47 protein-coding genes and 4 pseudogenes are annotated in these 42,473 nt (G+C 41.6%); 21 read left to right on the top strand and 30 right to left on the bottom strand.

Going from position 1 to position 42,473, the window contains the following annotated elements; translation table 11 throughout:
• The 3 genes and pseudogenes from IM515_RS14495 to IM515_RS14485 form a co-directional block, all read left to right on the top strand.
• Window positions 1-327 (top strand): annotated as a pseudogene (locus IM515_RS14495) (RNA-guided endonuclease InsQ/TnpB family protein); the annotation flags it as partial.
• Between the two features lie 169 nt (window positions 328-496).
• Complete coding sequence (locus IM515_RS14490; RefSeq protein ID WP_287628841.1) at window positions 497-1,012, top strand: type IV pilus modification PilV family protein; 516 nt, start codon at window positions 497-499, stop codon at window positions 1,010-1,012.
• Window positions 990-1,625, top strand: coding sequence for a pilus assembly FimT family protein (locus IM515_RS14485; protein ID WP_287628840.1), 636 nt, complete (start codon window positions 990-992; stop codon window positions 1,623-1,625). Before IM515_RS14490 ends, IM515_RS14485 begins: the two co-directional genes overlap by 23 nt.
• A gap of 41 nt (window positions 1,626-1,666) precedes the next feature.
• On the opposite strand, the gene IM515_RS14480 is transcribed toward IM515_RS14485, so the two are convergent.
• A complete protein-coding gene (locus tag IM515_RS14480) occupies window positions 1,667-2,068 on the bottom strand; it encodes a sll0565 family protein (RefSeq protein WP_002768149.1) in 402 nt (133 codons plus the stop codon).
• A 72-nt stretch (window positions 2,069-2,140) separates the two neighbouring features.
• Between IM515_RS14480 and IM515_RS14475 the strand changes: the two genes are divergently transcribed.
• Window positions 2,141-2,422, top strand: coding sequence for a DUF6439 family protein (locus tag IM515_RS14475; RefSeq protein WP_287628839.1), 282 nt, complete (start codon window positions 2,141-2,143; stop codon window positions 2,420-2,422).
• On the opposite strand, the gene IM515_RS14470 is transcribed toward IM515_RS14475, so the two are convergent.
• From IM515_RS14470 to IM515_RS14430, 9 genes are all read right to left on the bottom strand, one after another.
• Window positions 2,419-2,820: an ATP-binding protein gene (locus tag IM515_RS14470; RefSeq protein WP_002768151.1), complete on the bottom strand. Its 402-nt coding sequence runs from the start codon at window positions 2,818-2,820 to the stop codon at window positions 2,419-2,421. The two genes, IM515_RS14475 and IM515_RS14470, sit on opposite strands and share 4 nt — an antisense overlap.
• 341 nt (window positions 2,821-3,161) lie before the next feature.
• The gene (gene rlmD, locus IM515_RS14465; protein WP_287628838.1) at window positions 3,162-4,529 is read right to left on the bottom strand and encodes a 23S rRNA (uracil(1939)-C(5))-methyltransferase RlmD; all 1,368 of its coding nucleotides are present in this window, start codon (window positions 4,527-4,529) and stop codon (window positions 3,162-3,164) included.
• A gap of 2 nt (window positions 4,530-4,531) precedes the next feature.
• The gene (locus IM515_RS14460; RefSeq protein WP_271991459.1) at window positions 4,532-4,984 is read right to left on the bottom strand and encodes a DUF29 domain-containing protein; all 453 of its coding nucleotides are present in this window, start codon (window positions 4,982-4,984) and stop codon (window positions 4,532-4,534) included.
• A gap of 56 nt (window positions 4,985-5,040) precedes the next feature.
• On the bottom strand, window positions 5,041-6,735 hold the full coding sequence (locus IM515_RS14455; RefSeq protein ID WP_271991461.1) for a helicase HerA domain-containing protein: 1,695 nt from the start codon (window positions 6,733-6,735) through the stop codon (window positions 5,041-5,043).
• A gap of 304 nt (window positions 6,736-7,039) precedes the next feature.
• Complete coding sequence (gene menA / locus IM515_RS14450) at window positions 7,040-7,951, bottom strand: 2-carboxy-1,4-naphthoquinone phytyltransferase (protein WP_287628837.1); 912 nt, start codon at window positions 7,949-7,951, stop codon at window positions 7,040-7,042.
• Between the two features lie 186 nt (window positions 7,952-8,137).
• On the bottom strand, window positions 8,138-8,710 hold the full coding sequence (locus tag IM515_RS14445) for a Uma2 family endonuclease (RefSeq protein ID WP_287628836.1): 573 nt from the start codon (window positions 8,708-8,710) through the stop codon (window positions 8,138-8,140).
• Window positions 8,711-8,876: 166 nt separating this feature from the next.
• Window positions 8,877-9,890, bottom strand: coding sequence for a WD40 repeat domain-containing protein (locus IM515_RS14440; protein WP_287628835.1), 1,014 nt, complete (start codon window positions 9,888-9,890; stop codon window positions 8,877-8,879).
• 36 nt (window positions 9,891-9,926) lie between these two features.
• Window positions 9,927-10,169 (bottom strand): DUF5678 domain-containing protein, encoded by a 243-nt coding sequence (locus tag IM515_RS14435; protein ID WP_287628834.1) that lies wholly within the window; start codon window positions 10,167-10,169, stop codon window positions 9,927-9,929.
• Between the two features lie 7 nt (window positions 10,170-10,176).
• Window positions 10,177-10,608: a DUF29 family protein gene (locus tag IM515_RS14430; protein WP_287628833.1), complete on the bottom strand. Its 432-nt coding sequence runs from the start codon at window positions 10,606-10,608 to the stop codon at window positions 10,177-10,179.
• 349 nt (window positions 10,609-10,957) lie between these two features.
• On the opposite strand from IM515_RS14430, the gene IM515_RS14425 reads away from it, so the two are divergent.
• Window positions 10,958-11,179, top strand: a complete 222-nt coding sequence (locus IM515_RS14425) for a type II toxin-antitoxin system HicB family antitoxin (RefSeq protein ID WP_287628832.1) — start codon at window positions 10,958-10,960, stop codon at window positions 11,177-11,179.
• 46 nt (window positions 11,180-11,225) lie between these two features.
• Here IM515_RS14425 and IM515_RS14420 read toward each other — a convergent pair whose 3' ends face one another.
• The 3 genes from IM515_RS14420 to IM515_RS14410 form a co-directional block, all read right to left on the bottom strand.
• Window positions 11,226-12,602 (bottom strand): MlaD family protein, encoded by a 1,377-nt coding sequence (locus IM515_RS14420; RefSeq protein ID WP_287628831.1) that lies wholly within the window; start codon window positions 12,600-12,602, stop codon window positions 11,226-11,228.
• 361 nt (window positions 12,603-12,963) lie between these two features.
• The gene (locus tag IM515_RS14415) at window positions 12,964-13,743 is read right to left on the bottom strand and encodes an ABC transporter ATP-binding protein (RefSeq protein WP_002776950.1); all 780 of its coding nucleotides are present in this window, start codon (window positions 13,741-13,743) and stop codon (window positions 12,964-12,966) included.
• Between the two features lie 27 nt (window positions 13,744-13,770).
• On the bottom strand, window positions 13,771-14,403 hold the full coding sequence (locus IM515_RS14410) for a 2OG-Fe(II) oxygenase (RefSeq protein ID WP_287628843.1): 633 nt from the start codon (window positions 14,401-14,403) through the stop codon (window positions 13,771-13,773).
• Window positions 14,404-14,558: 155 nt separating this feature from the next.
• Here IM515_RS14410 and IM515_RS14405 point away from each other — a divergent pair, with 155 nt between their 5' ends.
• On the top strand, window positions 14,559-14,840 hold the full coding sequence (locus tag IM515_RS14405; RefSeq protein WP_287632763.1) for a helix-turn-helix domain-containing protein: 282 nt from the start codon (window positions 14,559-14,561) through the stop codon (window positions 14,838-14,840).
• On the top strand, window positions 14,821-15,591 hold the full coding sequence (locus IM515_RS14400) for a hypothetical protein (RefSeq protein ID WP_242030221.1): 771 nt from the start codon (window positions 14,821-14,823) through the stop codon (window positions 15,589-15,591). Before IM515_RS14405 ends, IM515_RS14400 begins: the two co-directional genes overlap by 20 nt.
• On the opposite strand, the gene IM515_RS14395 is transcribed toward IM515_RS14400, so the two are convergent.
• Window positions 15,583-16,923 (bottom strand): DNA cytosine methyltransferase, encoded by a 1,341-nt coding sequence (locus IM515_RS14395; RefSeq protein ID WP_287628829.1) that lies wholly within the window; start codon window positions 16,921-16,923, stop codon window positions 15,583-15,585. The two genes, IM515_RS14400 and IM515_RS14395, sit on opposite strands and share 9 nt — an antisense overlap.
• Before the next feature lie 171 nt (window positions 16,924-17,094).
• Between IM515_RS14395 and pheT the strand changes: the two genes are divergently transcribed.
• From pheT to IM515_RS14380, 3 genes are all read left to right on the top strand, one after another.
• Window positions 17,095-19,530: a phenylalanine--tRNA ligase subunit beta gene (gene pheT, locus IM515_RS14390; RefSeq protein ID WP_287628827.1), complete on the top strand. Its 2,436-nt coding sequence runs from the start codon at window positions 17,095-17,097 to the stop codon at window positions 19,528-19,530.
• Window positions 19,531-19,898: 368 nt separating this feature from the next.
• Complete coding sequence (locus tag IM515_RS14385) at window positions 19,899-20,240, top strand: type II toxin-antitoxin system RelE/ParE family toxin (RefSeq protein WP_002763716.1); 342 nt, start codon at window positions 19,899-19,901, stop codon at window positions 20,238-20,240.
• Between the two features lie 4 nt (window positions 20,241-20,244).
• The gene (locus IM515_RS14380; RefSeq protein WP_002763718.1) at window positions 20,245-20,586 is read left to right on the top strand and encodes a helix-turn-helix domain-containing protein; all 342 of its coding nucleotides are present in this window, start codon (window positions 20,245-20,247) and stop codon (window positions 20,584-20,586) included.
• An 11-nt stretch (window positions 20,587-20,597) separates the two neighbouring features.
• Here the strand turns inward: IM515_RS14380 and IM515_RS14375 are convergent, their stop codons facing one another.
• Window positions 20,598-20,750: a PIN domain-containing protein gene (locus tag IM515_RS14375; protein ID WP_287628825.1), complete on the bottom strand. Its 153-nt coding sequence runs from the start codon at window positions 20,748-20,750 to the stop codon at window positions 20,598-20,600.
• 156 nt (window positions 20,751-20,906) lie between these two features.
• Here IM515_RS14375 and IM515_RS26155 point away from each other — a divergent pair.
• The 3 genes and pseudogenes from IM515_RS26155 to IM515_RS14365 form a co-directional block, all read left to right on the top strand.
• A pseudogene (locus IM515_RS26155) lies at window positions 20,907-21,123 on the top strand (hypothetical protein).
• A gap of 43 nt (window positions 21,124-21,166) precedes the next feature.
• Window positions 21,167-21,406, top strand: coding sequence for a hypothetical protein (locus IM515_RS14370; RefSeq protein WP_287628823.1), 240 nt, complete (start codon window positions 21,167-21,169; stop codon window positions 21,404-21,406).
• A gap of 80 nt (window positions 21,407-21,486) precedes the next feature.
• Window positions 21,487-21,894, top strand: a pseudogene (locus IM515_RS14365) (PIN domain-containing protein); the annotation flags it as partial.
• 69 nt (window positions 21,895-21,963) lie between these two features.
• Here the strand turns inward: IM515_RS14365 and IM515_RS14360 are convergent.
• The 3 genes from IM515_RS14360 to IM515_RS14350 are packed head-to-tail and all read right to left on the bottom strand — an operon-like array spanning window position 21,964 to window position 22,915.
• A complete protein-coding gene (locus IM515_RS14360) occupies window positions 21,964-22,143 on the bottom strand; it encodes a hypothetical protein (protein WP_159251988.1) in 180 nt (59 codons plus the stop codon).
• Window positions 22,124-22,597, bottom strand: coding sequence for a PIN domain-containing protein (locus IM515_RS14355; protein ID WP_287628821.1), 474 nt, complete (start codon window positions 22,595-22,597; stop codon window positions 22,124-22,126). The genes IM515_RS14360 and IM515_RS14355 overlap by 20 nt, the downstream gene beginning before the upstream one ends.
• A 15-nt stretch (window positions 22,598-22,612) precedes the next feature.
• Window positions 22,613-22,915 (bottom strand): DUF433 domain-containing protein, encoded by a 303-nt coding sequence (locus IM515_RS14350; protein ID WP_287628820.1) that lies wholly within the window; start codon window positions 22,913-22,915, stop codon window positions 22,613-22,615.
• Between the two features lie 326 nt (window positions 22,916-23,241).
• Here IM515_RS14350 and IM515_RS26150 point away from each other — a divergent pair, with 326 nt between their 5' ends.
• Entirely contained in the window at window positions 23,242-23,544 is a 303-nt protein-coding gene (locus IM515_RS26150; protein WP_287628819.1) for a 2-oxoisovalerate dehydrogenase, read from the top strand.
• A 723-nt stretch (window positions 23,545-24,267) separates the two neighbouring features.
• Here the strand turns inward: IM515_RS26150 and IM515_RS14340 are convergent.
• Window positions 24,268-26,688: a phosphoketolase family protein gene (locus tag IM515_RS14340; protein ID WP_287628817.1), complete on the bottom strand. Its 2,421-nt coding sequence runs from the start codon at window positions 26,686-26,688 to the stop codon at window positions 24,268-24,270.
• Window positions 26,689-27,432: 744 nt separating this feature from the next.
• On the opposite strand from IM515_RS14340, the gene gap reads away from it, so the two are divergent.
• The 3 genes from gap to ygfZ all read left to right on the top strand — a co-directional run bounded on the left by gap (window position 27,433) and on the right by ygfZ (window position 30,141).
• Window positions 27,433-28,467 carry a type I glyceraldehyde-3-phosphate dehydrogenase gene (gap, locus tag IM515_RS14335; RefSeq protein ID WP_004161594.1) on the top strand — a complete coding sequence of 345 codons (1,035 nt, stop codon included), beginning with the start codon at window positions 27,433-27,435 and terminating at the stop codon, window positions 28,465-28,467.
• Between the two features lie 295 nt (window positions 28,468-28,762).
• Window positions 28,763-29,131, top strand: a complete 369-nt coding sequence (locus IM515_RS14330; RefSeq protein ID WP_002743680.1) for a hypothetical protein — start codon at window positions 28,763-28,765, stop codon at window positions 29,129-29,131.
• Complete coding sequence (gene ygfZ, locus IM515_RS14325) at window positions 29,128-30,141, top strand: CAF17-like 4Fe-4S cluster assembly/insertion protein YgfZ (RefSeq protein ID WP_287628815.1); 1,014 nt, start codon at window positions 29,128-29,130, stop codon at window positions 30,139-30,141. Before IM515_RS14330 ends, ygfZ begins: the two co-directional genes overlap by 4 nt.
• A 377-nt stretch (window positions 30,142-30,518) precedes the next feature.
• Here the strand turns inward: ygfZ and IM515_RS14320 are convergent, their stop codons facing one another.
• The 7 genes from IM515_RS14320 to IM515_RS14290 all read right to left on the bottom strand — a co-directional run bounded on the left by IM515_RS14320 (window position 30,519) and on the right by IM515_RS14290 (window position 35,776).
• Window positions 30,519-32,177, bottom strand: a complete 1,659-nt coding sequence (locus tag IM515_RS14320; RefSeq protein WP_287628814.1) for an NAD+ synthase — start codon at window positions 32,175-32,177, stop codon at window positions 30,519-30,521.
• Between the two features lie 12 nt (window positions 32,178-32,189).
• Complete coding sequence (locus IM515_RS14315; RefSeq protein ID WP_287628813.1) at window positions 32,190-32,918, bottom strand: NUDIX hydrolase; 729 nt, start codon at window positions 32,916-32,918, stop codon at window positions 32,190-32,192.
• Window positions 32,915-33,481 (bottom strand): nicotinate-nucleotide adenylyltransferase, encoded by a 567-nt coding sequence (locus IM515_RS14310; RefSeq protein WP_287107905.1) that lies wholly within the window; start codon window positions 33,479-33,481, stop codon window positions 32,915-32,917. The genes IM515_RS14315 and IM515_RS14310 overlap by 4 nt, the downstream gene beginning before the upstream one ends.
• A 383-nt stretch (window positions 33,482-33,864) precedes the next feature.
• The gene (locus IM515_RS14305) at window positions 33,865-34,455 is read right to left on the bottom strand and encodes an RES family NAD+ phosphorylase (protein WP_287628812.1); all 591 of its coding nucleotides are present in this window, start codon (window positions 34,453-34,455) and stop codon (window positions 33,865-33,867) included.
• Window positions 34,455-34,895, bottom strand: coding sequence for a hypothetical protein (locus IM515_RS14300; RefSeq protein WP_287628811.1), 441 nt, complete (start codon window positions 34,893-34,895; stop codon window positions 34,455-34,457). The genes IM515_RS14305 and IM515_RS14300 overlap by 1 nt, the downstream gene beginning before the upstream one ends.
• Before the next feature lie 2 nt (window positions 34,896-34,897).
• Window positions 34,898-35,134, bottom strand: a complete 237-nt coding sequence (locus tag IM515_RS14295) for a hypothetical protein (protein WP_287628810.1) — start codon at window positions 35,132-35,134, stop codon at window positions 34,898-34,900.
• A 399-nt stretch (window positions 35,135-35,533) separates the two neighbouring features.
• Window positions 35,534-35,776 (bottom strand): hypothetical protein, encoded by a 243-nt coding sequence (locus tag IM515_RS14290; protein ID WP_287628809.1) that lies wholly within the window; start codon window positions 35,774-35,776, stop codon window positions 35,534-35,536.
• A gap of 94 nt (window positions 35,777-35,870) precedes the next feature.
• On the opposite strand from IM515_RS14290, the gene IM515_RS14285 reads away from it, so the two are divergent.
• Window positions 35,871-36,347, top strand: a complete 477-nt coding sequence (locus IM515_RS14285) for a hypothetical protein (protein ID WP_287698035.1) — start codon at window positions 35,871-35,873, stop codon at window positions 36,345-36,347.
• A 33-nt stretch (window positions 36,348-36,380) separates the two neighbouring features.
• Window positions 36,381-38,561 carry a pentapeptide repeat-containing protein gene (locus IM515_RS14280; protein ID WP_287628808.1) on the top strand — a complete coding sequence of 727 codons (2,181 nt, stop codon included), beginning with the start codon at window positions 36,381-36,383 and terminating at the stop codon, window positions 38,559-38,561.
• Here IM515_RS14280 and IM515_RS14275 read toward each other — a convergent pair.
• Both IM515_RS14275 and IM515_RS14270 read right to left on the bottom strand, forming a co-directional pair.
• Window positions 38,524-38,697: a type II toxin-antitoxin system YoeB family toxin gene (locus tag IM515_RS14275; protein ID WP_193960814.1), complete on the bottom strand. Its 174-nt coding sequence runs from the start codon at window positions 38,695-38,697 to the stop codon at window positions 38,524-38,526. The two genes, IM515_RS14280 and IM515_RS14275, sit on opposite strands and share 38 nt — an antisense overlap.
• A gap of 118 nt (window positions 38,698-38,815) precedes the next feature.
• Window positions 38,816-39,022, bottom strand: coding sequence for a UPF0223 family protein (locus tag IM515_RS14270; RefSeq protein ID WP_287628807.1), 207 nt, complete (start codon window positions 39,020-39,022; stop codon window positions 38,816-38,818).
• Between the two features lie 230 nt (window positions 39,023-39,252).
• Between IM515_RS14270 and IM515_RS14265 the strand changes: the two genes are divergently transcribed.
• Window positions 39,253-39,870 carry a Uma2 family endonuclease gene (locus IM515_RS14265; protein ID WP_287628806.1) on the top strand — a complete coding sequence of 206 codons (618 nt, stop codon included), beginning with the start codon at window positions 39,253-39,255 and terminating at the stop codon, window positions 39,868-39,870.
• Between the two features lie 99 nt (window positions 39,871-39,969).
• Here IM515_RS14265 and IM515_RS14260 read toward each other — a convergent pair whose 3' ends face one another.
• Both IM515_RS14260 and IM515_RS14255 read right to left on the bottom strand, forming a co-directional pair.
• Window positions 39,970-40,224 carry a hypothetical protein gene (locus tag IM515_RS14260; RefSeq protein ID WP_002739592.1) on the bottom strand — a complete coding sequence of 85 codons (255 nt, stop codon included), beginning with the start codon at window positions 40,222-40,224 and terminating at the stop codon, window positions 39,970-39,972.
• On the bottom strand, window positions 40,221-41,927 hold the full coding sequence (locus IM515_RS14255; protein ID WP_002776532.1) for a potassium channel family protein: 1,707 nt from the start codon (window positions 41,925-41,927) through the stop codon (window positions 40,221-40,223). The genes IM515_RS14260 and IM515_RS14255 overlap by 4 nt, the downstream gene beginning before the upstream one ends.
• 150 nt (window positions 41,928-42,077) lie before the next feature.
• Here IM515_RS14255 and IM515_RS14250 point away from each other — a divergent pair.
• A pseudogene (locus IM515_RS14250) lies at window positions 42,078-42,473 on the top strand (DUF4351 domain-containing protein); the annotation flags it as partial.

Here is a 42,473-nt window from a genome sequence, read left to right as displayed (position 1 = left end):
TAAGCTGGGGAGAAATCACTCGGCAGTTGGCCTATAAATGCCGTTGGTACGGAAGAAATTACATCGAAATAGATAGATGGTTTCCTAGCTCTAAAAGGTGTAGTAATTGCGGGTATATTGCCCTTGAAAATGCCGTTAAATGTTCGAGAATGGGACTGTCCAGACTGTGGGACTCACCATGACCGAGATATTAACGCTAGTAAAAATATTTTGGCCGCAGGGCTTGCGGTGTCAGTCTGTCGAGCGACCTGATGACCAGAACAGAGTAAATCTGTTAAGGCAGGTGCGAAAAATCCTTCGGGAAAGAAGCAGAAACCTAAATCGTGAGGTTTGGGAATCACCGTCCGTTTACGGCGGTGAGGATGTCAACTGGGTACTCTGTAGTTGAGAGATAAAAAAAGTCAGTAGTGTTCAGGAAAAACTGGGGGGGTGAAAAGTGAAATCAAAAGAAAAGGGAATACCGTTAAAACTACCGTCGTCCGAGTCAGGTTTCTCGATGTTAGAAGTAATCATTGCCATTTTAGTTATTACTGCTTTCTTAACGGGAACCCTACAGTTAATGGCAGTGAATGCCTTATATAAAGTTCGGTCAGAAAGACAAGCTCAAGCTAACTTTTGGATACAAGAAGATTTTGAGGATGTCAAATATTTAGCTTCGACTTTAGATGTGACTTCCAGTCCCAGTTATGTCAGTCCAGATGTGTGTACAAATATCAATCAGGGTTATGGCACAGCTTTGAGAAGAAGACTAACGAATACTCCCCTGACCACCATCACTATACCGACGGCTCAAGAATTAGTACCGACAAGAACAATTGTCGGGAAAAACTATTCTCTCGCTCGAACTTTTAATATTGCTAAACAATCGGATAATCCCCATCGTCTCCGTATTGATTATCAAGTCAAGTTAGCAACGGGTCAAACTCCTAATGATTACCAAAACCAAGAAAATGATGTTATTGCCAGAAGTTCTGTCGAGGTGATTCCCGATGCGTCGTTTAAATGTCCATAAAAATCAGGGTTTTACCCTGTTAGAAATTTTGGTAGCTTTGGCAATTGCGGGAATTCTTGCCGCCTTAACTGGACCTAATTTATTAGCTTGGTTAAATAGCAATAAAGTCCAAGAAGCCACCGATGCTATACAATCAGCCCTACAGGATGCTCAAAAACAAGCCATCCGTCTAGGGAGAATTTGCACGATTAATTTTACTGACGAGACTGGCACTGGTCCCACGGTTTACCGGCAAATAACTGCCAGTGACCCAGGTTGTTTAGTGGCGACTAATACTAATGCGGGTTCCTTAAATCTGCCGCAGGAAGTATTTATGGTGGTGAATAATTTTCCCACCCTGGGCGGCAGTCCGGGGGTGCAGTTTTCCTTTCGGGGTCATGTGCCGCAGGAGCCAAAAAGTAAGCTCCCCCGGTTTGATCCGCCGAAAGATCAAGCGATAATCGTATTATATTCCGCCGCCAATGCCGACGAGCCCTATCCCAACCAAGAGAGAAAATGTATAGTTATCGCTTCTTTGTTAGGAATAGTTAAACAAGGCACTTATAACGGCGATCCTCTAGATACGCTCAATGCCAATAATTGTAAAATCCGTCTCGATGGAACCGAACCCTAATCAGCTTCTCAAGGCAACACACCCCACTCCTGTGCAGTTAATCACCCGCTGCAGGATCGCAGAATCCAACCCAGTAGGACTCCGATACCACCAAAGCGGACAATTTGCCAAAAAACTTCCCCCAGTAGTCCGCGACGGATTCCTTCCCAGAATAGGCGCTTTAATTCCCCTTCTTTAAGTAAATTGCTTTCTAAAATTACCTCTAATTCTTGAATCTGTTCGCGAATTTGTAACAATTCCTTTTCTAGTTCAGGTAGGGGATTTTCCCGCCATTGGGGTTCTATTTGGCTAAATTGTGCCTCTAGGTCTTTTTTTTGCTGTTCTGCTTCGTTGATCTGTCGATAACGGTCTTTTAATGTTGCGATCGCCGCTTCGACTTCTTCAATCGCTTGGGTAAATTCTGCCGATTCATCGTTAGGGTACGGGTTTTCTTCTAAGGACATGGACTCGATGGTATTTCCTGCGTCTAAACTATAGTTATAGACGATTTTACGGTTTTACGAAACCTTTTGACTATGATTCCATCCCCTGTCTCTTCCTCATCTCAGACTATTGATGATCTATCTACCCTGGAATTGGCGCGGCTCTTGGCGGAACGTTTGGCGATCGCACCGATTGACTGGCATCGTCTGAAGGCTAACCGTAATGCTCGGGCCGCTGAACAATTAGGAACGGCTTTGGTGTTTTTATTAGATAATCAGCCAGAAGAAGCACTTCCTCGGCTACAACAGGCTACAGGCTGGCTCGATCGCTCGATTTCTGCTCCTCCCTGTCCTTCTCATGGTCATGGCCATTAATTCAACCAGCGTTCCTGTTTAATTTGTTTACAAAGTTTCAGTTGGGTTCCTGTTTGATTCCAGTGAACTTGGTCGAAGATTTGATATAACATACACAGTCCTCGGCCATTTTCCGCTTCTTCGGGGGGAAAATCGGGACAATCGCAACTACAGCCATGATGGTGACAACGGGGGGTAAATCCACCACCTTCGTCGGTAATTACCCAAGAATACTCGTCTCTACTGCTAGAAAATTGAACAACCACGGTTTTGCTGGGATCGAGATGATTGCCGTGTTTAGCGGCATTAACTAAAGCTTCTTGCAATCCTAATCTAATTTCTGGTTCTAATTCTTCGGGAATACTAGCGGTCAATAAATCTAAAATCGGACAAAGATACAAGGTGGAAGCGAAACTCATGGTGTTCCAGCTTCGTTTGCTTGTTGGCAGTGAAATAGCAATCACGCGCTTTACCTCTAGCTTTTATTCAATGACTGTTCTCTTACAGAAAGATTAAGGTCTCTTAACCGTCGATCTAGATGATTGCCATACCTAATAAGTCATATTTTGTCCCTTTTATGTCTCTGAGATTGATTAGATATTTTTATGATTGATCTACACACCAATCGAGAATCAAGGCCACTTTGAGCGGGTAATTAATCAAAAAAGTAGTTAACTGGAACGGGGCTTAATATGCTATTATCCTTAACCGTTGACTTTTCAGCCATAAACGGCTAAAGGGTCGGGTTTTTCCCCTTATTTCATCCTACCATATTTGTGTTTTTTTGTCTAAGAAAAGCAGCGCATTCGACGTGGGGAGTTTGGGGAAAGAAATCGGCGGTTTGCACTTCTAGCAGTTGATAATCGCCTGTTTTACAGAGATATTGCAAGTCTCTGGCTAAAGTTGCACTTTGACAACTGATATAAACAATGCGTTGACTTTGCAGCTGTAACAGGCTATCGAGAACAGATCGATCGCAACCTTTGCGGGGCGGATCGAGTAAAATAATGTCGGGTTTAACTGTCAGTTGCGGTAAAGTTTTTTCTACGGCCCCCAAAATAAAGGTTGTGTTGGTAATATTATTTAATTGGGCGTTAATTTTGGCTCGATCGAGGGAAAAGCTATAGGATTCTAGTCCAATCACCTCTTTAACCCGTTTAGCGAGGGGTAAAGTAAAAGTACCGATACCACAGTAGGCATCAATAAGAATTTCTTCACCTTTAAGCTCTAATTTCTGGCAAATAAGCGAAAATAAGGCTTCAGCAGCCTCTGTATTAACCTGAAAAAAGGTATCGGCAGCCAATTGATAGGTTAATCCGGCGAACTTTTCGTTAATATAGTCCCTTCCGGCGATAGTTGTGGTCTGAGTGCCAAAAATAGCATTACCTCGATCGGGGTTATAATTGACGGTTACACCGACTAAATTGGCGTATTTTGCCAGCCATTGCTGCGCTTGGGTCTCAATTCCCTGTAAATTATTATCGGTACTAATCAGGGTTAATAAAATTTCTCCCGTGTGCCGGCCAATTCTTAGGGATAAATGGCGTAATTGTCCTTGATGGGTCTTTTCATCGTAAATTGACCAGCCTTGCTCCTGAATATCCTGTTTTATCTCTGCTAGAAACGGATTTAAAGCTTGATCTTGAATCGGACATTGATTGAGATTAATCAGATGATGGCTGCCGCGACGATAATAACCCGCTTGCACATTGCCGGTGGGGGAAAATCCGAGGGGATAGGTAGCTTTATTGCGATAAGCGAGGGGAGAATTACCGGTGAGGGGAGGATAAACCAAAGGATCGGTAAAACCACCAATTCTGGTTAATGCCTCTTGTACTTGCTCTTTTTTGACCTGCAGCTGAAATTGATCCTCGATGTGTTGCCATTGACAACCACCACATTTATCGGCGACGATGCAGCGGGGCCGGATACGATGGGGAGAAGCTTGTAGAATAGTTTGTAGTTTGCCGATCGCATGACTTTTTTTAATATAGGTGATGCGAGTTTGAATGCGATCGCCAATGACCGTATCTGGCACAAAAATCACTTGTCCTCGGTATTTTCCCACACCTTCGCCCGTATGGTTGAGGTCGGTAATCTCGATCTCGATTAAATCACCTTGTTGCATAGTTAGGGAAACCAGTTTTCAGCCAGGGTTTCTGCTGGGGTAATAATGACTTCTATGGGAATTTCTTGCTTGCTCAATTTCGAGACTATTTGCCTAGCTTTTCCATAACAAGAATCGAAAATTTCGAGGAGATAAGGTTTTAAGCTAGGACTGTCTTCCAGCAGATCGGCAATTTGAACTCGAAAATTAATAATTTCCGCTTCCCATTTATTAGCATTATACTCCCTTTCCGTCTGCCAATAAATTAACTTGAGCAGATGAGCTAATAATTGAATTAACAAACTTTTGAGAGCGTGTCGATTATTTTTTCCCATACTTGCTAATTCCTCGATCAGATTAGTCCAGTCAACCGAGTCAAAATCCTCCTGTCGTAATTGGTTAACGGTTGTCTCGATCCATAGCTGAAAATCTCGATCGTATAAGCTGATCTTCGAGATTGGTATTTGAGCGGTCATGGGAGGTAAACAGTAAAAACAATCCAACTCTATTCTACAATCAAAAGTTAATTTTTCTAAAATCCTAGATCAGCTTTGGCAATTTTGGCCGCCGCTAAAACTTCCTCATCGGGTAATTCTCGCCAGTCGGTCGCACCTATTTCAGTGTAGAATTTTTGATCGTAGGCGCGAGTACGAATTACTACCGGCATAGGGACCGCATGACCTAAAACTAAAGCTTGTTGTTTTGAGTCTAATTTCGCTAAAACCGATCGCAAACTTCCCCCTCCAGAAACCCCAGTAAATATGGCTTCGATGTCTTTTTCATCGTTTAATAAACAGGTGATTCTCGTCCCTACCTGAGACATAACTTCGTTATCAATTCCTGAAGGTCTTTGATCGACAATTAAGAGAGTAACAAAGTATTTTCGCATCTCCCTGGCGATGGTTCCAAAAATAGTTTGATGTACCACAGCAGAATCTAAAAATCGATGAGCTTCTTCAATGGTAATCACTAACTGTTGCGGTCGATCAACGGGGTTTTTAGTTTGTAAAAAATATTCAGCTTTTTTAACATAATTAGCATGAATCCGACGGGTGATCATATTGGTGGCTAACATATAGGAAAGCATATTACTTTGGGAGCCAAATTCAATAACAACGTGCTTACCTGCATCTAAAGCTTGTAAAACCTGATCGATATAATTGTGGGGACAAACACTTTTTAAATATTTCAAACTATCTAGACGCATTAATTTTCTCTGGAGGGACATAATTGATCCCGCATGACCTTGTTTTTCCGTACAGAAGATTTTAATATCCTCGTTACTCATATTTAATAACTGAGTAATCCAAGATTCTCCATACTCGTTATAGAGAATATTGGCATTATCTAAACTAGCTTCCGAGATGCCTAATTCCCGACCGATTAAACGAATATCCTCGATTTCAATCTGATTATAACTTAAGAATAATTCCTGCGCTCCTCGTACTCCCCGGCGTTTGGTAGAATCGGGATCGAGGGTGTAAATTTCCACCTGTCCGGGGAATAATTGACATAATCCTTTCACCGTAGAAACCTCCTTCCCCTCTTTCATCGCTTCCCAACCGTATTCCGAGTGCATATCAAACATGAGGTTAACCCCTGCTTGTTTGCGAATAATGCCCGAAATTAGTAATCTAGTTAAAAAGGATTTTCCCGTCCCGGATTTGCCAAAAACACCGTTACTACGTTCTACAAAGCGATCGAGATTAATACATATTGGCACGTCCATGTCAAGGGGTTGACCAATAGCAAAATTCTTTCTGGTGGGATCATCTTCCCAACCGAAAACCATGCGAAAATCCTGCTCACAAGCTTCATAAACTTGGCTAAAATGGGCGGGAATAGTTTTAACTGGCAGTAATTCTAAATCGGCGCTAGTTTGGGGTTGAAAAGAGCCTAAAGAAGTGTCGGAAACTGCCGGGGAATTACCTCCAGTCGGGGTAAACATGAGCATAGGAGATAGTTCAATAGTACCATAAGTACCGCTACCCGCTAAAACATCGCGCATAAAACTATCATCGGGATGGGGAGGATTCGCGATAATCCGGGGACTGGAGTTACCCAGGGAGACATCGGTGAGGAGACAGAAAAAACGCGAGCGAGTGCCTTGCACCACCAAAAACTTACCGACTCGCATATCTTCTACCGAAATATCCGGATAAAGACGGATTTCTAAACCTTCACTCAGGGAACCTTGAATAACCGATCCGAGGGGCTGTTCACTCATGCTAACCTTTATTTGTGGCGATCTATCCCCCTATTCTGTCACTTTTCCGTTAATAAGTGCAAACTCGATCGGGTTTGGAGATGGGGAAATGGGGATGTGGGGAAATGGGGAGAATAAATACAAGCTGAATGCTGAATATTGATGACCGATGGTAGCTAGAGGAAAAAAGTAATTCGGTTGATTTTTTTTCGGTCTATCCCACCTAAAAATGAGGGGTTCGCAGGCAGGCACGGATACCCATTATGAATATAAGTATATGTCAAGTAATGGGGTTTTGTCAAGGGGTTTAAGAAAAAAATCCGGTCTATGAACGGGAAGCAAGGAAATAGCCAAGGGAGAAGAGAATGCCAATAAAAAAGTGAAGATTAACCGCTATAAACTTGCAGTTACTGACTAGCTGAGGTTGGTCGTGATTTTGGTTAACGTGGTTGACTAATTGCCAAGCAAAAGGGAGACTAAGGAAGATTAAAAGGGTGAGAGGGGGATAAACCTGCAGCAGGACAAAAACTACCGTTAAAACGTAAACGAGAACCGTCACTACGGTTAAAACTCTAGAACCTTTTAAAGTACCTAAACGAGCAATAGGTGATTTTTTACCCGCTTTGAGATCATCGGCAACTTGATGGAAATGGGAACAAAAAAGGATGATAGAAGTGGTAATCCCGATAATAATTGAAGCCGCTAGACTAGAGAGAGAAAAAGCACCAGCTTGGGAATAGTAGGCAGCGGCAATCGCTAAGGGTCCAAAAGTAAAGAAACAGATAATTTCACCTAATCCTTGATAACCGAGACGGAAGGGAGGCCCTTGATAGGTATAGCCCAAAAAACAGCAGAGGGCGATTAATTCTAGGATAGTCCAATCGCCTCGCCAATAACTAATAGCAAGAATGCCGGCGATGCCTAATAAGAGAAAAAGATTACTTAGCCAGAAAATTAAAGATTTATTGCCGGTTAAATTAACGATCGAATGTGCCTTATTGACATCGATCCCGGTATCGGCATCAAAAACATCATTACTGAGATTTAACCAAGCGAGAATTAAAATAGCTGAGAGGATAAAAGTGGCAAAAATCGGCAGAGAAAATAGACCTGTTTCCTGATAAGCGATCGCTGTTCCCAAAATAATCGGTATAATTGCCACACTATACATTGGTGGTTTAATGGCTGCTAACCAGAGTTTTTGGGGCGAGGGAGTGGTGACAGTATCGGTGGTCATAGTTAGGGTTTGCTGACAAAGTTTTTCCTAGGAGTAGGGTGTGGGGTGTGGGGTTCTACCCATTTTTAGATGGTCAATTAGCCAATTTTCAGGGAAAAAGTGCCTGAATTTACCCTGACTACTGACGACCGACTCCTATTTTGATTTTGACCAGAGGTCTGATCATACCTCGGTTTTAAGGATATTTTACTCAAAAATGGAGATAAATAGACTAAAGCCGGGTAAGACATCCTCTCCGCTTAAATTAGCCGGTAGTTCCATAATTTCTACGGGTTGCTGAGGACGATAAATTTCCACTTGTTGTTGTTGAGGATTAACTAGCCAACCTAATCGCAAACCACTGTGAAGATATTCCCGCATTTTAGCTTGAATTTCCGGGAGGGAATCGCTACGGGAGCGCAGTTCAATGACGAAATCAGGACAAATAGGCGGAAATTTCTCCTGTTCTTCTCGACTCAGAGCTTGCCAACGAGTTAAACTCACCCAAGCGGCATCGGGAGCGCGATCTCCGCCCTTCGGTAAACGAAAAATCGTCGCTGAACTAAAGACTTTACCCAATCGGGTTTGACGATTCCAGATACCTAAGTCAATGATAAAATCGGCCTCTCGGTTGCCGCTAATTCCCCCAACAGGTGGCATCACAATTAATTCTCCTTGGGCGTTTCTTTCTAGTTGCCAATCTGGGTTAACTTGACAGAGACGGTAAAACTGCTCATCGCTGAGATTGACTGTATCTAAGTTTAAAATCACTGCTGCCATGGCTATATTTCGCCCTAGAAAACACTCTAAGTAGGGAGGCACAATTATTTGTAGGATGGGTTAGCGGTAGCGTAACCTGAGCGGGCGTTGGGTTTCATGCTTCAACCCAACCTACGTTCATCTTATATTTAATTCCACCCACTCACTTAGTCTTAATTATAGTCAATTAGATTCCTCGCCACAGTGCGATCGCACCGTCCCGATCTCCAGTGACTAACCAACGACCATCTCGACTGGCAACCATTCTTAAGATGACGTTTCCCTTGAGGGTGTTCAAGTGCCGACGGGTATTAACATCCCAAAATTTCACAGTTCCATCCCCAGAAGTGCTGGCCAAAACTTTGCCCCCATCCAGCAGGGCCATATCGGTAACAGCGTCGTTATGGGCGAGAATAGTAGTGGTGCCGATGCCGCTTTTCACTTGCCAACTGCGGATCGAACCGTCTTGACTAGCAGTACCGGCGGTATTACCATCCTTGGAAAAAAGCACCCGATAAACGGGGAATAAATTCCCCGCATAGGCACGAATAAAGCGACCGGTACTCACTTTCCACAGTTTAACGAAGCCATCGTAATCGGCGCTAACAATTCCTTTACCATCGGGACTAAATGCGATCGCTTGAATCGGATGATTATGACCGCGCAGGGTTTTTAACAGTGTACCCGTCTGAAAATCCCAGAGTTTGACTGTACGATCCCAGCTACCTGTGGCCAAAATTTTGCCATCGGGAGAAATAGCGGCATCAGTGACGAGAAAAGCATGGCCAGGATAGGTCATTTCTAATTTTCCCGTGCGCGTATTCCAGCGTTGCACTTTTCCCCCCGCATCGGCAGTTACGAAACTCTTACCATCGGGACTAAATTGGATAGCGTTAACAGTATCACCTAGTTGCCAAGTCCTGAGAGGTTTTTGGGTTTTTAGGTTCCATTCCCTAACAGTACCGTCAAAACTACCACTCAGCAGCAGGGAGTTATCGGGACTAATAGCCAAAGCATAGATGGGATCCTGATCAGCTTTTAAAATAGTAACCCGTTCGACGGTCTGCCAAGGAACGATTTCTGCTAGGGGAGGCGCCGGCGGACTGGTGGTTTCCCCTTTTTCCTGATTGACTGCACAACCACCGGATAGCAACAGCAGTAATAATAAAGATAATGTCGGTTGATAAAGGGTTATTTTCATAGAATTTTGCCGTTGTCAAAATCATCTTAAACTACTTTAAACTTGAATGGGTAAAATTTGCATAGAATAACGACAACGAGGAACAAAATAAATGACAAATTCTTGATTGGTTGTGTTGGCTTCTTCCAGAACATTCTGTAAATTTTCACCGTGAGCAATCCCCCCTTTTTCATTATAGGCAATGTATTGATTTTTATGCAAATCAAGCACGGTGTCACGATTTTTGTTTAACCAACGTAACATTTCTTGGGCTTGTTCTTGCGAGATTGAGTCTGTCATAATCTTTCTAAGGAGAGACGTTTTTGATGAGAAAAAAAGCATCGCTAATCAGTTTATTTTTGTTAATTATAGCTTCTATTTGTTCCGATTGATAACAACCAGCTTCGACTTCTAAAGAAGCGGCATCCAAAGCATTAAGATAAGCATCGTTTAAAGTGTCTGTTAATTCCTCATCACTTAAATAATATCCTGCTGCTTTTCGGCGTTTATTGTGGCGTTGAATTTCTCTAACGCTATTGCGAATGGAGACATCCCAAGAACGAGTGGTTCGGTTTTCTGCCTGTTGTTTAATTAAATGAAGTAATAAGATAACAGCATAACTACGAATAGTGCTAATAATCCCGTTTTTGCTTATATCTTCAAGTTCTTCTACAATCGCCAGTGAACCTTTAATATCACCTTTTAAGAGCAAAGCTTTTAATTCTAAAAGTTCTTCCATAATCCAATTTCTTCCCCAAATACCCCTTAATTATATCTGGCCACAAGTCTCTCTATCCCAAAGCTCATTTAAGTCCATCTTGAGGAAAAAATTAATCATTTTTTCATTTATTTTAAGCTTTTCTGTGCTATGGTATGGTTGTTTATCTAAAAATGGAGTTTTTAATATTGAATATATTGTAGGGGCGAATTGCATTCGCCCTCTTTGAATAAGTTCTGCTGCTCACCTATATGTGAGAGAAAGTCACCAATAAGAGATGCACCCGTCAGTCTATCTATTCAACAGACAAAAAACGGTGAAGCGAAAGCTTATCAAGTTAAACAATTTTTAAAAATACAGGAGGAAGAAAATGAATTCAACAACCGAGGATTTTAACGGTTTTAGCATTAATATCTTCCAAGATGAGGAGGGAGATTGGATAGCATACTTAGTAGAAATTCCTAGCATTTCCGCTTTTGCTGATAGTCCCCAAACAGCACTCAATCAATTAATTGTAGCTTGGGAAGGCGTTAAAGAAAGTTATCGTCAACATGGTGAAGAAATTCCTCATTTAGCTATGACAAAAAAATAGTACAAATGCTCGGACTTTTTTCCCCAACCCCTTACCCCAACTTCTGCTACTCAGATTCAGGTTTCTTAGGGTCTTTTTCTGGGGTATTAGGGGCAGTATTTGGGGCTATTGTCGCAATTTGGGCGGCCATTCTTGTCATTGCTTGACCTTGGGCGAATTCCTGCTGTAGTTGTTCGCTAGAAGAAACCAAACGACTTAAACCCTGGATTAAACGGATAATTTCCTGTCGCAGTTGCGGATTACCAGTAATTTCATCCACATCCGAGGTGATTTTCTGAAGATTGGCAAAAGCAGCGCGAGAGGAGTCGAGGAGTTGCTGTAGGGTGACAACAGTGGCAGGATCGGAGAGATAAGCAGTAAAGTTACCCAAATTTTCGCTTAATTTAACAGCATTTGCCGAAATAGTGTTTAAATTCTCGATAATTTGGCTTTTCTGCACTTGCGTCAGAATCGGATCCAAAGCAGCGAGAGTAGTTTGTAGGCGATCGCTGGTAGTTTTGATACTATCGAGAGTAGCAATTAAACGATTTTGATTAGCTGCCAAAAAAACCCGCAGTTCTTCCGTAGTTTGTCCCACCAAAAGCAGCGTTTTTCGGGCCTCTACTAGGGTAGCGTCTAAATTTTTCAGACCGCCACTTCCCTGTAAACTTCTCAGTAAAGTAGTTGCTTCCTGACTCAATCCCCCGACACCGGAAAGATCACTAGAAAGGCGATCGAGGGAACCGGATACTTGCGGTAAGGATTCTAGGGATCTCATCCCCGAATTAAGTTTACCCAGAGTACCGCTGCGACGAACCTCGCTTAAAGCGGTGGTTGCCTCACCACTAAAGCGATCGAGTCCCCCCAAAGCATTAGCAGCGCGTTGGGTAAAGGAACGAAATCCGGCCACCATATCAGGATCACTAACTAGATTAGAAATTCTCAGTAAAGATCTGATCAAGGTATTGACATTTAGCGCCGATTGCCCTTGTAAACGGGAACCGTTACAGATAATCACTTCCCCATTGCAGTTAGGACTCAAAGGGGGTTCTTTGACACCACCGACGGGTAAAGCTTGTAGGGGAGTAATATCGATCGTGGTTTCACCGACTAAACCGGATTGAATGGCTTCGATGAGGGAATTACTGGGAATTAGGCGATCTGCTGGCGAAATCTCCACTTCTACGGCGACTCCCTCCGGTTCTGGGGTAATTGCCGTCACTTGTCCGATTCTCACTCCCCGATAACCGACGCGGGTTCCCACCATCATGCCACCCACATTAGGAAAAAGAAAGGTGGCTCGATAACTGCGTCCCCCGAAGCTAAAATTACTTAACCAGGCGACAAACCAGATTAATATTCCCCCCGATGCTAGTAACATTAAACCGATACCACTTTGCCGCAGAGTTGGGGAAATCCCCTGTTGTGAACCGCCAGCTTCCATAAATAATTACTCCTCATCACTACACAGTATCTTACAGGAGAAATCGGGGGATTTCAGTGATCAGCTTCTGAAGGCAAGAGTCAAGGAGTCAGTATTCAGTATTCAGGAGTCAGTATTCAGGAGTCAGGTTTTAGGGTTTTAGGGTTTTAGGGTTTTAGGGTTTTAGGGTTTTAGGGTTTTAGGGTTTTAGTTCAATTTCCCCACTTCCCCCCGCAACGCGCACGAAGTGGTCACCCCACTTCCCCATCACCCCATCACCCCATCACCCCACTTCCCCCCGCAACGCGCACGAAGTGGTCACCCCACTTCCCCATCACCCCATCACCCCACACCCCACATCCCACTTCCCTCAATTGACTGATCACTGAATTGGTCCGTCGATACTGCCGGTAAAAAATTGCTTGAGTACGGGGATTTCGGAGTGATAAGCCTCTTGAGTCGGTCCAACCCATTGAAATTGACCTTTATAGAGAAAAACGATGCGATCGGTGGTATTTTCGATGGTGCTGTGGACGTGGGTGACAATGAGATGGGCCCCACAGGCTTTTTTTACCTTGAGAAGTTCCATAATTACCGTCTGGATGCGGGTAGAAGCAACCGGATCCAGTCCAGCAGTGGGTTCATCGTAAAGGAGAATGTTCGGTCGATCGGCTGCGATCGAGGGATCGCTGATAATTGCCCGGGCTAAACTGACGCGTTTTCGCATCCCTCCGGATATTTCAGAGGGATAGAGGTCGTAGGAACCGGACATTCCCACTAAATCCAGTTTTTCTTCCACTAAATCGCGGATTTCGGCTCGTTTTAGCTTTGAGTGGCGATAGAGAGCAAAACCGACATTTTCCCCGACGGTGAGGGAGTCAAAAAGGGCCGATTGTTGGAAAACTAGACCAACACCGAGGGGATCTTCCCCCTGTTCTACGGTTCTCTGCCGTTTTGTGCCGTAGATGTACACTTCTCCCCGATCGGGGGCCAGTAATCCGGCGACTAAGCGCAAAATGGTCGATTTTCCCGTCCCCGATGGACCGATCACGCCGATCGCTTCCCCTTCGTACACTTTCAGATCGACGTTATTTAAGATTACTTTCTTGCCGAAAGCTTTAGTTACTCCCCTTAATTCGACGATCGGTTCGCGCATCACCATCTAGAATATCTTTACAAAAATGTCCTTTTATTGTAGGGCAACGACCCGATCTTTCTTTTTTTTCTTTTCTGGTTTTATGGTTCGCGATTCTATCTGCATTTCGGGAATCTCTCGCAATTCTTCGGCATCTAAACGATATTGTTCGCAGACAAGACTGAGACGAATACCAGAACAGCTAACGGGATTAACTGAATGGGTGAGATCTCCTTGAAAGAGGATCAGGGTGTTAGCACAAGGACGAATCTGGGCCACGGAACGATGACGGTTTGCTAGTACCAGTTCCCCCCCTTGAATATCCCTAGGAACCTGCACATAAAGGACGCTAACTAGGAGCGGGGGATCGATAGTTTTACAATAGGAGCGCAGGGAGCGATCGATATGGGGATCGACGCGTGAACCGGTTTGTAGGAGTAAGGGGTTAAGATAAAAAGCGTTGCAGTCAGCTTGTAAACTGCGATCGAGATAGGGTTTAAAATAGGGAAAAATTCGTTCAACTTCGCTGATTTGTGTGCGTCGAAAAGCGATGGAAAAGCCTTTGGTTTTAACGAAATCTCGATTTAAATTGTTAACTGTGAAGTGGGGACAAGCGAGGATCTGTCCTTGTAGTTCGCTCAGATAACTGGGAGTGAAAGCGTCGGGATATTGGGAATAGTAAGGCACGGATAGAATCGCAACGGGATGGCAATTTTTAGGATACATTTTTAGTCAAACACAAAATCAGAGTTTTTGCCGCTCCCGAATACAGGTTTATTCAGAATCAGCTTTTGTGACTTATAGTCCGTAGATTAATAGTCATCATAGAAGGAAAATGGACTGTGGAGAATTTCAATATCTTCTTTGGTAGTTTATATATGGCAGGAAAGCTAGTCACTGCTGTTGCTGTGACTGTAAGAAAATTGCGGAAGAAACGTAATCTGAGTCAAGAAGCTTTAGGGTATAGGGCTAATCTTGACAGAACCTACATATCTGGAGTTGAAAGGGGAGTAAGAAACATTACTTTGGACTCCTTAGAACAAATTATTTCAGCTCTGGATATGGATATTGTTACTTTTGTCAATAATGTTGCGGAAGAAATTAATGAGTTATATCATAAATAAACATTCTGATACCAGCTTTTTCTCAAAACAAGGTCAGAAAATAACTATCGATAAAGTCATATTTGAGCATTCATTAGTTGAATGTCATTCTGTTGTTAAAAAAATCGTCCAAGATATACCAGTAGATATATTTAGAATTCTAGGTATGAGGAATCTTTCCGCATTTATTGGTGAGCTATTTGCCATAGAATTTGCCAATAAATCCCAGGGATTATTTATCAACAATCCGCATCAAGACGGCTATCCAGATTTGCTGTTAATGGATAAAAATGGCAAAGTTTTTTTTGAACAACTTTCCCAAGAAAGACGAATGCGAGATAAGTCTCCATTTAGTCCATTTGCTAATGGGGGAGTAGAGGTTAAAGCCACTTGTGGCAGTGTTCCTACACCAAGAGAATTAAAGAAGACTGGAAAGGAAAAACCCGATATGGGAGACACAAGAATCGAGGTAATGAAAAGCTATGATTGGAAGGCTCACCATAGAGAAACTAACAATCTTATTGGCATTCTCTGGGATTTTGAGAATACTATACCTCAAATAGTTGCTGTATTTTTTGGCAACAACTTAACTGACAATGATTGGGGTAAAATTGTTCAGCCAAAAGAAGGCGGTGGAAGAACAACTAGCGTCTCAATTATGTCACGACAAGGCGTTAAGAAAATGTATAAAAACTGGATTATGATCAAGAATGACGATAGATATATTAATTTTGTCAACAAATATAACAAAGACAATTTAATTTCAAAATAGACAGAGCTGCTGATATTTTTCCTTGATTTGCTCCTCAAGAGAACAATCATCATTGAGGATGGATACTAAATGATCAAATATTTTTTGTAATCCAGCAGGTGGGATACTTTCGCCAATTAACTCTCTAATTAGTTTATCACTAACTCTTTTGTCATCTGCCCGTTTCCATGAAAATGGGTATTCGGTAATTGTATGAAGAATCATTGCTTCATACAGAGATAATACTCTATTTTGAATAGGATGTAGTTTATTGTCACTACAAGCATAGGAGAGATTTCGTGTAATTGTACTGGCTGGTGCGTCCCAACTCATTCTTTTATAGGCACTGGTATAACCTTTCATCAACCTGTATTTTCCATCTTCTTTAACCCATGGACGAGGAAGAATGTGTCCACATTTAAGGCAGTAAAGGGGGGTTTCTGTACTAGCTCTATTAATTCCTTCATTATTTTTGCGTGCGCTGTGTGTTGGATTACCATTATATCTACAAACAGGGTTAATACATTGATTATCAAATGAACTTTTTTCTTCTGGTGTATTACTGATCCAAAAATATTTTTCTTCATCTAATAGGGGTACATAGTGATATGGTATATCATCTGATTTAGCAGTTTCTGTTCGTTGAGAGTCAAGTGGTGGTAAATGATCTATTGCGTCTCGAACAGTTTTCCATCTAGGAAGTTCTAATCCTTCTTTACTATGAGTTGGTTTAGGAAAAAGAGAATTGTTCTTTTTTAAATAATTCTTCAGTTTCTCATTTTTAGTAAATATTGAAATAAGTCGTTGACGATTCTGCGGGACTCCATAATCAGCAAAATCTATAATGCTAATCGAACTCAAAAATTTATCACCAATACGCTGTTTTATATAACATAAAATATTTACTAAATAATCGTCTTTCTCGGTCAAGGGTATATAAGTATTTTGCATTTCTGGCACATTTTCCATGACCAGTGTTTCTGCTCCACTAGCCAGAAAAACTTCTAGGGTGGGAATGATTAATAAATTTCTCTGGTCGATTTCATTTTTTGAGCCTTTACGAATAGAATTAAGCAGCTTACCTCTGCCATTTCTGGACATACCTTGGCAGGGAGGAGTCGCAAAAACAATGTCTAAATTTTGTCCAGAGAGTCGCTGCTTTGTTTCTGCAACTATCTCATTTTTTTTATCCCATATATCCCCAATAATCATTAATGATTCTGGGTGGTTAAATTTAAATACTTCTGCACGATCTTTCAATAATTCATTCGCCACTACAACTTCAAATCCCCCAGATCGAAGAGCCATATCTCCAATTCCACCACAGGCAAATAGACTGATTGCTTTCCTCATCGATTTTCTTACTCCATGTAACTTATTAGTCTATAATAACAATTGGCTGAAGGCAACTTTAAAAAATGAGTATCCCCAGCAAACCTGAAAGCGATCTTTCCTGCCAACCCAGTCGTGGTGACAACCCACCGTTTACAATAGTTAAGAACCAACGGCAAGCAAGAATTAACGATGCGGATTTCGATCAACTGGTTACGAGAATTAGTCAAAATTGCCCAATCTCCCCAAGAATTAGCCGAATTATTGACAATTGCGGGAATAGAAGTGGAAGAGATCGAGGATCGCCGAGAATGGGCAAAGGGTGTGGTTATTGGTAAAATTATTGATCGCCAACCCCATCCTAATGCAGATAAATTAAGTGTCTGTCAGGTGGATATCGGTCAGGAAAATCTTAGTACAATTGTCTGTGGTGCGCCCAATGCTAGGGCTGATATTCTAGTTCCTGTGGCTACTTTGGGAACTTATTTACCCAAAATCAATTTAACGATTAAACCGGCTAAATTGCGGGGGGTAAAATCGGAAGGGATGATCTGTTCCCTCGCAGAATTAGGATTAACTAAGGATTCTGAAGGAATCCACATTTTTAGTCAGGAAAATCTCCCTTTAGGTACAGATGTTCGTCCCCTTTTAGGACTTGATGAGGTGATTTTAGATATTTCTCCCACCGCTAACCGTGCCGATGCTTTGAGTATGATCGGAGTTGCGCGAGAAGTGGCGGCTTTGACAGGAGGAGAATTAAGCCTACCAAAAGTGAAATTAGGGGAATTTTCCCCTAAAAAAGATTTATCTCTGGAAATATCAGAAAATAAAGCCTGTCCCGCTTATATTGGTACGGTGATCGAGGGGGTAAAAATTGGCCCATCTCCGCTATGGTTGCAACAGCGTTTACAGGCTGCTGGATTGCGATCGATCAATAATGTGGTCGATATTACTAATTATGTCCTCTTGGAGTGGGGACAACCCTTACACGCTTTCGATCGCGATCGTTTACAAAGTTTTGCCGGAGGTAAATCCGTTACTATTGGGGTCCGTTTTGCCGAGGAAGGGGAAAAAATCATTACCCTTGATGGTCAGGAAAGAAGCTTAAAAGAGCTTAATTTGTTAATTACTGCCAATAATAAGCCTGTAGCTTTAGCGGGGGTGATGGGAGGTCAAGATACGGAAGTTAACGAGGAAACCGTTAATCTTGTGCTAGAGTCGGCTTTATTCGATCCGATCGCTATCCGTCGTTCCTCAAAAGCGCAGGGTTTACGCAGCGAATCTTCCGGACGCTATGAACGCGGTGTTAATCCCGCCGCTTTGGAATATGCTTGTCAAAGGGCGATCGATTTGATTCTAGAGTTAGCTGGGGGAACTGTCAGCAGTCAGGTTAAAGCTGATTATCGTGCCGATCAGTCCAGTGGTTCGATCGAATTGCGTTTAGAACGTTTGCAGCAAATACTGGGTCAAGTTACCCTAGATGATGGTGCGATCGGTGAAATTCTCGCCGAAGATGTGGAGCGGATTTTAGGCAATTTAGGCTGTGAATTGCAGTTAACCTCAAAAAATCCTGTTCTGTGGACTGTAACAGTGCCAGACTACCGTTATCGGGATTTAGAACGAGAAATTGACTTAATTGAAGAAGTGGCGCGACTGTACGGATACGATCGCTTTGTCGATACTTTGCCGGCAAAAACCGCAGCCGGAGGATTATCCTTTGAGGAAACTATACAGCGTCGGCTGCGGGAAGCTTTTCGCGCAGTGGGTTTGACGGAATTAGTCCAGTATTCCCTAGTTAAACCGGAATTAGCGGAAGTTGTCCTCGCTAATCCCCTTTTTGTCGAGTATTCTGCTTTGCGGACTAATCTCCTAGACGGTTTAATCGAAGCGTTTGAGTATAATCAGTCTCAGGGTAACGGTTCCTTAAATGGCTTCGAGATCGGGCGAGTTTTCCGCTTAGAATCGGATAATATCAACGAATACGATGCAATTGCTGGTATTTTCGGCGGTGATTTCTTCCCTGCCGGACGTTGGCTGCGATCGGGTAAAGAGGTGGCCATGACTTGGTATGAAGCAAAAGGCATTTTAGAAGCAGTATTTGATCGCCTTTCGCTGACAGTAAGCTACGAAAAATATGGCGAAGATGCGCGTTTTCATCCCGGACGAACAGCCTCTTTATGGATTGGCAAACAACGCCTAGGTATATTCGGTCAACTACACCCGCAATTGCGTCAGCAAAAGGGATTAATTGAGGCAGTTTATGCCTTTGAAATCCAGTTCCCGCTCCTGTTAGCAACTCTTAGGGATAGTGCCAAAATTACCCCGCGTTTACAGGTCTATTCTACCTATCCGGGGGCGGCACGAGATATCGCCTTCTTTGTTTCCACAGATATACCCGTAGATAGATTGACAAAAACTATCAAAAATGCTGGAGGTAATCTCTTAGAAAAAGTTGAATTATTTGATCGCTATCAGGGGCAGAATGTGCCAGAAAATCATTGTAGTTTGGCCTTTAGTTTAGTCTATCGTGCCAGCGATCGAACTTTAACCGATGAAGAGGTGGAACCCTTAATGACAAAAGTGCGAGAAGCTTTAGTTAAACAGTTCCAAGTTTCTTTAAGAAGTTAAATTCAGCGCTCAGTTAACAGTTATCAGACATCGGCCTTATAATTAGGTAGACGTTAAAAATTATCAGATGCCCCCCTTATTAAGGGAGATCCCCCCGCCTACCGGCACCCCCCTTATCAAGGGGGGCAGGGGGGATCGAACCTAAAATCCATTGTTAATTTAATTATAACCAGCCATTTATTATCTCAAGAATAATCTCACACATCGCTATCAATATCGCTGATTGCCTCTAATCATTACCAATCAGTTTGAGAGTTGCTCAAAGTAGGTTCGCTGTTCATATTGTATCGCTCCGCCACCTTTGAATTGTTAGATAGTAGTGAGGCGATTGCCATATTTTAGTACATCAGATATGATATAAATACATCATGGCTGATCAAAGCAAACCTTTAGCTTGGCTGCATGGTGAGATCAAGACCCCACCTTTCAGTTTAGAAGCACGGATCGAAGCGGGTGTCTTACTCAGGCAACTACAGGAAGGCGAACCTCTTGGTTTGCCACATTCGCGTCCTATGCCAAGTGTAGGCTATCATTGTCATGAGCTACGCATTAGAGACATCGATAAAAATTGGAGGATTATTTATCGAATTGATGAAGATGCAATCTTGATTATTGAGGTGTTTAATAAGACAACAAGAGCAACACCCAAAAGTGTAATTGAGGTTTGTAAGAAACGCTTGAGTAAATACGATACTGATCAGCAGGAATAAGAGGATGGAAGAGACTAAAAAAGGGCTTTTGGAATCAAAAGGCTGGAAAATCGGAACCGTTTCCGACTTTTTAGAGTTAACGCCCGAAGAGATTATCCTTGTTGAAATCAAACTAGCTCTTAGCAAAAGTTTGAAAAGTCAGCGGCAGAAGATAATGACTCAAAGTGAACTGGCCAATAAAATCGGCTCTAGTCAACCTCGGATTGCCAAAGCTGAAAATGGCGATCCGTCAGTTTCACTGGAATTGCTTATCCCCTCGCTGTTGGCAACAGGTGCCACTCCTCAAGACATCGGACAAATCATTGCCAGTGTCAAAGGCGTTGCTGAATCAAGACCTGAATGCTAATTTTGTGCATCCTATCCACTAATGTTAGTTATTGTCGTTGATGCGATAAATCCCTGAATTTCCCCAGCATCAATACGCTCAAATAATCTTGCTGCGTTTTCCACAAATAGCTCTCGTTCTTGTAGAAAATCAAGAATGACATTGTTATCAATCAGAACTCCCATTACTGATGCTTCTCGATCAGATAGGTTACATAATCGGTTGGGGCGTTAGTTTCCCCTGTAGCTGCCGAAATCTCAGAAACACCTCGCAAGCGCAACAGATTTCCCCGCTTTTGCAATTGAATTTATTAGACTATAGCTGGTTCTTCGGTTTGTGTTATGCAATGGACGGGGATTATAAGGGATGGAACCCTTATTTATATAGAAAGGCATTTAGCGATTTTTGTCGATTGTTTTTGATCTAGAGCGAACTAATCAATTAAGTCTCTTGCCAGATAAGGATTTAGTCAATTTATGCCCCCTGATCGAATCATACCAAGTAACGAAGAACCAAACATTTAGGTCAGGGGAGTTGGTTGGGTTGGTTTTATGTTAAAATCGGGTCAGGCGTGTCTTAATTGATGAAACTTAGCAAGACAATGAATACTTCGATTACTTTTCAAGAAATTGCCGCCGAAATACAATTATTTGATAATATTGAACAAAAAAAACAATTTATTTTTGTGGTGGGTGCTTTAGTTTCTCGCATCATCAGTCTTCATAAAGCCGCAGAAATCATGGAAATGGATACAGAAATGTTCTTGAAAATTTTAGAATTAATCGGAATCGATTTTTCTTATCTTATTAGGGAAGACATAGATAGAGAAAAAAATTGTTAATCTCTATGAAAATTGTTTTCAATTCTTCCCCTTTAATCTTTTTGTTTTAGTTAGGATTTTTAGAAAAATTCCTAGACTCTAATGATAATTTTTATTTGCCTGCAACCGTACAACAAGAAATTAATGCCAAACAAGATCAATCTTCAGAGACTCTTAATAAGCTGATCAATCAACAGAAATTAATTATCATAAATATTAAATTAATCTCTCTAGCAAATAGTTTAAATGAACGTTTAGGGAAAGGTGAATCTGATGCCATTACTTTAGGAATAGAATTACAAACTGATTATATCATCCTTGATGACTTTGCAGCAAGAAAAGAAGCACTACGCTTAGGCTTAAATGTTAAAGGAACTTTAGCGATTATTCGTAAACTTCTCAAGGAAGGAAAGATAGAAATTGAAAATTTGGAGAGTTTTTATCAAAGACTTAGAGAAATTAACTTTAGAGTCAAGCGTGAGATATTTGAGAGCATTTTTGGAGACTGAGTGTGATACTGAAGGCACTGCGTAGCAGCACGCTTATTTTTCGGGTGCATTAACAGAGTATAATGCACCTTATTTCTTGTTATTGATAGATTCCCACCATAACTTTAAATCACTTTCATTAATCTTTTTTTGAAGATATTCAATCTGATCTGAATAGCTGAGATTTTTCATGTCTTTAGCCATTTTTTCTTGACTGGTTTGTTTAAAAGCTAAACAGTCAAAACTTTTTTTAATTGTCGTTGGCTTCATCAATTGTTACCTCTAAAGGAGAAATAATAGTCAAAATCCCGTAGCCATTGAGTAAATTAATTTGATTATAGCCTTTCATTTTATCTAGGCGCACAATATGTTTAAAATTCCATGATATGATTGCATCCGCTCTAGCTATTGTAGCAGCCGCTACATGAGTAGCATCATTAATAGACTTTGATGTAACAACTCCTTCATTGATATAAGCATCCCTTAACTGGAAAACTTCAGGTGTTATCTTAACTACTTCAATAACTCTCTGCGGAATCGATAATAAAATATCTTTAACCCCTTGGGGGGTATTAATTAATTCGCTAACAATGATATCACTCATTAACAAAATAAACTTTTCTTGCTTAATGGCTTCCATCAATTGATTGGACTTTAAGGAAAATTCATCATCTAAACAGCCTGCAATGACTGATGTATCAAGATAAACTCTAAGTTTTTTCATAACGATTTTAGCTCGTCAATTTAATATTTTCTCAATTAAAGATGGTTTGTTGCCTTGTAGTTGTTTAGCAAAAGCTTCTCCTGCTTCAAGTTGTCGTCTAATTTCTTCTCGATTGTCATGGTAATAGGCCAAGGCTGCATAAACATCTGCTAGGGTGATAGTAGGATGATGATAAATAATTTCATCTGGTGACATTCCCATTCTTTCATGCCAAATTACAATATCTTGAACTTTAATTCGATGTCCAGCAATACGAGGTTTTCCACCACAGATACCAGGAGTGATTTCAATATGTTGTGAGATAACTAAAGATGACATAATTACTTGCCAATAATATTAATAAATTGTTATTATCATACCATTTTTTCCCAGTAAGGCAACATCAGTGCGATCTCGAAGGCACTGCGTAGCAGTACGCCGATTTGGTAGATTGGGTTGAGGCACGAAACCCAACATGATCAACTATTAATTTATTTGGTTGGTGTTGGGTTGCACTTTGTTTAACTACATTTTGGCAATAAAGAGGCGATTAGGGTTGATAAACGGCGAATGCTAATCTTGTAAGCTTTAAAAAGTGCTATCTAAAAAACTAAACAAACTATAATTAAAATTACTGCAAAAATTTAGAGAGTAAAGAAGGAAATATGACAGAAATAGTTTTTTTAGTGGAAGATGCACCGGAAGGGGGATATACAGCAAGGGCATTAGGCGAGTCTATTTTTACCGAAGCCGATGATTTACAATCTTTACGAGAAATGGTAAAAGATGCCGTTAATTGTCATTATGATGATAGGGAAAATCGCCCTAAAATTATTCGTTTACATATTGTTATGGTTATTGATTTTTGCTTTTTTCAAATAATGCTTCGTCAATTAGAAAATCAAGTTTTACAGCTATGGAATCTTCCTCAATTTGTTTTTCCCATTGTTGATCATCTAACTTATTAATCCAATTTCTTAAATACAAAAAGTCATCAAAAGTAAGGCTTTCAATTTCCGCTTGAGTTAATTGTAACTTTGTCATCTTACTATCTTCCCACAACAATAGTTCAAATTTGAGTTTTATATTATCATTTTTTATGTAAAAATGGAGATTTGTGATGGCATTTGGCAGAATAAATGATTTTCTCCGGGAGTTTATTGCAGAAAATTCTCCTTATGTCTCTGCTTTATCCTATCTGGAAGTTTTAGGCTACCATCGGTTAACTCATCAAGATAAAGTCTATTTTGAAGAATTTTTTACAAGCAGTAACTTTAAAATAAATCAGAAAGATGTCCTTAGAAGATGCCATTATTGCGGGAACAGCTTTCGTTTATAATTTAACAATTGTAACTCGCAATATTGATGATTTTAATTTTCTTAGTAAATTAAATCTAATTAGGGTTTGCTGAATAAGTACGGGCGAAGCATTCGGATAGAAAATCTACCTTTTCACCGATAGGTTATTGTCCGAATGCTTCGCCCCTACAGGACGCGGGCTGATGAAGACGCAAGGTTTTGAACGAAGATTATCTCAAAATCTTGCACCTGATTGGCCAATTGTCAATAGCTTTTGAGATGCTCTCACCCTGTAGAAAATCAAGAATATTTTTTAAAGTGGAATAGGAAGATGAAATTTATCAATAAACTAATAAAATATCATCACCTAAACCACTTTCTAGCCCAATTAATTAATAAGGCCATTTCCAGTTAGTAATCTCGTCCTTATCGATGCCATTGGTAAAAGCATAATCGAGATTGTCGATAATAGCATTTTTCATCCGTTCCTTCACATGACCGGCAGCAGAACCTAATTTCGGCACGCGATCGATGACATCAATTACTAAATGAAAACGATCAACTTGGTTACGAATCGCTAATTCTAGGGGAGTATTAATATTCCCTTCTTCTTTGTAACCGCGCACATGAATACGTTCCTGATTACTGCGACGGTAGGTAAGTTTATGAATCAGCCAAGGATAACCGTGGAAATTGAAGATAATTGGCTTATCAGTGGTAAATAAACTATCAAAATCCCGTTCCGATAAACCATGAGGGTGTTCACTTTCCGACTGTAATTTAAACAGATCAACCACATTGATAAAGCGAACTTTTAAGTAGGGGAATTCCTCCCGCAGAATTGCCGTGGCCGCTAAAGATTCTTTAGTGATAATATCCCCACAGCAAGCCATAATTACATCTGGTTCATCAGGATTTGTTCCGTCATCATCGTTACTGGCCCAATCCCAAATACCGATACCTTTGGTGCAGTGTTTAATTGCTTCTTCAATGGTCAAGTATTGCAGGTGTTTCTGTTTATCAGCAACGATAATATTAGTGTAATCCTTGCTCTTGAGACAGTGGTTAGCCACACTTAATAAACAGTTACCATCGGGGGGAAGATAAACCCGCACCACGTCGGCACTTTTATTGGTTACTAAATCGATAAAACCGGGGTCTTGGTGACTAAAACCATTGTGATCCTGCCGCCAAACCACCGAGGATAATAACAGATTCCAAGAGGAAACAGAAGCGCGCCAAGGCACATGATTTTTGCAGATATCGAGCCATTTAGCGTGTTGGTTGAACATGGAATCGATAACGTGGGCAAAAGCTTCGTAGGAGTGAAATAAACCGTGACGACCGGATAATAAATAACCCTCTAACCAACCGACTAGAGTATGTTCACTCAGCATCTCCATCACACGACCATCGGGAGATAATTGGCTACCATCTAAATCCTCTGGATAGGTATCAGCTAACCAAGCTTTTTTAGTCACTTCATAGAGAGCCGCTAAACGATTAGAAGCAGTTTCATCGGGACCAAAAACGCGAAAATTAGTCATATTATTTCGCATTACATCCCGCAAAAATACCCCCATCACTCCCGTATTTTCCGCTTCCACTTGGCCCGGGTGGGTGACATCTACAGCATATTGACGAAAATCGGGCATTTTTAGGTCTTTACGCAGCAATCCGCCGTTAGCGTGCGGATTAGCACTCATGCGACGATGACCAATAGGAGCGAGTTCTTTAAATTCCGGCTTAAATTGACCCGTGGCATAGTCAAATAATTCCTCCGGGTTATAGCTTTTCATCCACTCCTCTAATTTTCTCAAGTGGTCGGGGTTTTCGTGCATCCCACCCATGGGGACTTGGTGAGCGCGCCAGAATCCTTCTACTTTATGACCATCAACGTTTTTCGGACCCGTCCAACCCTTGGGAGACCGGAGGATAATCATCGGCCAGGGGTAACGTTTAGCTACTCCCGTGCTGCGAGCTTCCTGTTGATAGGAGCGAATCTGATTGATACAGTGTTCTAGGGTGGCGGCCATTTTTTGATGGCAGTGCAGCAGGTCTTCATCTTCCTTACATTCGACGATGTAGGGAGTGTAACCGTAACCAACAAAGAGACTTTCTAACTCGTGGGTCGAAATACGGGAGAGAATGGTGGGATTAGCGATTTTATAACCGTTTAAGTTTAAAATCGGCAGTACCGCACCATCGCGAATCGGGTTAAGGAATTTATTCGAGTGCCATGCGGTGGCAAGGGGACCGGTTTCTGCTTCCCCATCACCCACCACCACGGCCGTAATTAGGTCGGGATTGTCAAAAACAGAACCGTAGGCATGGGAAACACTATAACCCAGTTCGCCGCCCTCATGGATAGAACCGGGGGTTTCGGGGGTGACGTGACTACCGATGTGACCGGGAAAAGAAAATTGTTTAAAGAATTTTTGTAATCCTTCCTCGTCTTCACTTTTATCGGGGTAAATTTCCGAATAGGTTCCTTCTAGATAGACCGGACCGAGTACCCCCGGCGCTCCATGGCCGGGACCGGCCATAAAAATCACATCGAGGTCGTATTTTTTGATTAAACGGTTGAGGTGAACGTAGGTAAAACTTAAGGCCGGACTTGCTCCCCAGTGACCAAGTAAGCGATACTTAACGTGTTCGGGTTTAAGATGTTCCTTGAGCAGGGGATTATCGCGCAGATAAATCATACCTACAGCTAAATAGTTACAAGCGCGCCAATAGGCATGGGTTTTGTAGAGTTCGTCTTGAGAAAGGGGATTTTGCTCTGTTAAGGGTCTTTCTGGTGCGGATACCATGAATATTTCTCCGATATCTATGAACGATGAGATTAAGAGAGTTGATAGACAATTTCTCCATCGAGAGGGTTAGGTAGGTAGGCGTTAAAAATTATCAGATGCCCCCCTTATCAAGGGGGGATTAAGGGGGGATCCCCACCCCCCTTATCAAGGGGGGATTAAGGGGGGATCCGCACCCCCCTTATCAAGGGGGGATTAAGGGGGGATCCCCACCCCCCTTATCAAGGGGGGCAGGGGGGATCGAACCTAAAATCCATTTATAATTTAATTATAACCAGCTACTTAACCCTCGGTCAGTTTTCAAACTGTAATCAAGAGTCTAACCTTTTGGGGCGCAAAAAACTATTAAAATAAGCTATATTTTGCCGATCCTGCTTGGGTAATTTATGTCAGTCGGGCGGGGTTTTTAAATGGCTTTTAAAGGAAAATTAATGTCTTCTTAACTTAGGGAGCAATAATTCTCAGAAAAATTTTAATTATTTTTTAATGTCAGCTTTTCCCAAAATACTATAGGGTTACACCCTAGTTTGTCGGGAAGAGCCTAATTAGGCCTTCTCGATGCCAGTGGTGAGGACTACTAGGATAGCTTTTGAAGCACTGAAACTTAAAATCTTTCTATACTTCATCTAGCGAGCAACAAAAGCTGATTAGCATATATAGTGATTCTCTAGAGGCCAATCAATTCTCAAATTATTTTTTCTTGATCGTGCCTAAGCTTATCGCAGCTGCAAAGGAGTTTTTTTCATGACAAAAGTAAGAGTCGCTATCAACGGATTTGGTCGTATCGGTCGCCTCGTTTTTAGGGCGGGTATCCAAAATCCTGATTTCGAGTTTGTTGGTATAAATGATCTCGTCCCCCCCGATAATATTGCCTATCTGCTCAAATACGACTCCACCCACGGACGTTTTCAGGGTACGGTAGAAGCGAAAGAAGATGGCATCGTCGTGGATGGTAAGTTTATCCCCTGTTACTCGATTAAAGACCCCGCTCAACTGCCTTGGGGTGCAACCGGGGCCGATTATGTGGTCGAGTCCACCGGTTTATTTACCACCGCCGAAGGAGCAGGAAAACACCTAGAAGCTGGGGCCAAACGGGTAGTTATCTCCGCACCCACCAAAGATCCCGACAAGATTCGTACTATTGTACTAGGTGTTAACGACAATGAGTACGATCCCGCTAAAGATCTGATCGTCTCTAACGCTAGTTGTACCACCAATTGTTTAGCACCGATCACCAAAGTTATTAACGATAACTTCGGACTAGCGGAAGGATTAATGACCACAGTACACTCGATGACCGCCACTCAACCCACCGTGGATGGTCCATCGAAAAAAGATTGGCGCGGTGGTCGCGGCGCCGGTCAAAATATTATCCCCTCCTCCACGGGGGCAGCCAAAGCAGTAACCCTAGTTATTCCTTCCCTAAAAGGCAAATTAACCGGCATGGCCTTCCGTGTGCCAACTCCCAACGTTTCGGCGGTGGATTTAACCTTTAAAACCGCAAAAGCCACCAGTTACGAGGAAATTTGCGCCGCTATGAAAGCCGCCAGCGAAGGACCGATGAAAGGTATCCTCGGTTATACCGATGAGGAAGTGGTATCGAGTGACTTTATCACCGACCCCCACTCCAGTATTTTTGATGCTAAGGCTGGCATTCAACTTAATGCCAATTTCTTTAAGGTCGTCTCTTGGTACGATAACGAGTGGGGTTACTCCTGCCGGATGTTAGACCTCATGAAAATGATGGCAGCTAAGGAAGCAACCCTCGTAACAGCCTAAATCAGTTATCAGTTATCAGTTATCAGTAACCAGTTATCAGTAAACAGTGAACAGTGAACAGTAACCAGTAAACAGTAAACAGTGAAAAGACAGCACTGTTAATGCCATTAGACATCTCCAAGAGTTAAACAAAATAGTTCTAGGGCTGAAATGTATGTCTTTGTCTATTTAATATTGCTCACTTAATAAGTAGGTGGGTGTTAAAAATTGTCAGATCCCCCCTTATCAAGGGGGGCAGGGGGGATATACCCACTTAATACTCAAATCTGATCACTGATAACTGATAACTGATAAGATGAATCCAAAATTTAAAGATATTACCGCTTGGGAACAGGCACAATTATTAATGCAACCGGCATTTATTCGGGTGCTGGATAATCTGCGTAAACAGTTAGAAAATTCCCTCTGGAAAGGAACTTATACAGAAATTCAAGATCCCTATCCCAGTTATCTGCTCTGTTTGACTTATCTCGATCGCTCCGTTACTGTAAATATTTGGGAACTTTGTTTTCAAGTCTGTTTTCTCGATTATCCCACCGATGAGGGAGAGAGCGTCACCATCGATACCAGTCTCCTCGATCCCACCGGTGAACTAGATTGGCAGAGTTTGGAAACGAAAACCGAGCGCATTATTAAGCAATTATTCGCTAATTTACCCCAATGAAAGCAGATTTAGACACGATCAAGGCAGAGTATGCCGCTAATTTTCTCAAAGATTACCACAATGATCCCCAAAGTTTAGCATCCCAAACAATTTTAATCGATCGCTCCGATTGGGGTTTATTAGAATTAAAAGGCCAGGACCGACTGCGTTTTCTCCACAATCAAACCAGTAACGCGATCGATCGCCTGAAACCGGGTCAGGGTTGTGAGACAATTTTCCTTAACTCTACCGGTCGTACTCTCGATTTTGTCACAGTTTACGCTGGCGATGATTCCCTCCTCATCCTCGTTTCTCCCCAACGTCGTCAATTTTTACTGGAATTGATTGATCGCTATATTTTCCCCTTCGATAAGGTGGAAATTAGCGACTTAACCGATAATTTTGCCATTTTCACCCTAATTGGTACTGAAAGCGGGCAATACCTGCAAAAAATCGCCATTCCAGAGCAGATTTTAACGGGGGTGCAGCATAGTCATTATCTCCTTTCTGACCCCCCCCTGAGAGTGGCCGTCGGCACCGGCTTAGACCTACCCGGATACACTTTAATCGTTGCCGCCGCCGAAGCCGGTCCCCTCTGGGAAAATTTAATTAAAAATGGCGTTACTCCCGCCGATGAGCAGGTGTGGGAATACCTGAGAATTCATCAAGGCCGACCGGCAGTCGATCGAGAATTAACTGAAGATTATAACCCTTTAGAGGCTGGTTTATGGCGAGCGATTGTCTTTGATAAGGGTTGTTATATTGGTCAAGAAACTATCGCCCGTCTCAACACCTATAAAGGCGTAAAACAAAGACTTTGGGGCATAAAACTTAGCCAACCCGTCCCCAGCAATACCCCGATTATTTTAGAAGCGCAAAAAGTCGGTTTACTCACCAGTGTGCTGGAGGATTTTGGCTTGGGTTATGTGAAAACAAAAGCGGGAGGAGAGGGTTTAAAAGTACAAATCGGCGAGGCAACAGGAGAATTAATCCCTTTACCCTTCCTCTCTCACGAATACCCCTTTCAGTGAACAGTAATCAGTAAACAGTAAACAGTAATCAGTGAAAACACAGTGGCAAACGGGTGCATCTCACATTTGCAGAAATACCGACAATCAGCAATTATCAGTGACTCTTAAATTAGTACAAAAATATGAACAATCGCGTGTAAGCATCCCACCGAAAAACTAATGCGCTCCGGGGTTTGGGGGCGGCGCCACGCCCCCAACGGGGGGTTTGGGGGGTAGAACCCCCCAAAAGCTTGGATTGAGTGATAAAATCGAAAGTAACGCCCAATTTTAAAAGAGAGTTTCCCCTTAAAAATCCCAACTTCGTAGATTTACAAAAACGAGATACACCCGTAGAAAACTGCTATTTAATACTGATAACTGATAACTGAAAAACCCCCCTAACCCCAGCGACTAGCAATGGGCATTCGCCAACCAGTGCCAAAAGCGCGATCGCTAATTTTTAGTCCCGGGGGGGCTTGTTTGCGCTTAAATTCGGCATTTTTAACTAATTTAATCACTTTCTGCACAATTTCAGCCTCAAAGCCGGCGGCAATAATTTGTTCGGCGGATTGATGGCGATCGATTAATAGTGCTAAAATAGCATCTAAAATCTCGTAGGGAGGTAAAGAATCTTGATCCTTCTGATTGGGTTTTAATTCAGCACTAGGAGCTTTATTAATCACATTAAGGGGAATAATTTCCCCGCGCCGATTTAACCAGCGACAGAGGGAATAAACGCGGGTTTTCGGCACATCAGCAATCACTGCTAAACCACCATTCATATCACCGTAAAGGGTGCAATATCCCACCGCCATTTCTGATTTATTGCCAGTGGATAATAGTAAATGACCGAATTTATTAGAGAGAGCCATTAATAAATTACCGCGAATGCGTGACTGAAGATTTTCTTCAGCAATACCGAAATCAGTCCCAGCGAAAAGACCCTCTAAAAGTTGATCATAAGCGGTCATAATTTCTTTAATTGCTAACTTCTCACTCTTGATACCTAAATTATTAACTAAAGCCACTGCATCGCTAATAGAATGGTCGGAACTATAGGGAGAAGGCATCATCACAGCGAGAACATTTTCTTTACCCAATGCGTCAGTGGCAATAGCGGCAACTAAACTAGAATCAATGCCACCACTCAAGCCAAAAATTACCCGTTTAAAACCGCATTTCTGCACATAATCTTGTACTCCTAAGACTAAAGCTCGATAAATTTCCTCATCTTCATCGACAGGTAAAGGATGAATAACTGCGGGTAACAAATCTTGATTAAACTCGATCAATTCTAGGCTAGAAGTAAATGCCTGAGCGCGATAAATCACTTCTCCTTGTCGGTTAAAAGCAACACTGTCACCATCAAAAATTAAATCATCATTACCTCCCACTTGATTGACATAAACTATCGGTAAATTATATCTAGTGGCACTATAGGATAATAAAGATTCTCGCAATTTTTGCTTACCGACACTGTAGGGAGAAGCGGAAAGATTAACGATTAAATCCACTCCTAAATTAGCTAAATCGGCGATGGGATTAACTGCGTATTGACGTTGACCCCAAAATTGTTCATCATTCCAAACATCTTCACAGATAGTTACACCAATTTTTACATTATTTTCTGTTAGTTGAAAATATTGACTTTCTTTCCCAGAAGCAAAGTAACGATCCTCGTCAAAAACATCGTAGGTAGGCAATAAACGTTTAGTAAAAATTTGTTTAATTTCTTGACTTTTTAACAAAGCTATGCTATTAAATAGCGGCTTTTCTCCTCTGACCGTTGCCGAGGGATTTTTTTCAACAAAACCGACTAATACGGCTAATTTTTCTGGTAATTGTTGGGACAATAATTGCAATTGTCGAGACATTTTCTCCACAAAACCCAGATTTAATAATAAGTCTCTGGGAGGATAACCACAGAGGGATAATTCCGGGGTTAAAAGTAATTCTGCTCCCTGATTAAATGCCGTTTGAGCAGCCTCTAAAATTCTTTGGGCATTTCCTTCGATATCTCCAACAATGGGATTTAATTGAGCGATAGCAATTCTCATATTTTTTCCTATTTAAACAAAAACTAACGGTTGCTCTTTAAAGGGAGCAAAAGCTTTTTCATCAAAGCGATATAAACTAGCAGGACGACCGGCACCACGAGAGACTTTTAAACCCATATCTTTGAGAAATCCTAATTTCAAGAGCCGATTTCTGAAGTTGGAATAATCACTAAAATTTTTACCTAAAATTGTCTCATAAAATTGATAAAGATCATTTAAAGTAAATAATTCTGGTAAAACCTCAAAAGCGACGGGACTATACTCTACTTTATTGCGTAATCTTCGCCAGCCATATTCCAAAATTTGACCGTGATTAAAGGCTAAATCTGGCACTTTATCAATCATATACCAAGTGGTGTTATAATCCCGTTCAGTGATTAATTTTGCTTCTTCAAACCGCACCAAAGCGAAGTAACTCACCGATAGATAACGTTTCCCAAAACTCTCGGCTGCTGCCGGGGAATCTCCCTCTGGACTGCCAAAAGTATATAACTGTTCCAGATAGAGATTATTGACGCTAATTTTCTCGGCTAAAATTCGATAGGCTGCCGTTTCCAGTGATTCCCCATTTCTAACTAAAGTCCCGGGTAAACTCCAGTAATTGCTAAAGGGTTCTTCCCGTCGTTTAATCAGAAGCACCAGCAGCCGATTTAATTGGGTATCAACGGAAAAGATCACGTTATCAACTCCGACTTTAAAATCAGCTAGAGATTTATTAGCTAGGGTATTTAGCGGTTTCATGCGTAAAGTTTTTGACCTTCGATATAATCTTTAATCGGTGCAGGAACAGCCTGTTTATCGCCTTTTTCTCGATAATCTGTTGAGGATACAGCCGGAGCAAAGACATCAGCAATCAGACAATCACCCCCTAATGTTTGCAGTTGTTCAATATCATCTTGATTAATAGGATAGCCAGGCCGGGGAATCACGAGAATTTTGACTTTTTCTAGTAATTCTTGGCTACGATACCAGTGCCTAATTTGTCCGACTAAATCAGAACCAATGACTAGGGTATATTCCTCCTGTTCTCCCCAAATTGCTTGCGCTTTTTCCACACTAATTAAGCTCCGTCGATCGCTTAATTCTCGTCGCAGTTGTATATTATCCCTTGGGGGTTGAATATCCCGGATGAGCAAATTTAACATCCTCAGACGATGTTCGAGACTGGTTTGATGATTTTTAAAGGGATTATCGGCAGCCCAAACCGCAACGATATCGTACTGTTCCGATAACCATTTTAGTATGGCTTGATGACCGGCAGTAGGAGGATCGGCACTGGTTCCAAAAAGGGCAATTTTAAGCATAGGATTCAATTGCTTGCTCACTGAGGGATTAGTTTAACTCTGCTCAAGCTTGGCAAAAATTAAGTAGGTAGGTGTTAAAAGTTGTCAGATGCCCCCCTTATTAAGGGGGGATTAAGGGGGGACTAAGGGGGGATCGGCACCCCCCTTATTAAGGGGGGCAGGGGGGATCGAACCTAAAATCCATTTTTAATTTAATTATAACCAGCTACTTAACTTCTCCTCATTATAGTTGATTTTACCAAAATAGGGCAAGAGGATCAGTGATCAGTAATCAGTGATCAGTGAAGTTTTGCGACGAGTGGGCTGCTATTAACTTAACAGAAAATTCCCTAACAGTTGGCCGTTCTGAATAGGGGAGATTGCGTCTGATTGCAAAAATATACTTATTCTTGAAGAAGAGCATAATCATAATGCTCCAAAATTTCACCTAAACAGGATGAATTATCATCGTATAAATTACCTAAGTTGTCTTCTTGCAAATGGTTTCTAACCCGATCAAAAAGCCCAACGGAATAGACACTATCATCATGACGAGAACGGTATCTAATCCCATCTACTCCTTGGGGATGTCCCCAAATTGCCTGCCCCCAAGTCCGACAATATTCATAATCACCGGAAGAAATGCGGGCATCTATTCCTATGCGAACAAGGGCCGGCCCCGTTAAGTCGGCCAACAGTAAAGCGCGATCACTTCTAATTCTAAAAAGATTTCTATTTCTTAGGGCTGTAACGGTTACGGCTCCGTCAAATGTTCGGCCAAAACATTCAATAAAGGTACTGTACTCATCACCCACATAGAGAAGCCCATAGCCCTGATTTGGCCCATCGAAACGACCGCTACCACTGCGGTCAAAATGAAGACTAGAAAGGTGTCCGGTTTTATTTAATCTTAGCCAGGGGCCTGGGGTTTCAATGACGGGCAATTGACGCTGACTAAAATCGTCTGGTGGGAGGGGAAAAGGAGGCAAACCCATTACGCCGCGCTATGACTCCCGTAACACTTAGCAGCCCAAACCACTGGCTCGATTTCTCCCTTTTGGAGTTTTTCTAGCGGGGTTGCTCCCTCTAAACGAATATCACCCGTAAGCAGAAAGAGCATTTGTGTCCAAGCACCGTCTTCTTTTAAAACGGCTAACACTTGGTCTAAACCTGACAAAACTTTGCCATCAACAAATTGCCAAGCGGGATAAACTAATTCCTCGTTGACAGATAAACCTAAGACCCGATGATTGAGCCTCATAGTTTCTAATTCCAAAGAACTACAGGCTAAAACACTACAAACCTCGGCGCTGGTTAAGGTTCCGCCTTGCTTAGATAGGAACCGTTTCTTCGCTTCTTCGCCTCGTTTAATGGCAGCCTCCAACGCAGGGGCCAAAGCTAAAGGAGATTGTGTTTTTTGTATAGATTCTAACATTTTTAAGCAACCCTACCACCGTCAACAAGACCTGTATAAAACAAATACAAGTCTCCCTTCAAATGTTTAGTCTCTTGTATCAGCTTACTTTTATCGTCTGAATACCCAATAACCTTACCTTTCTCTGGCCAGCCATATTTGTCGCGACCAGTGATCTCTACGACTACCCATTGATCGGGGTAATAGGATGAGACATCGGCTATACTCAAATCTTCTGTTTTGTGGCTAAGTGCTTTCATGGCTAAGGTGGGAGTTGATTTGATCAGGATCTTTGTTTTTGCCTAGTAGTGTTTCGGCTCCTCATGTCAGGAATCCCTAACATTATTAGCTTGACTCAATCTACCCTCATGGGCTACTATGCGGGGATGATAATGATGAGTAAAGAGCCAGCACCCGCAAGGGTACTGGCCCTCTCCTAGCTTCGCATCATCGGGATTAACCTTCTCAATTAGCCCACCAGGAGACTTAAAAACCTTAGTGTGGACTCAAGAAGCCAGGAGGTCAATCAATATGAAGAACTTACTCACTGTCATGCTCCTAAGCTCCCTCTTTTACGGCGTAGCTCTGGGGAAGATACGGCCTTACGACTGCGTTTTTCTCCGTACCGTAACAGAACTGGTAAAACTCTACGGTGGGGATCATAAAGACGGGAAGCGATAGGTAGAACGTTTATTTAGTTCAGGCTGGGCAGTGCGGCAACACTCGACCAGCTTTTTTGTACTGTTTTTTACTATCGCTCTATTTTCTTCAATGGTATCCACAATATAATCACTTACTGTAAGGATATCAACCAATAAATATTGCCCATTTAAACCAACAAATATTGCCCATTTAAACCAATAATTGTTGCTATCATTAAACAATAATTGTTGGTACTCCATTTCAAAATATGCTAACTAGCTCGAAAATACAGCCATGAAGACGCTCTCGTCAATGCCCCAAAACCTATCCGAAATGCCCCAAAACCTATCCGAAATGCCCCAAAACCTATCCGATGCCGAAAGGCAGGCAAGAAACTGTAATACAGCCATGAAGACGCTCTCGTCAATGCCCCCATCACTGTGTGAAGCCCAAAAGCAGGCAAGAAACTGTGGTTTGGATATACCCAAGCTAGAAGCTTTGTTGGCAGAAATCGAACCCTTATCTGATAAATATAAGGAGATATTTTATCGGGCGGCTACAGGACTTTATTCCGCCGATGATTTGGCTGAAAAGTTCAATCATAGCAGCGGCAAAAATCTGAACTCAGATTTCAACAAATATCTAGGAGCCAATCTTAAACTTTACCTTGAGTTAGATGACAGTGAGCGTGTGGGAATTACTTCTCTAAGAAGAATTCTTTTCAAGAAAGGTTATTGCGTCATTAACGATATTTTGACAAGCAGATACGTAGAGAATTCGGAATTAGAACGATCTGCCTCAGACAAAATTAGTACAGAATCAGACCACTGAAAACTAGCCCATTTTTGAGGAGATTAATTTCAAATGAAAACTGAAAACTTATTGGACGTAACAAAATTGGCCAGTCCCCATCTTGACACAAGTGATGTATTGGTATTGTTAGCTCAACTAAAAAATGAAAAGGATGGAGATCGCCGGGCGGAGATTATCAGAACAATAGGACAATACTATCCTGAATCTCAAGCAACTCCAATCTCTGAGCTTCAAGTAATAAAAAGGCTTTTAGATTTGGGCAATGATGTAGGTTCTGATGATTTTTTCAAATACGAAATTAAGCTTAGTTTGCATAAAATTTCGGACAAAATTGCTGCTCACTCTGATGTAGATATTGACTTTTTTCTCAAAAATCTAGCAATATTTCAATCCCAAGAAAATACTTCTCAAGCTCCAAAAGTCTTAATTGACGCTGATCTAATTGAAGAGTTTTTATTACGAAATCAGACGACTCTTAACAGTGAAGCTACTAGGGTTATGGGACTTGTTTTAGAGGGAAAAATTAATCCTTACAGCGGCGAAATGGGATTAATACAAATTTGGCATAGTATGAAAAATCTTAAATCTCAAGAATATGCCAATCGTTCGATCATTGAACTTCTGAGTAAGATTAACGTCGGCCAAGTTAACTTGAAAGAAATCGACCTAGAAAAATATCCCAACGTTAATTTAACAACGGCAATTCAAGTTGAGATTGCCAGAAAGTATAGCCTAGCAGGTATTATCACCATCAGAGATCGAGAATTCATTGCCAGTGGATATCCTTTTGTGGGTTCTCCTTCCCTATTGTTACAGTCTTTAGGGGAAGATACCTCGCCAGCTTCTATCGAAAGAACTCTCAAAAATCTCGGTAAAGCGGCAATGGAAAATGAAAAAGTAAAACTCAATCAGCTTTTAGAAAACGAGCCTCAACACAACTTATTCTTTGAGGATAATCTTTTGCTTTTTCAAGGCTGGAAAATTGAGAACTTTGAAATTCTTTCTGCTAACAACAATTTAACTTCTGCGACAGTTATCTTATGCAATACAAAAACCCAAGAGCGTTACACTGAATCGGCCTTTAAAAAAAGTCCAGTAGATGCACTTTTTACTGCTTTTAATGAGGCTCTAGCTCATTTAGTTGAAATTAAACATGACCTTAAATCTATCTATGTGGCCAACTTGACACCGGGTCAACAAGGAGACGTAACTGTCAAGGCGGTGGTTGAGTATGATGGTAAAGAAGTGATTACCATCTACACCCACGAAAATATTCTCAAGGCTTATTTTTTCGCCTACGTCAAAGCGATGATTGCCGTTTATGCACCCAAGGAATATCACCCCGATATTCATTGCACAAAAGAATTGACATATTTGTACAAAATTGGCGAACGATATTTTCGGGGACTGAATTTCAGCCAAGTCAATTTAATGGATGGTGAAGGCAATCTTTCCGATGCAAAATTGATGGGATGTAACTTCAGTAAGGCTAATCTTTCGAGGGTTAATTTAACTAATGCTGATTTAACAGGAGCCGATTTAAGTCATGCCAATTTGAGCAAAGCTGATTTAACAAGAGCCAATTTGAGCAAAGCTAATTTAACGGGAGCTAACTTGACCGATGTTAAATTAGATGAAAATAATCTAACCCTCCTTGATGGCACAATTTTGACTAACACAATTATGCCTGAAATTAACATTGAAATTAGCGGCGAATCCCGTTTAGAAAAGGTTGGTCAACTACTCAAACACATTGATCCTAAAAGTCAATCTCGAATCTTGGCTGTTCACTCCATGACAGATTCCATCTGGTGGGATAATCCCCTTGGTCAAAAATTCTGGGAAGTTAACAAAGAACTAATCGAAAGGAAGATTTCTATTCAACGAGTCTTTATTCTTCCTGAAGTTCCGACTCCAAAGCATTTACAGGTGATTCAGGAACAACTTAACTCTGGCATAGAAGTTGCTTGTATTTGTCATGAAAAAGCCAAAGATATTGAAGGCTATCGTTGGGATGATACCAACCTATTGATTAGCGAAAACTTATCTGTTACAAGAAATTCTTTTACAGCGAGAAGAACTATGAATGGTCAAACAGAATCAGGTTATATTTCCTATCAAACAAGAGTTGTCGAGACGGATAAAAGTCTCTTTAACGCTCTATGGGAAAAATCCGAAAAACTCTCTACTGAAGCTAATATTCAGGAACAATTAGCAAACCTGAGTACCTGACTTTCTTTCCATGAAAAGGATACCGTTGAACTTTCTGAATCAGCCTAATGATTTTTAAAGTCTGCTTGCGGTCATCCTCAACCCACCAAGCCAAATCTTCAAAAGCCAACCGATCAAATTCCCAGCTTTTAGCCATTTTTATCGGATAAATATTGAAGACTGGCTTGGTTCATTTTTACCGAATTTTATTGTTTTATTAATTGATGATCACAATGCGATCGCTCTTTCTATTCTATTTTGATAAAAAGCGATCGCTAAAAAGAAATTTCTCGGTCGTTTGTCACACAATCCTGAAGATATAAATCAATTAGTTCCTGATAAGAAATTCCTTTTTCTTTTGCTTTTTTTTCAAAGAAATCAATGACATCAATCCTTAAAGGTAAAGTGACCTGCTGCTTGAGTTGTTGAGCAAAAGGATTAGGACGACTTTTCATATTAGCGAGATCATACTCTGATTTCATAAACAATAACCTCGATGAGGACAGTATAGTATTTTGGTTAAATTTAACGACTCAATTATAATACATACAATCAAATTAACGATAGTTTGCTCTTAAAAAATTTTTCTCTCTCACCTCAGAAAAACTGCGATCGCCGTTCTAATTCTATTTTGATTAAAAGCGATCGCTTCCCCACAATCCCTAAAAAATAACCATAAAATTAATTAATAGAATATCGGAGAAAGACAAACATGATTATCGCTCAAGAAAAACCGACTATTGCGACAGTCACCAAAACCCCTGTCACTTTGGAAGCATATCGGGCGATCGCTGAAACTTCTCAGGAACGTTATGAATATTGTCATGGAGAAATGATTCTTATGCCTGGAGGAACCGCAACCCACAGCGCGATCGCGATCAATATCTCGGTTTTTTTGGGATTTTTATTGAGAGATAGGGATTTTCGCCTGTATAACAGCGATCTGCGGTTGTGGATTCCTGAATATCATTGTGGAACCTATACCGATCTCATGATCGTTAACCATGAACCGGAATTTAACGGCGATCGCAAAGACGAAATTCTTAATCCTTTATTTATTGTAGAGGTGCTGTCCCCCGCCACGGAAGCAGAGGATCGAGGTGATAAGTTTAGAAAATATCGTTCCCTGCCAAGTTTTTGTGAATATCTGCTCGTTAGTCAAACTGAACCCTACATTGAGCAATATTTCAGACTCGCACAGAGCGATCGCTGGCAACTACAAACCTACGATCAACTTAGTCAAATAATCCTTCTGGAGAGTTTAAACGTTGAACTTCCCTTGCTAGAAATTTATCGTCGTGTTAGTTTTGCCGCAGCCTCAACCGATTAATAACCTTTCTATTTTGTTTACATAAAAAGCGATCGCTCCACAGTTTAAACTCAAAAAACCCCCATCAACAAAGAAGCGGTAAAGAGTAGTTCATTAGAACTATCCAGGATGGTTAGGCAGAGAATGATATTGAAAGATGCCAAAGATACTGCCGACACTGCCAATACTAAGAATACTGCCGACACTGCCAATACTAAGAATACTGCCGACACTGCCAATACTGAGCATACTGCCGATACTAACCAGACTTAAAATGCTGCTGGCACTAGCGAGACTTAAAATACTGCCGGCACTGCCTAAACTCAAGATACAGCGATAACTAGCTTTGCTCAGATAATTAAGACCAGAAATCATTTTAAATCGGGGAAAGATTGGGGAATAGTTAGGGAAGTATTTTGCCAAACCTGTTGTAAACGCATAGCCGGCATAGTTAGATAAAGAATATCACCTTGATCGAGAGTGATTTCCAGTAATTGCCAACCGTGGATAGTTTGACCTTGTTTTTCTAGGTAAAGTGGCACAAAATCGGCATTCATCGCCGCTTCCTTGATAATTTGCCCCATAAAAGGATGATTCGGTGTGATTAATGTAGCCAAAGCAACCCAGAGGAGATCATCGGTCATGCCATTACCGAGAATTCTACCGCCCAAAGCGGCCGCGGCGAAGGAATAGGTGGCTAGATCCCGGGGACATAATACCGTATCAAAATCAAAAACCTCTTGAATCGATCGCCCGAATTGTTCCTGAGAGCAGCGTAAAACTAGATTAATTTTAGGAGCGATCGCTTTAGCAGTGAGAGCAATCTCCACATTAATCATATCCTCGTAAGTCACCACGATCAAAGATTCAGCGTTGTTAATATTAGCCGTTTCTAGGGTAGCCACTAGACGCGCATCCTCGATGATAACGGGGATTCCCCAAGAGCGCACGGAATGCAAAAATCTATTATTGGGGTCCGATTCAATCACCACCACTTCACAGCCTTGCTCGTGCAATTGTCGCACGATCCGGGTGCCGATACCTCCTAAACCACAGATAATGTGATGATTGCGGACGGGAATGCGGGTAGCATCCCAAAACTGTTTAAAGCGACTACCGAGAATAAAATCGTTGAGGAGAGCATAACAGATACCGATAACCCCCGCACCGACAATCATCATGACCACGGTAAAAATTTTGATACTATCGGGGGTAGATTCGGCCACTTTTTCGTTACCTCCGGCACCGGTAATCATCCCGACGGAGAAATAGAGGGAATCGACAAGGGAAATTTTTTGATTAACGCTGAGATAGGTAATGGTAGCAAGGGAAATCATCCCCAAGAGGGAAAGGGTGACAAGAATTACCGGTTGGACATAGTGCTGATAGGGACGGAGATTGAGTAGATTTCTCAGCCACTTTTGCAGTTTAAAACGCTGTTTTGCCTTAATTGTCGGTTTATTGCCGATAATGAGATGATCGCCAGTTTGGAGTTTTTTACCTAAAAGAACTGCGGAAACCAGATCGATTTCGTCGTGAGCGGGGAGATAATAGATTAACATCCGGGCCGGATCGTCCCAAAGTTCGTAGAGGGGTAATCCCCACCAAGGATGATTTTCCTCGATAATTATCTCTTGAATTGGCCAAAGGCGATCGAATAGCTGTAATTGACCGATAGCTTTATTACCAAGGGCAGCAAAGGAAAAGATCGGGGCTGCTAGGGAAGCAACGCTCATGCTAACGTGAGCAGGGAGGGTTTGATCGAGTCTTTCTCCCAAAGTTTCGTTAAATAGTCGGTTAACTATCCGAATTTTCGGGTTAATTATTCTTGCACGGGTGAGAATTTCTAGATTGAGTGCGTCGTTATCGATGGCCAAAACTAGGGTTTCTGCATCTGGAAGGCCAGCTTGCAGCAGAGTTTTAGGAGAGCAGGGATCGCCGATAATAATATCAGACTGGTATTCACAGACCATTTGGCGATCGCTAATCGCTACTACTGCCGCAGATTGTTGTTTGAGTAAACAAAAGATTTTATAACCCGTGCGACCTAATCCACAGACGATGATTTGCGGTTTCATTCATCGAGGGCGTTTTTTGCTGATTAACCTTTCATTTCTAGCGCAAAAACTAGGAAAAATCTGTAACTAAAGCTGCAATATTGCCAATTTTACCAATCAGGCTTTGAAGATGATAAAATAATCATCATCATTGATTGAATCACTTAAGCCTTGACTCGCTTTCTTTGGGATAAATTTAGTAAAGATTACCTCGAAACCTTTCTCTCTTCTTCCGGTGACGTGAAAACTAGCCTTGATGTGACGGCAGAAACTCAAGAAATTGATGTATATTTTCGACCGACTTCCCCAGAAATGCCGCCCGAATTAGGTTTATTGGGCCGATTAGCTCAAACCCCTTGTCTATTGGAACCCCATCGCAATCCAGTCACGATTGAGGGAATTCTCGCTTGTTTATCTAAACTGTTGACTGTGCGGGAACAATTACAAAGAGAAGCTCACCGCAATCAACAACCCTTATTAGCAGAAAATATTCCTAGACTATGGATAATAACTCCTACGGCCAGTCAAAGAATTATAACTGCTTTTTCCGCTCTCAATCATCCAGAT

This window comes from Microcystis sp. M44BS1 (genome assembly GCF_020244875.1).
GTDB lineage: Bacteria > Cyanobacteriota > Cyanobacteriia > Cyanobacteriales > Microcystaceae > Microcystis > Microcystis panniformis.
This window is presented reverse-complemented; position numbering and strand designations above follow the sequence as displayed.

Bases quoted from the DNA above. Each gene is read 5' to 3' on its own strand.
- IM515_RS14490 (WP_287628841.1), top strand. From the start codon at position 497: ATGTTAGAAGTAATCATTGCCATTTTAGTTATTACTGCTTTCTTAACG.
- IM515_RS14485 (WP_287628840.1), top strand. From the start codon at position 990: ATGCGTCGTTTAAATGTCCATAAAAATCAGGGTTTTACCCTGTTAGAA.
- IM515_RS14480 (WP_002768149.1), bottom strand. From the start codon at position 2,068: ATGTCCTTAGAAGAAAACCCGTACCCTAACGATGAATCGGCAGAATTT.
- IM515_RS14475 (WP_287628839.1), top strand. From the start codon at position 2,141: ATGATTCCATCCCCTGTCTCTTCCTCATCTCAGACTATTGATGATCTA.
- IM515_RS14470 (WP_002768151.1), bottom strand. From the start codon at position 2,820: ATGAGTTTCGCTTCCACCTTGTATCTTTGTCCGATTTTAGATTTATTG.
- rlmD (WP_287628838.1), bottom strand. From the start codon at position 4,529: ATGCAACAAGGTGATTTAATCGAGATCGAGATTACCGACCTCAACCAT.
- IM515_RS14460 (WP_271991459.1), bottom strand. From the start codon at position 4,984: ATGACCGCTCAAATACCAATCTCGAAGATCAGCTTATACGATCGAGAT.
- IM515_RS14455 (WP_271991461.1), bottom strand. From the start codon at position 6,735: ATGAGTGAACAGCCCCTCGGATCGGTTATTCAAGGTTCCCTGAGTGAA.
- menA (WP_287628837.1), bottom strand. From the start codon at position 7,951: ATGACCACCGATACTGTCACCACTCCCTCGCCCCAAAAACTCTGGTTA.
- IM515_RS14445 (WP_287628836.1), bottom strand. From the start codon at position 8,710: ATGGCAGCAGTGATTTTAAACTTAGATACAGTCAATCTCAGCGATGAG.
- IM515_RS14440 (WP_287628835.1), bottom strand. From the start codon at position 9,890: ATGAAAATAACCCTTTATCAACCGACATTATCTTTATTATTACTGCTG.
- IM515_RS14435 (WP_287628834.1), bottom strand. From the start codon at position 10,169: ATGACAGACTCAATCTCGCAAGAACAAGCCCAAGAAATGTTACGTTGG.
- IM515_RS14430 (WP_287628833.1), bottom strand. From the start codon at position 10,608: ATGGAAGAACTTTTAGAATTAAAAGCTTTGCTCTTAAAAGGTGATATT.
- IM515_RS14425 (WP_287628832.1), top strand. From the start codon at position 10,958: ATGAATTCAACAACCGAGGATTTTAACGGTTTTAGCATTAATATCTTC.
- IM515_RS14420 (WP_287628831.1), bottom strand. From the start codon at position 12,602: ATGGAAGCTGGCGGTTCACAACAGGGGATTTCCCCAACTCTGCGGCAA.
- IM515_RS14415 (WP_002776950.1), bottom strand. From the start codon at position 13,743: ATGGTGATGCGCGAACCGATCGTCGAATTAAGGGGAGTAACTAAAGCT.
- IM515_RS14400 (WP_242030221.1), top strand. From the start codon at position 14,821: ATGAGTTATATCATAAATAAACATTCTGATACCAGCTTTTTCTCAAAA.
- IM515_RS14395 (WP_287628829.1), bottom strand. From the start codon at position 16,923: ATGAGGAAAGCAATCAGTCTATTTGCCTGTGGTGGAATTGGAGATATG.
- pheT (WP_287628827.1), top strand. From the start codon at position 17,095: ATGCGGATTTCGATCAACTGGTTACGAGAATTAGTCAAAATTGCCCAA.
- IM515_RS14385 (WP_002763716.1), top strand. From the start codon at position 19,899: ATGGCTGATCAAAGCAAACCTTTAGCTTGGCTGCATGGTGAGATCAAG.
- IM515_RS14380 (WP_002763718.1), top strand. From the start codon at position 20,245: ATGGAAGAGACTAAAAAAGGGCTTTTGGAATCAAAAGGCTGGAAAATC.
- IM515_RS14375 (WP_287628825.1), bottom strand. From the start codon at position 20,750: ATGGGAGTTCTGATTGATAACAATGTCATTCTTGATTTTCTACAAGAA.
- IM515_RS14370 (WP_287628823.1), top strand. From the start codon at position 21,167: ATGAATACTTCGATTACTTTTCAAGAAATTGCCGCCGAAATACAATTA.
- IM515_RS14360 (WP_159251988.1), bottom strand. From the start codon at position 22,143: ATGAAGCCAACGACAATTAAAAAAAGTTTTGACTGTTTAGCTTTTAAA.
- IM515_RS14355 (WP_287628821.1), bottom strand. From the start codon at position 22,597: ATGAAAAAACTTAGAGTTTATCTTGATACATCAGTCATTGCAGGCTGT.
- IM515_RS14350 (WP_287628820.1), bottom strand. From the start codon at position 22,915: ATGTCATCTTTAGTTATCTCACAACATATTGAAATCACTCCTGGTATC.
- IM515_RS26150 (WP_287628819.1), top strand. From the start codon at position 23,242: ATGACAGAAATAGTTTTTTTAGTGGAAGATGCACCGGAAGGGGGATAT.
- IM515_RS14340 (WP_287628817.1), bottom strand. From the start codon at position 26,688: ATGGTATCCGCACCAGAAAGACCCTTAACAGAGCAAAATCCCCTTTCT.
- gap (WP_004161594.1), top strand. From the start codon at position 27,433: ATGACAAAAGTAAGAGTCGCTATCAACGGATTTGGTCGTATCGGTCGC.
- IM515_RS14330 (WP_002743680.1), top strand. From the start codon at position 28,763: ATGAATCCAAAATTTAAAGATATTACCGCTTGGGAACAGGCACAATTA.
- ygfZ (WP_287628815.1), top strand. From the start codon at position 29,128: ATGAAAGCAGATTTAGACACGATCAAGGCAGAGTATGCCGCTAATTTT.
- IM515_RS14320 (WP_287628814.1), bottom strand. From the start codon at position 32,177: ATGAGAATTGCTATCGCTCAATTAAATCCCATTGTTGGAGATATCGAA.
- IM515_RS14315 (WP_287628813.1), bottom strand. From the start codon at position 32,918: ATGAAACCGCTAAATACCCTAGCTAATAAATCTCTAGCTGATTTTAAA.
- IM515_RS14310 (WP_287107905.1), bottom strand. From the start codon at position 33,481: ATGCTTAAAATTGCCCTTTTTGGAACCAGTGCCGATCCTCCTACTGCC.
- IM515_RS14305 (WP_287628812.1), bottom strand. From the start codon at position 34,455: ATGGGTTTGCCTCCTTTTCCCCTCCCACCAGACGATTTTAGTCAGCGT.
- IM515_RS14300 (WP_287628811.1), bottom strand. From the start codon at position 34,895: ATGTTAGAATCTATACAAAAAACACAATCTCCTTTAGCTTTGGCCCCT.
- IM515_RS14295 (WP_287628810.1), bottom strand. From the start codon at position 35,134: ATGAAAGCACTTAGCCACAAAACAGAAGATTTGAGTATAGCCGATGTC.
- IM515_RS14290 (WP_287628809.1), bottom strand. From the start codon at position 35,776: ATGGAGTACCAACAATTATTGTTTAATGATAGCAACAATTATTGGTTT.
- IM515_RS14285 (WP_287698035.1), top strand. From the start codon at position 35,871: ATGCCCCAAAACCTATCCGATGCCGAAAGGCAGGCAAGAAACTGTAAT.
- IM515_RS14280 (WP_287628808.1), top strand. From the start codon at position 36,381: ATGAAAACTGAAAACTTATTGGACGTAACAAAATTGGCCAGTCCCCAT.
- IM515_RS14275 (WP_193960814.1), bottom strand. From the start codon at position 38,697: ATGGCTAAAAGCTGGGAATTTGATCGGTTGGCTTTTGAAGATTTGGCT.
- IM515_RS14270 (WP_287628807.1), bottom strand. From the start codon at position 39,022: ATGAAATCAGAGTATGATCTCGCTAATATGAAAAGTCGTCCTAATCCT.
- IM515_RS14265 (WP_287628806.1), top strand. From the start codon at position 39,253: ATGATTATCGCTCAAGAAAAACCGACTATTGCGACAGTCACCAAAACC.
- IM515_RS14260 (WP_002739592.1), bottom strand. From the start codon at position 40,224: ATGATTTCTGGTCTTAATTATCTGAGCAAAGCTAGTTATCGCTGTATC.
- IM515_RS14255 (WP_002776532.1), bottom strand. From the start codon at position 41,927: ATGAAACCGCAAATCATCGTCTGTGGATTAGGTCGCACGGGTTATAAA.